This window comes from Enterobacter sp. UPMP701 (genome assembly GCF_053709515.1).
In genome coordinates, this window is sequence record NZ_JBSKJN010000021.1 from 1 (window position 1) to 52,946 (window position 52,946).

50 protein-coding genes, 1 tRNA gene, 1 other RNA gene and 1 pseudogene are annotated in these 52,946 nt (G+C 56.0%); 22 read left to right on the forward strand and 31 right to left on the reverse strand.

Features of this window, described 5'->3' with window-relative positions; all coding sequences use genetic code 11:
- Window positions 1-3: 3 nt before the first annotated feature.
- Together lplT and aas are read right to left on the reverse strand one after the other, a co-directional pair.
- A complete protein-coding gene (lplT, locus tag ACWKXT_RS23235) occupies window positions 4-1,197 on the reverse strand; it encodes a lysophospholipid transporter LplT (RefSeq protein WP_454533483.1) in 1,194 nt (397 codons plus the stop codon).
- Window positions 1,190-3,349: a bifunctional acyl-ACP--phospholipid O-acyltransferase/long-chain-fatty-acid--ACP ligase gene (gene aas, locus ACWKXT_RS23240; RefSeq protein ID WP_454533484.1), complete on the reverse strand. Its 2,160-nt coding sequence runs from the start codon at window positions 3,347-3,349 to the stop codon at window positions 1,190-1,192. The genes lplT and aas overlap by 8 nt, the downstream gene beginning before the upstream one ends.
- 624 nt (window positions 3,350-3,973) lie before the next feature.
- Here aas and galR point away from each other — a divergent pair.
- On the forward strand, window positions 3,974-4,990 hold the full coding sequence (gene galR / locus ACWKXT_RS23245; protein ID WP_454527429.1) for an HTH-type transcriptional regulator GalR: 1,017 nt from the start codon (window positions 3,974-3,976) through the stop codon (window positions 4,988-4,990).
- On the opposite strand, the gene ACWKXT_RS23250 is transcribed toward galR, so the two are convergent.
- Complete coding sequence (locus ACWKXT_RS23250; RefSeq protein WP_454527430.1) at window positions 4,951-5,436, reverse strand: GNAT family N-acetyltransferase; 486 nt, start codon at window positions 5,434-5,436, stop codon at window positions 4,951-4,953. The two genes, galR and ACWKXT_RS23250, sit on opposite strands and share 40 nt — an antisense overlap.
- 220 nt (window positions 5,437-5,656) lie before the next feature.
- Here ACWKXT_RS23250 and ACWKXT_RS23255 point away from each other — a divergent pair, with 220 nt between their 5' ends.
- Entirely contained in the window at window positions 5,657-6,694 is a 1,038-nt protein-coding gene (locus ACWKXT_RS23255) for a LacI family DNA-binding transcriptional regulator (RefSeq protein ID WP_454527431.1), read from the forward strand.
- Here ACWKXT_RS23255 and lysA read toward each other — a convergent pair.
- Complete coding sequence (gene lysA, locus ACWKXT_RS23260; protein ID WP_454533485.1) at window positions 6,664-7,926, reverse strand: diaminopimelate decarboxylase; 1,263 nt, start codon at window positions 7,924-7,926, stop codon at window positions 6,664-6,666. The genes ACWKXT_RS23255 and lysA overlap by 31 nt on opposite strands.
- Before the next feature lie 122 nt (window positions 7,927-8,048).
- On the opposite strand from lysA, the gene ACWKXT_RS23265 reads away from it, so the two are divergent.
- Window positions 8,049-8,975: a LysR family transcriptional regulator gene (locus ACWKXT_RS23265; RefSeq protein WP_454533486.1), complete on the forward strand. Its 927-nt coding sequence runs from the start codon at window positions 8,049-8,051 to the stop codon at window positions 8,973-8,975.
- On the opposite strand, the gene ACWKXT_RS23270 is transcribed toward ACWKXT_RS23265, so the two are convergent.
- Window positions 8,970-9,662: an aspartate/glutamate racemase gene (locus ACWKXT_RS23270; protein ID WP_454527434.1), complete on the reverse strand. Its 693-nt coding sequence runs from the start codon at window positions 9,660-9,662 to the stop codon at window positions 8,970-8,972. The two genes, ACWKXT_RS23265 and ACWKXT_RS23270, sit on opposite strands and share 6 nt — an antisense overlap.
- Window positions 9,663-9,795: 133 nt before the next feature.
- On the opposite strand from ACWKXT_RS23270, the gene ACWKXT_RS23275 reads away from it, so the two are divergent.
- Window positions 9,796-10,119, forward strand: coding sequence for a cupin domain-containing protein (locus tag ACWKXT_RS23275; protein ID WP_454533487.1), 324 nt, complete (start codon window positions 9,796-9,798; stop codon window positions 10,117-10,119).
- A 39-nt stretch (window positions 10,120-10,158) separates the two neighbouring features.
- Here ACWKXT_RS23275 and wzz(fepE) read toward each other — a convergent pair whose 3' ends face one another.
- The 6 genes from wzz(fepE) to ACWKXT_RS23305 all read right to left on the reverse strand — a co-directional run bounded on the left by wzz(fepE) (window position 10,159) and on the right by ACWKXT_RS23305 (window position 17,295).
- Window positions 10,159-11,283 carry an LPS O-antigen length regulator Wzz(fepE) gene (gene wzz(fepE), locus ACWKXT_RS23280; RefSeq protein WP_454533488.1) on the reverse strand — a complete coding sequence of 375 codons (1,125 nt, stop codon included), beginning with the start codon at window positions 11,281-11,283 and terminating at the stop codon, window positions 10,159-10,161.
- Between the two features lie 248 nt (window positions 11,284-11,531).
- Complete coding sequence (gene araE / locus ACWKXT_RS23285; RefSeq protein WP_454533489.1) at window positions 11,532-12,947, reverse strand: arabinose-proton symporter AraE; 1,416 nt, start codon at window positions 12,945-12,947, stop codon at window positions 11,532-11,534.
- Window positions 12,948-13,259: 312 nt separating this feature from the next.
- The gene (gene kduD / locus ACWKXT_RS23290) at window positions 13,260-14,021 is read right to left on the reverse strand and encodes a 2-dehydro-3-deoxy-D-gluconate 5-dehydrogenase KduD (RefSeq protein ID WP_443349648.1); all 762 of its coding nucleotides are present in this window, start codon (window positions 14,019-14,021) and stop codon (window positions 13,260-13,262) included.
- A gap of 63 nt (window positions 14,022-14,084) precedes the next feature.
- Window positions 14,085-14,921: a 5-dehydro-4-deoxy-D-glucuronate isomerase gene (kduI, locus tag ACWKXT_RS23295; RefSeq protein WP_454533490.1), complete on the reverse strand. Its 837-nt coding sequence runs from the start codon at window positions 14,919-14,921 to the stop codon at window positions 14,085-14,087.
- Between the two features lie 235 nt (window positions 14,922-15,156).
- Window positions 15,157-16,335 (reverse strand): acetyl-CoA C-acetyltransferase, encoded by a 1,179-nt coding sequence (locus ACWKXT_RS23300; protein WP_454527439.1) that lies wholly within the window; start codon window positions 16,333-16,335, stop codon window positions 15,157-15,159.
- Window positions 16,336-16,428: 93 nt separating this feature from the next.
- Window positions 16,429-17,295: a LysR family transcriptional regulator gene (locus ACWKXT_RS23305; RefSeq protein WP_454533491.1), complete on the reverse strand. Its 867-nt coding sequence runs from the start codon at window positions 17,293-17,295 to the stop codon at window positions 16,429-16,431.
- Window positions 17,296-17,400: 105 nt separating this feature from the next.
- Here ACWKXT_RS23305 and ACWKXT_RS23310 point away from each other — a divergent pair, with 105 nt between their 5' ends.
- Entirely contained in the window at window positions 17,401-17,862 is a 462-nt protein-coding gene (locus ACWKXT_RS23310) for a multidrug/biocide efflux PACE transporter (protein ID WP_097534586.1), read from the forward strand.
- Between the two features lie 119 nt (window positions 17,863-17,981).
- A complete protein-coding gene (locus ACWKXT_RS23315; RefSeq protein WP_454527441.1) occupies window positions 17,982-19,211 on the forward strand; it encodes an amino acid permease in 1,230 nt (409 codons plus the stop codon).
- Between the two features lie 36 nt (window positions 19,212-19,247).
- Here ACWKXT_RS23315 and ACWKXT_RS23320 read toward each other — a convergent pair whose 3' ends face one another.
- Together ACWKXT_RS23320 and yjdI are read right to left on the reverse strand one after the other, a co-directional pair.
- The gene (locus ACWKXT_RS23320; protein ID WP_013098585.1) at window positions 19,248-19,520 is read right to left on the reverse strand and encodes a GNAT family N-acetyltransferase; all 273 of its coding nucleotides are present in this window, start codon (window positions 19,518-19,520) and stop codon (window positions 19,248-19,250) included.
- Between the two features lie 10 nt (window positions 19,521-19,530).
- Window positions 19,531-19,761, reverse strand: coding sequence for a 4Fe-4S mono-cluster protein YjdI (gene yjdI / locus ACWKXT_RS23325; protein ID WP_008499689.1), 231 nt, complete (start codon window positions 19,759-19,761; stop codon window positions 19,531-19,533).
- Between the two features lie 178 nt (window positions 19,762-19,939).
- Between yjdI and ACWKXT_RS23330 the strand changes: the two genes are divergently transcribed.
- The 8 genes and pseudogenes from ACWKXT_RS23330 (at window position 19,940) to ACWKXT_RS23365 (ending at window position 27,606) form a co-directional block, all read left to right on the forward strand.
- Complete coding sequence (locus ACWKXT_RS23330; protein WP_454533492.1) at window positions 19,940-21,580, forward strand: ATP-binding protein; 1,641 nt, start codon at window positions 19,940-19,942, stop codon at window positions 21,578-21,580.
- Window positions 21,564-22,259, forward strand: a complete 696-nt coding sequence (locus ACWKXT_RS23335; protein ID WP_454533493.1) for a response regulator — start codon at window positions 21,564-21,566, stop codon at window positions 22,257-22,259. The genes ACWKXT_RS23330 and ACWKXT_RS23335 overlap by 17 nt, the downstream gene beginning before the upstream one ends.
- A gap of 168 nt (window positions 22,260-22,427) precedes the next feature.
- Window positions 22,428-23,516: an ABC transporter substrate-binding protein gene (locus ACWKXT_RS23340; protein ID WP_454527444.1), complete on the forward strand. Its 1,089-nt coding sequence runs from the start codon at window positions 22,428-22,430 to the stop codon at window positions 23,514-23,516.
- An 80-nt stretch (window positions 23,517-23,596) separates the two neighbouring features.
- Window positions 23,597-25,366: an ABC transporter permease gene (locus ACWKXT_RS23345; RefSeq protein ID WP_454527445.1), complete on the forward strand. Its 1,770-nt coding sequence runs from the start codon at window positions 23,597-23,599 to the stop codon at window positions 25,364-25,366.
- Window positions 25,359-26,429 (forward strand): ABC transporter ATP-binding protein, encoded by a 1,071-nt coding sequence (locus ACWKXT_RS23350; RefSeq protein WP_454533494.1) that lies wholly within the window; start codon window positions 25,359-25,361, stop codon window positions 26,427-26,429. The genes ACWKXT_RS23345 and ACWKXT_RS23350 overlap by 8 nt, the downstream gene beginning before the upstream one ends.
- Window positions 26,430-26,610: 181 nt before the next feature.
- Window positions 26,611-26,846 (forward strand): annotated as a pseudogene (tssD, locus tag ACWKXT_RS23355) (type VI secretion system tube protein TssD); the annotation flags it as partial.
- Between the two features lie 33 nt (window positions 26,847-26,879).
- Window positions 26,880-27,203, forward strand: a complete 324-nt coding sequence (locus ACWKXT_RS23360; protein WP_454533495.1) for a polymorphic toxin type 44 domain-containing protein — start codon at window positions 26,880-26,882, stop codon at window positions 27,201-27,203.
- Window positions 27,181-27,606 (forward strand): hypothetical protein, encoded by a 426-nt coding sequence (locus ACWKXT_RS23365; RefSeq protein ID WP_454533496.1) that lies wholly within the window; start codon window positions 27,181-27,183, stop codon window positions 27,604-27,606. Before ACWKXT_RS23360 ends, ACWKXT_RS23365 begins: the two co-directional genes overlap by 23 nt.
- A 185-nt stretch (window positions 27,607-27,791) precedes the next feature.
- Here the strand turns inward: ACWKXT_RS23365 and ACWKXT_RS23370 are convergent.
- Together ACWKXT_RS23370 and actS are read right to left on the reverse strand one after the other, a co-directional pair.
- Window positions 27,792-27,865, reverse strand: a tRNA-Gly gene (locus ACWKXT_RS23370).
- An 80-nt stretch (window positions 27,866-27,945) separates the two neighbouring features.
- Window positions 27,946-28,689, reverse strand: coding sequence for an amidase activator ActS (actS, locus tag ACWKXT_RS23375; protein ID WP_454533497.1), 744 nt, complete (start codon window positions 28,687-28,689; stop codon window positions 27,946-27,948).
- A 162-nt stretch (window positions 28,690-28,851) separates the two neighbouring features.
- On the opposite strand from actS, the gene idi reads away from it, so the two are divergent.
- On the forward strand, window positions 28,852-29,394 hold the full coding sequence (gene idi, locus ACWKXT_RS23380) for an isopentenyl-diphosphate Delta-isomerase (RefSeq protein WP_454527448.1): 543 nt from the start codon (window positions 28,852-28,854) through the stop codon (window positions 29,392-29,394).
- A 38-nt stretch (window positions 29,395-29,432) separates the two neighbouring features.
- Here idi and lysS read toward each other — a convergent pair whose 3' ends face one another.
- The 5 genes from lysS to xerD form a co-directional block, all read right to left on the reverse strand.
- Window positions 29,433-30,950, reverse strand: a complete 1,518-nt coding sequence (lysS, locus tag ACWKXT_RS23385) for a lysine--tRNA ligase (protein ID WP_013098608.1) — start codon at window positions 30,948-30,950, stop codon at window positions 29,433-29,435.
- 9 nt (window positions 30,951-30,959) lie between these two features.
- Window positions 30,960-32,058, reverse strand: a protein-coding gene (prfB, locus tag ACWKXT_RS23390) for a peptide chain release factor 2 (RefSeq protein WP_096151315.1) whose coding sequence is annotated in 2 segments (ribosomal slippage) — window positions 30,960-31,982 and window positions 31,984-32,058 — 1,098 coding nt in all. Because the reading frame shifts where the segments join, the coding sequence is not laid out codon by codon here.
- 90 nt (window positions 32,059-32,148) lie between these two features.
- A complete protein-coding gene (gene recJ / locus ACWKXT_RS23395) occupies window positions 32,149-33,882 on the reverse strand; it encodes a single-stranded-DNA-specific exonuclease RecJ (RefSeq protein ID WP_454533498.1) in 1,734 nt (577 codons plus the stop codon).
- A gap of 5 nt (window positions 33,883-33,887) precedes the next feature.
- A complete protein-coding gene (gene dsbC, locus ACWKXT_RS23400) occupies window positions 33,888-34,601 on the reverse strand; it encodes a bifunctional protein-disulfide isomerase/oxidoreductase DsbC (protein ID WP_454533499.1) in 714 nt (237 codons plus the stop codon).
- 28 nt (window positions 34,602-34,629) lie between these two features.
- A complete protein-coding gene (gene xerD, locus ACWKXT_RS23405; RefSeq protein WP_454533500.1) occupies window positions 34,630-35,526 on the reverse strand; it encodes a site-specific tyrosine recombinase XerD in 897 nt (298 codons plus the stop codon).
- Between the two features lie 101 nt (window positions 35,527-35,627).
- Between xerD and fldB the strand changes: the two genes are divergently transcribed.
- Window positions 35,628-36,149 (forward strand): flavodoxin FldB, encoded by a 522-nt coding sequence (gene fldB, locus ACWKXT_RS23410; protein WP_454533501.1) that lies wholly within the window; start codon window positions 35,628-35,630, stop codon window positions 36,147-36,149.
- A gap of 6 nt (window positions 36,150-36,155) precedes the next feature.
- Here fldB and ACWKXT_RS23415 read toward each other — a convergent pair whose 3' ends face one another.
- Window positions 36,156-36,566 (reverse strand): protein YgfX, encoded by a 411-nt coding sequence (locus ACWKXT_RS23415; RefSeq protein WP_454527452.1) that lies wholly within the window; start codon window positions 36,564-36,566, stop codon window positions 36,156-36,158.
- Entirely contained in the window at window positions 36,547-36,813 is a 267-nt protein-coding gene (gene sdhE, locus ACWKXT_RS23420) for an FAD assembly factor SdhE (RefSeq protein ID WP_010435322.1), read from the reverse strand. The genes ACWKXT_RS23415 and sdhE overlap by 20 nt, the downstream gene beginning before the upstream one ends.
- A gap of 294 nt (window positions 36,814-37,107) precedes the next feature.
- Between sdhE and ygfZ the strand changes: the two genes are divergently transcribed.
- Window positions 37,108-38,088: a tRNA-modifying protein YgfZ gene (gene ygfZ / locus ACWKXT_RS23425; protein WP_454533502.1), complete on the forward strand. Its 981-nt coding sequence runs from the start codon at window positions 37,108-37,110 to the stop codon at window positions 38,086-38,088.
- 74 nt (window positions 38,089-38,162) lie between these two features.
- Here ygfZ and trhA read toward each other — a convergent pair whose 3' ends face one another.
- Window positions 38,163-38,822 carry a PAQR family membrane homeostasis protein TrhA gene (trhA, locus tag ACWKXT_RS23430; RefSeq protein ID WP_023331242.1) on the reverse strand — a complete coding sequence of 220 codons (660 nt, stop codon included), beginning with the start codon at window positions 38,820-38,822 and terminating at the stop codon, window positions 38,163-38,165.
- 266 nt (window positions 38,823-39,088) lie between these two features.
- Between trhA and ACWKXT_RS23435 the strand changes: the two genes are divergently transcribed.
- Window positions 39,089-39,820: a MurR/RpiR family transcriptional regulator gene (locus tag ACWKXT_RS23435; RefSeq protein WP_454527684.1), complete on the forward strand. Its 732-nt coding sequence runs from the start codon at window positions 39,089-39,091 to the stop codon at window positions 39,818-39,820.
- A gap of 116 nt (window positions 39,821-39,936) precedes the next feature.
- The gene (bglA, locus tag ACWKXT_RS23440) at window positions 39,937-41,370 is read left to right on the forward strand and encodes a 6-phospho-beta-glucosidase BglA (protein ID WP_454533503.1); all 1,434 of its coding nucleotides are present in this window, start codon (window positions 39,937-39,939) and stop codon (window positions 41,368-41,370) included.
- A gap of 62 nt (window positions 41,371-41,432) precedes the next feature.
- On the opposite strand, the gene ACWKXT_RS23445 is transcribed toward bglA, so the two are convergent.
- The 8 genes from ACWKXT_RS23445 to ACWKXT_RS23480 all read right to left on the reverse strand — a co-directional run bounded on the left by ACWKXT_RS23445 (window position 41,433) and on the right by ACWKXT_RS23480 (window position 51,463).
- Window positions 41,433-42,176 (reverse strand): SDR family oxidoreductase, encoded by a 744-nt coding sequence (locus tag ACWKXT_RS23445; protein WP_454527455.1) that lies wholly within the window; start codon window positions 42,174-42,176, stop codon window positions 41,433-41,435.
- Window positions 42,177-42,246: 70 nt separating this feature from the next.
- Entirely contained in the window at window positions 42,247-45,120 is a 2,874-nt protein-coding gene (gcvP, locus tag ACWKXT_RS23450; protein ID WP_454533504.1) for an aminomethyl-transferring glycine dehydrogenase, read from the reverse strand.
- A gap of 124 nt (window positions 45,121-45,244) precedes the next feature.
- Complete coding sequence (gene gcvH, locus ACWKXT_RS23455; protein WP_008499718.1) at window positions 45,245-45,634, reverse strand: glycine cleavage system protein GcvH; 390 nt, start codon at window positions 45,632-45,634, stop codon at window positions 45,245-45,247.
- A 23-nt stretch (window positions 45,635-45,657) separates the two neighbouring features.
- The gene (gene gcvT, locus ACWKXT_RS23460; RefSeq protein ID WP_454533505.1) at window positions 45,658-46,752 is read right to left on the reverse strand and encodes a glycine cleavage system aminomethyltransferase GcvT; all 1,095 of its coding nucleotides are present in this window, start codon (window positions 46,750-46,752) and stop codon (window positions 45,658-45,660) included.
- Window positions 46,753-47,149: 397 nt separating this feature from the next.
- Window positions 47,150-48,352 carry an FAD-dependent 2-octaprenylphenol hydroxylase gene (gene ubiI / locus ACWKXT_RS23465; RefSeq protein WP_454527459.1) on the reverse strand — a complete coding sequence of 401 codons (1,203 nt, stop codon included), beginning with the start codon at window positions 48,350-48,352 and terminating at the stop codon, window positions 47,150-47,152.
- Between the two features lie 12 nt (window positions 48,353-48,364).
- Window positions 48,365-49,543 (reverse strand): 2-octaprenyl-6-methoxyphenyl hydroxylase, encoded by a 1,179-nt coding sequence (gene ubiH, locus ACWKXT_RS23470; protein WP_454527460.1) that lies wholly within the window; start codon window positions 49,541-49,543, stop codon window positions 48,365-48,367.
- On the reverse strand, window positions 49,540-50,853 hold the full coding sequence (pepP, locus tag ACWKXT_RS23475) for a Xaa-Pro aminopeptidase (RefSeq protein WP_454533506.1): 1,314 nt from the start codon (window positions 50,851-50,853) through the stop codon (window positions 49,540-49,542). The genes ubiH and pepP overlap by 4 nt, the downstream gene beginning before the upstream one ends.
- A 31-nt stretch (window positions 50,854-50,884) precedes the next feature.
- The gene (locus ACWKXT_RS23480) at window positions 50,885-51,463 is read right to left on the reverse strand and encodes a YecA/YgfB family protein (RefSeq protein ID WP_072265689.1); all 579 of its coding nucleotides are present in this window, start codon (window positions 51,461-51,463) and stop codon (window positions 50,885-50,887) included.
- A 167-nt stretch (window positions 51,464-51,630) separates the two neighbouring features.
- Between ACWKXT_RS23480 and zapA the strand changes: the two genes are divergently transcribed.
- From zapA to ACWKXT_RS23495, 3 genes are all read left to right on the forward strand, one after another.
- The gene (gene zapA / locus ACWKXT_RS23485) at window positions 51,631-51,960 is read left to right on the forward strand and encodes a cell division protein ZapA (protein ID WP_006811891.1); all 330 of its coding nucleotides are present in this window, start codon (window positions 51,631-51,633) and stop codon (window positions 51,958-51,960) included.
- Between the two features lie 41 nt (window positions 51,961-52,001).
- A non-coding RNA gene (ssrS, locus tag ACWKXT_RS23490) (6S RNA) lies at window positions 52,002-52,185 on the forward strand.
- 24 nt (window positions 52,186-52,209) lie between these two features.
- Window positions 52,210-52,806, forward strand: coding sequence for a 5-formyltetrahydrofolate cyclo-ligase (locus ACWKXT_RS23495; RefSeq protein ID WP_454527461.1), 597 nt, complete (start codon window positions 52,210-52,212; stop codon window positions 52,804-52,806).
- The last annotated feature ends 140 nt before the right edge of the window (window positions 52,807-52,946 follow it).

Genomic DNA, 52,946 nt, shown 5'->3' on the forward strand with positions numbered 1-52,946 from the left:
TTATCAACGCCGACGCTGCCAGATCCACAAGCCCGCAATCGCCGCCGCGAACAGTCCGCCAAATCCGACGCCAATTGCCACCACCGGGACACCCACTTTTACCGCCAGCGAGTAAAGCCCCAGCATTAACAACATCGCCAGGTTTTCACCGAGGTTTTGCACCGCAATGGCATTTCCCGCCCCGACGGTCTGTTTGCCACGCTCCTGCAGTAACGCGTTCAGCGGCACCACGAAGAAGCCCCCCAGAACGCCAATCAGGACGAGGAGAACATAAGCGGGCAGTAACGCATGTTGCAGCGAGAAAATAAGCACCACGACGCCAATCAGGATCCCCGCAGGCATGCAGCGAGCAACCGTTTCAAGCGTCACCAGCTTCGCCGCCGCGCCCGCACCAACGACAATGCCGATCGCCACCATGGCATTAAGGTAGGTTGGCGTCGCGTTGTCAGTGATACCCAGCGCCACCGGCACCCACAGGACCAGCAGGAAGCGCAGCGTGACGCCCGCGCCCCAGAACATGCTGGTTCCCATCAGGGAGAAACGCGTTTCCCCGTTACGCCACAGCACGCGACAGGCGTTAAAGAAACTGCCGGTCATCGGTGCAAAACGCCAGGATTGCCCCGGACGGGCCACCGGCAACTTCGGAATAAACAGGTTCGCCACGACCGCCCCACCATACACCACCGCACACACGCCCAGTGCCGCCAGGACATGCCAGTCGGCCAGGACGCCCCCCGCAACCGAGCCGAGCAGGATAGCGGCTATGGTTGACGACTCCATCAGACCGTTGGCCTTCACCAGCTTATCGCCCGTTGTCAGTTCCCCGAGAATGCCATACTTCGCCGGGGAGTAGGCGGCAGCGCCAATGCCCACCAGCGTGTAGCCAATAAACGGATTGAAGCCGAAGCAAATACTGGCGGCCCCCAGCAACTTGAGGCCGTTGGCAAACATCATCACCCGACCTTTCGGGAAACTGTCCGCCACCTGCCCCACAAACGGGGCAAAGATAATGTAAGCGCCCACAAACACCATCTGCAGGATCGGCTGACTCCAGTCGGGGTAAAACTCGGCTTTCAGTAGCGCCAGGGTGGCAAATAAAAGCGCGTTATCACCGAACGCAGAGAGAAACTGCGCGGCAATGACGGCCATCATGCCTTTCGACCTGAGTGAAGTGTTAGTGTGTACTGACTCACGCATTTTGCTGCTCCGCCTCATCAACCATGCCCTTCAGGGTCACGAAATCGGGCTTGCCGCTACCCAGCACCGGAAGCTGCTTCAGATAGCGGATATCGCGCGGCACTGCCAGCTCCGGAATACCGTGTTCACGCGCATAGCTTAGTAACCTGTCGCGCTTAAGCTCGGCGTCGGTGGTAAACAGCACCAGCGCCTCGCCTTTGCTGGCATCACTTTTGACCACCATCGCATGCAGCTTATCGGCGGAGACGGCCGTCGCCAGTTGCTCAACCATTTCCAGAGAGACCATCTCACCCGCGATTTTGGCAAAGCGTTTTGCGCGCCCCTGAATCTGCACAAAGCCTTGTTCGTCGAAACGCACGATATCACCGGTGTCGTACCAGCCGGTTTCAACCTCGCCGTTGACGTTTTCCGCCGTCGGCGCTTCCAGCACGCCTGGGTTTTCCACGCGCAGGTAACCGTTCATGACGTTCGGCCCTTTCAGCTGCAGGCGGCCACCGTCCTCAATACCCGGAACGGCCAGCAAACGCGCGTCCATTCCCGGCAGAATTCGGCCCACCGTCCCCGGCTTCGCCGCCATCGGTACGTTGATCGAGACAACGGGCGCGCACTCGGTCACGCCATAACCTTCAAGAATGCGCAGGCCAAACTTGTCCTGCCAAATCTGACGCGTGCTCTCCTGCAGCTTTTCCGCACCGGCCACCACGTACCGCACGCGATAAAAATCATACGGATTGGCGAAACGCGCATAGTTACCCAGGAAGGTTGAGGTCCCGAACAGTACGGTGCAGTTACGGTCATACACCAGCTCCGGCACAATGCGGTAGTGCAGCGGGCTTGGGTAGAGGAACACCTCAGCACCGGTCAGCAGCGGCGTAAACAACCCCACCGTCAGACCAAAGGAGTGGAACAGCGGCAGCGCCGACATAAAGCGGTCATTCGCGGTAAAGTCGGCAATGCTTTTGATCTGCTCAACGTTGGCCAGAATGCTCTTGTGGCTGTGGACAACGCCTTTCGGGTTGCCCTCTGAACCCGAGGTAAAGAGGATTATGGCATCATCTTCTGGCTGCAGTTTGACCTGCGCCAGATGCGGCATCAGCAGATGCGCAAAAATCCACAGCTTGTCGCCGGTGGTCACATCCGCTTTCAGATCTTCCAGGAAGACCCAGCGCACCTGAGTCAGCTGTTCCGGCAGATGCCACAGCTTGCCTTTGTCCAGGAACTGACGGGAGGTAAAGACGGTATTAATCCGGGCGGCGGTAATGGCGCTGGTCAGCCCTTTCACGCCCGCCGTGTAGTTCATCATCGCCGGAATACGGCCCCGGGAAACCGCACCAAAAATCACCGCCGCGCTGATGCCCGCGTTAGGCAGCATCAGGCCAATCTTTTCGCCCTTCTTGCTGTACTTCTCCAGAATGCGGCCCACAAACAGGGTTTTGGTCAGCAGCTTGCGATAGGTGTCCGGGGTGAAGTTGATATCTTCAATACAGTTTTTCTTCGCGCCGTAGCGATATAGCGCCGAAAGCAGGGATTCATAAAGCGTTTCGCGCGGACGAACGGCCATACGCGCTTCCATCATAATCTGGTGCAGCATTTCCCCGGCGATCTTACGGCGATCGCGGGCGCGCGGCGCGTCGGGCATCGGGAGCGACGTTGGCGGCAGAATATGCAGGGTGATTTTAGGGAACAGGCGCTGTTTCACCAGCCCCTTCAGACGGCTAAAATAAGTCAGCTCTGCGCCTTCGATACGCAGCGGCACCACGGTCGCTTTAGACTTTGCCGCGACAAACCCCGCGCCGTCGTAGATTTTCATCAGCGAACCGGTGACTGAAATACGCCCTTCCGGGAAAATGACCACCGGACGCCCCTGCTCGACCAGACGCACCAGATGCTTAATCATCATCGGCTTTGTCGGGTCGAGCGGCACAAAATCAATCAACGGCGTGAGCCAGCGCATGTACCACTGCTGGCTGATGGAGGTATAGACCGCAAACACCGGGCGCACGGGAAGAAATAGCGCCAGCAGGATGCCGTCTATAAAGGAAACATGATTGGGTGTGATGAGAACGCGCTCGCCGCGAAGCGCCCGGGCATCGCCAGTGACGCGGATGCGAAAGAGAATACGGAAAAGTGTACGGAAGAACCCAAATAGCATCTCAACTCCCTTTGTCAGCCAGTATGAAGGGGGGATAGTAAATGGTGGCAGATTACACGAGAAGTGATACAGGAGCGACAGCAAAAGTGGAGGCGAAAAAAAACCTGCGCATCCGCGCAGGTTGGTGCAAGAGATGAGTACGAAACCGTACTAAGAATTCTCACCAATCAATACCTCTGGGATCTTGATTCTGGCCGTTCGCCCTGCGCTTCGCCAGAGGGAAAACGCAAGGGAATGAGCCGAAGTGCAACCAGGTGTGAATATTCTCTTTAACTGTTACAGGTTGAACTATCAGGCAAAAAAAAACCTGCGTAAAAACGCAGGCTGGTGTAAGTCGTGTTAATCAACCGGAGTTGATTCCACCTATCAATACCTCTGGGATCTCGACTCTATCAACCTCTTTAACCTCCTCGCCACCGGACAATCGCAACAGCCTGAGGCAAAGTGTAACCAAAGGTTCAGAATGACATTCTTCTGACATGCCTGCGCGTGTAACGATTACACTTTCCGGGTTGTTCTGCGTCACGTTTGTGGCGTGCCGAAAACGGCGCCCCTTGAATGCGCGCTACTTTTCCGCAACACTATTTAGTGTGTAAACGCTTACCCCTAATAAGAAGGTTATGAATGGCGACAATAAAGGATGTGGCTCGTCTGGCAGGTGTGTCGGTAGCCACCGTCTCCCGCGTGATTAATGATTCACCCAAAGCCAGTGACGCATCACGCCAGGCGGTACAAAGCGCCATGGAAACCCTAAACTACCATCCCAACGCCAACGCCCGAGCGCTCGCTCAGCAGTCCACGGAGACCATTGGGCTGGTGGTGGGCGATGTTTCCGACCCCTTTTTCGGTGCCATGGTAAAAGCGGTTGAACAGGTCTCTTATCAGACGGGGAATTTTTTGCTGATCGGCAACGGTTACCATAATGAGCAAAAAGAACGCCAGGCCATCGAGCAGCTGATCCGCCATCGCTGCGCAGCGCTGGTGGTTCATGCGAAAATGATCCCGGATGCCGAGCTGATTAACCTGATGAAGCAGATGCCCGGCATGGTGATCATCAACCGTATTATTCCCGGGTTTGAAAAACGCTGCGTGGCGCTCGACGACCGCTATGGCGCCTGGCTTGCGACCCGTCATCTGATTCAACAGGGCCATACCCGGATTGGCTATCTCTGTTCCAATCATCCCATTTCTGATGCGGAAGACCGCCTGCAGGGCTACTACGATGCCCTGCGCGAAAATGGTCTGCCCTGCAACGATCGTCTGGTGGCCTATGGTGAACCGGATGAGAGCGGCGGCGAACAGGCCATGACGGAGCTGCTGGGTCGTGGACGGAATTTCACCGCGGTTGCCAGCTATAACGACTCGATGGCCGCTGGGGCAATGGGTGTGCTGAATGACAACGGGATAGAGGTGCCGGCGGAAATCTCGCTGATTGGCTTTGATGATGTGCTGGTCTCCCGCTACGTGCGCCCGCGCCTGACCACCGTACGTTACCCGATTATCACGATGGCCACGCAGGCCGCAGAGCTGGCGTTAGCGCTGGCGGAACAGCGCCAGCCGCCGGATATTACGCATCTGTTCAGCCCAACGTTAGTGCGCCGTCACTCCGTTTCGGCACCTGCAGAAGCGCAGAGCGAATAGCGATAAAGGTGTACCGTTTTATTCGGAAACTCCAGTCCATCGCCTATGTATTGCCAGCCGTAACGTTCATAGAAGTCACGGCAGGCAGACCACAGATGCAGTTCTTCATACCCCGCCTGCGCGGCAAAGGTTATAACATGCTGCTGTAACGCACCTGCCAGCCCCTTGCCGCGCGCCGCGTCGTCAACGTAGAGCGCCGCCAGCCACGGACAGAGATCCTGACGGGTGATCAAATCGCAGCGCCAGAGCCCCACCGTGCCGAGAAGCCGTTCGTCTTCTACGGCAATAAAGGTCAACGGTAACGCCCCCGGCGTCTGGCTGTGCTCGACGATGCTGTGGAAAAATTCCCGCGGAAGCCCCTCGCCAAAGGCGTGCCAGATCCAGTCGGTAACCTGCTCCGCATAGCGCGGTGCACTGTAAAGCGGGAGGATGACGGTCTTCTTCACGTTTCACCTGCGTTTTTAATGAATATGCTGGCCTTACGCCTCCAGCCCGGTTTGTCGAATATTTTACCAGAGTCAGACTATTTAGTTTTACTTCTGGCAGGCCAGGCGAATCGTGACCAAAAAGCGTGATCGTGGCGGAAGTTTTGCCCTTCCCGCATCGCTTATACGCTGCCAGGTCTGTGCTAAACTGCAGGCCATTACGTGGAAGCAGGAATGTAGAATGGCAACAATGCTGGATGTCTCACTGCGCGCGGGCGTGTCGAAGGCTACCGTCTCGCGCGTGCTGAACGGCACAGGTCAGGTTAAAGAGAGCACGCGTCAGCAGGTCTTTGCTGCGATGGAAGAGCTGGGCTATCGGCCAAACTTTCTCGCGCGTTCGCTGGCTAACCAGACCAGCAACAGCATTGGTCTGGTGGTCTCTACCTTCGACGGCTTTTACTTTGGTCGCCTTCTCCAGCAGGCGTCGCGGCAGACCGAAACCCACGGAAAACAGCTGATCGTCACCGACGGACACGATGCGCCAGAGCAGGAAGAACAGGCGGTGCAGATGCTGGCCGATCGCCAGTGCGATGCCATTGTGCTTTACACGCGCTATATGAGCGAAAAGGCGATCATCAAGCTGATTAATACCGTGCAAACGCCGCTGGTGGTCATCAACCGTGAAGTCAGCCAGGCGCCGGAGCGCTGCGTTTTCTTTGAGCAGCAGGATGCCGCCTTTAAGGCGGTGGATTACCTGATAAGCCAGGGCCACCGGGAGATCGCCTGCATTACTGTCCCAATCCACACCCCCACGGGTAAAGCGCGGCTGATGGGCTACCGTAAGGCGCTGGAAAAGCACGGCATTCGTCTGGATGAACGTCGAATTAAGTACGGTGATGCGGGAATGACGCGGGGCTATGAGCTGTGTAAGGAGCTTATCGCTGAAGGGGTGTCGTTCAGCGCGCTGTTTGCCTGTAACGATGATATGGCGCTGGGCGCGTCCAAAGCGCTGCACCAGGCAGGGCTTAAGATCCCGCAGGATATCTCCCTGTTCGGCTTTGACGATGCCCCAAGCGCAAAGTGGCTGGAGCCTGCGCTGTCATCGGTTTATCTGCCGATAGATAACATGATCGTCACGGCTATCGATCAGGCGATCCGGCTGGCGAAAAACCAGCCGGTCGATGCGATCCCGCCGTTTACCGGCACGCTGGTATTACGCGATTCGGTCACAACGGGGCCGTACTTTCATCAGATGAGTTCTAAAGCCAGCAGTTCCTGAATGGTCTGGCGACGACGGATCAGCCGCGCCTTGCCATTATCAAACAGCACTTCCGGCAGCAGCGGACGGCTGTTGTAGTTCGAGGACATGGATGCCCCGTACGCCCCGGTGTCGTGCAGTACCAGATAATCACCCGGCGTTACCTCAGGCAGCGCGCGGGTTTCCACTTTACCGCCTTCCTGCTGGGTAAATACGTCACCGGATTCACACAGCGGGCCTGCGACCACCGTCTCGCGGCGCGGCGCCTGCGTTAAATCGCGGCCATCGGCGGCCAGGGCGGTAATGTGATGGTAGCTGCCGTACATGGACGGACGCATCAGATCGTTAAAGCCCGCATCAATCAACACAAAGTGGCGTGAACCCATCTCTTTGACGCTGCGTACCTGCGCCACCAGCACGCCGGCTTCGGCCACCAGGAAACGACCCGGCTCAATTTCCAGCTTCACGGCATGGCCCAGATGCGCAGCAATTTGATCGCGCGCGGCGCTCCACAGGCCGTAATAGTGATCGGTGTCGATCGCCTCTTCCCCTTCGCGGTAAGGGATAGAAAGCCCACCCCCTGCGGAGATCGCCTCCAGATCCTGACCGAAGTCGACAACCTGGCGCACCATCGCCCCGCATACCTGCTCCAGGTGACCGTAATCGACGCCGGAGCCAATGTGCATATGAATGCCGACCAGCTTCAGGTTGTAACGCTGCAATACCTCAAGCGCGGCGGGCATATCGGCATACCAGATGCCGTGCTTGCTGTTTTCGCCGCCGGTGTTGGTTTTTTGGCTATGACCGTGACCAAAGCCCGGGTTGACGCGCAGCCAGACGCGATGGCCTGGCGAAACCTGCCCAAGCTGCTCCAGCATATCCACGGAACCGGCATTCACCGGAACCTGCAGTTCATGTACGCGCGCAAGCGTAGCGTCGTCGATCACATCCGCGGTAAAGACAATCGCATCAGGATCGGTTTTCGGATCGTACCCGGCCACCAGCGCACGCTCGATTTCCCCCAGCGACACGGAGTCAACCTTCACGCCCTGCTCGCGCATCAGGCGCAGAATATGAATATTGGAGCAGGCCTTCTGGGCAAAACGCACCACGTCAAACTGATGCAGGGCGGCGATCTTCTCGCGAACGATCTGCGCGTCGTAGACCCACACCGGGCAGCCAAATTCGGCGGGCAGGCGCAGCAGGTTTTCGGCATTCAAATCGGTATCCGTCTGGTTGAGCGGGCGTGGCATGGTCTTCTCCGGGTAAATTCATTTTTTATGATTACGCCACAGCGGAAGAAGAATAAAAAATATCGTTTTATCGCGAGTCTATGCAAAAATGATATGGACTGTTCTCTGTATTCAGGTGCCCTATGCCCGCCGTCAATTTACGCCACATCGAGATTTTTCACGCCGTGATGACCACCGGCAATCTCACTGAAGCCGCGCAAATGCTGCATACCTCGCAGCCGACGGTCAGCCGCGAGCTGGCGCGATTCGAGAAAGTGCTGGAGCTGAAGCTGTTCGAGCGCACCCGGGGCAGACTTCACCCGACGGTACAGGGGCTACGCCTGTTCGAAGAAGTGCAGCGCTCGTGGTACGGGCTGGACAGAATCGTCAGCGCGGCGGAAAGCCTGCGCGAGTTTCGTCAGGGCGAGCTGTCGATTGTCTGCCTGCCCGTCTTCTCTCAATCCTTTTTACCGACGCTGCTCCAGCCTTTTCTGTCCCGCTATCCTGAGGTCAATCTCACCATTGTGCCGCAGGAGTCGCCTCTGCTTGAAGAGTGGCTGTCGGCACAGCGTCACGATCTCGGGCTGACCGAAACCCTCTCGACCCCTGCAGGAACGGTGCGCACGGAACTGCTCGCGTTAGATGAAGTGTGCGTTCTGCCCGCCGGACATCCGCTAGCCCGCAAGGCGGTGCTGACCCCGGCGGATTTTCACGGCGAAAACTATATTAGCCTGTCGCAAACCGACAGCTACCGACAGCTGCTGGATACGCTTTTTGCTGAGCATCAGGTGAAGCGGCGGATGGTTGTGGAAACGCACAGCGCGGCATCGATATGCGCGATGGTGCGTGCAGGCGTCGGCGTCGCGGTCGTCAATCCGCTTACGGCGATGGACTATGCCGGGAGCGGGATCGTCATTCGCCGTTTCAGCGTTTCCGTCCCGTTCACCGTGAGCCTTATCCGCCCGCTGCACCGTCCGGCTTCTGCGCTGGTGGATGCATTCACCGGGCACTTAGTTGAGCATGCGCGTCAGGTGGCGCTTCGCTTACCTGACCTGCAAAACCCGTTATGACAGCATAAATTCCACGGCATCTGCCGCGTGAATGGCTGCGGTATCAAATACCGGAATGGGGCTTCGTTCAGCCGGCACCAGCAACCCGATCTCCGTGCAGCCGAAGATCACCCCTTCAGCCCCCTGCCGGGCGAGTTTCTCTATCACGCCGACGTAATATGCGCGGGAGGTTTCACTGAAGGTACCGAGGCAGAGTTCGTCGAAGATGATCTGATTGATGCGCGCCCGGTCTTCTTCATCAGGTATCAGGCTTTCTATCCCAAACTCGCTGTGCAGACGGCCGCGATAGAAATCCTGCTCCATGGTGTAGCGCGTGCCCAACAATGCCACGCGCGACATTCCCGAAGCGCGGATGGCGCGCCCGGTGGCGTCTGCGATGTGCAGGAACGGCAGCGAACAGCGCGCTTCAATGTGCGAGGCCACTTTATGCATCGTGTTGGTACACAGCAAAATGCCCTGCGCGCCTGCCCGCTCCAGCCCCAGCGCGGCATCAGCCAGTATTTCTCCGGCTTTATCCCATTCCCCGCTCGACTGGCAGGCTTCGATTTCATGAAAATCAACGCTGTGCAGCAGCAGGCTCGCGGAATGCAGGCCGCCCAGACGCTGTTTTACCCCTTCGTTAATCAGGCGATAATAAGGGATGGTTGATTCCCAGCTCATCCCACCTAACAGGCCGATCGTTTTCATCATCCCTCCTTATCTGTTTAAGCCAGTGAAGCAAACTTGTGATCCTGTTTCCAGTTCTTTATTGCGCCGTTTTCTTTTTAAGCTGGCCGGTGTAAATTAAATAAAACAGCGTTTTATTATAATGAGCGATGCCATGTTTATATTCCACAAAGAGACCGCGTCTGAAGATCTGGGGAACGGCGTTACGCGTCGTGTGCTGGCCCACGGCGGCAGGATGATGGCGGTTGAGGTGCATTTTGAGCAGGGGGCGATTGGGCCAATGCATAACCACCCGCACGAACAGTTAACCTATGTTCTCTCCGGCGAGTTTGAATTTACGATTGGTGAAGAGAAGCATGTCGTGACGGCCGGCGATACGCTCTACAAAAAACCGCATGTGATGCACGGCTGTGTCTGTCTCAGGGCCGGCACGCTGCTCGATACCTTTACGCCTGTTCGCGAGGATTTCCTGTCATAAAAAAAGGCGCCGTTCAGCGCCTTCTCATGTTTGCAGAATTTATTCCGTCACCGCTTCTGGCAGTGGATTACGGCTGAGCATGGCCTCACGCAGTAGCACGCTGCCGCAGGCAAACAGACCGCCAAGAATCGCCGCCAGAATGACAATCAAGCCTTTGCCTGGTCCGTCTTTTTTTACCGGCATGGAGGGGGAAAGCTGATACCGGAACGGTTCAAGCTTAACGTCTGCAACAGAGAGTTTTTTCAGCTGCGCCAGGTAATATTCACGGTTCTGGAAGTCTGCATTCAGCTCCGTCACGTCCTTGAGATTTTTTTCAATCTTGAGCTTCTGCGCGATACCGTCAGCCCCGAGCGCAACGGAGTAATCCGGATCGTCTTTTACCGCCTGCCCGTTGCTATAAACAGGCTTCTTAATGCCTGCCGCATTCGCCACTTCCAGCGAATAATTCAGCCGCTGCAGATTGGTATTGTGAATAGTCGTCAGACGAACCCGGTCGAGCGCCAGCTGTTGCTCAACCTCATTCGTTTTGAGGGCGATCTGGTTACGGATATTTTGCATCGTCTCTTGTTCAACAAGAGCAGCGATATAACCGATGTACCCTTCCAGTACGGTTTGTGCATCACTGGCTTTCGGCGCCGTGAAGCTCAGCGTCCAGGAGAGGTAAGGTGCTTTATCCGCATCTTTTCCCTGCGCGTTATTCACTGCTTTCATTCTGTCTGCAATATTGACGACCGCACGGTGCAGCTCAAGCGGGTCCACCTCAATATCTTTAAGCTGAGACATCACGTAAGGGGAAGAGGACATGTACGCTTCGAGCAATGACTGCGACTGGAATTTTTTAATAAACAGGTCAAAGACTTCCGAACGGGTAACCGGCACCTTCACGTCAAGAACCTGCAGCGCAACCATCATCTGGCGCAGCGGGTTCCACTGGGTCTGTTCCGCCGGGGTGATCACCGCTTTACTGGTCCATTTTTGTGGTAATAAAAACGTAATAGCCAGCCCTGCCAGCGCGAAAATAAAGATGAGGGTGACGATGCGTTTTTTCGCGGCAAGCAAAACGCCTAACAGACCCAGAAGGTCGATCTCTTTAGAACTGACTGCTGGGGTGGCATATGAGGGAAAATCGAGGTCCGTGTTTTTTTTGAAGTCCATTGCTGACATAGCCGTTCTTCTGTTGCGAGTGCAGTTAATTTCTGCCGGGTGAGTTCAGTTGCCCGATAATACAAGAAACTAAGAATAATCTGAACGCGATAATGGACTATCTGAGAGATTGCTATCAAAGTTGGTAGTTATTTACGGCATTACTGATGTGAATCAGCGTGCAAATAAAAAGCCGGGTGGCGGCGGCGCCTTACCCGGCCTGTGTGAATTTCGTGGCCCGATATGCGAAGCGCCACCGGGCATTAACCTTACACGCCGATATTACGCAGTTTTTCCCCGCTCATCAGCTTGCGTTCAATATGCTCCAGCGTCACGCCTTTGGTTTCGGGGATTAGCCAGAAGGTGACGCCGATAAACGCCACGTTCAGCACCGTGTAGAGCCAGAAGGTGCCTGCCGCGCCAATCGCGTCCAGCAGCGTCAGGAAGGTGGCGCCGATGATCATGTTTGACACCCAGTTGGTGGTGGTGGAACAGGTGATACCAAAATCGCGGCATTTCAGCGGCTGAATTTCAGAGCACAGGATCCACACCACCGGCGCGGCGCTCATCGCGTAACCGGCGATACACATCATGGTCATGCCCACGGAGAGCCAGGAAAGACCGCTGGACGCCGTACCGTTATCGAACTGCATCAGGCAGTAGCCGAGGATCAGCGTGCCGAGCGCCATCACGCTAAAGCCAATTTTCAGGGCGGGTTTACGTCCGGCTTTATCGACGGTGAATACCGCAATAAAAGTGGCAAACATAAAGGTGAGCCCCACCACCAGCGTAGCGATCATCTGCTGTTCGGTGGTGGTAAAACCGGCCATTTTGAAGATGCGCGGGGCGTAGTACATGATGATGTTCATCCCGGTAAACTGCTGCATCGCCTGCAGCAACATGCCGAGGAACACCGCGCGGCGCACGTTGCGGTTGGCCTTAAACAGCGACAAGCCGCCCTGCTTCAGCTTCAGACTTTCGCGGATCTCATTCAGCTCTTCACGCGCTTTTTCTGACGTGTCGCGCAGCATGCGCAGCACCTCTTCCGCCTCCACGTGACGCCCTTTTTGCGCCAGCCAGCGCGGGCTGTTTGGCAGGAAAATCACTAATACGATCAGCACCAGCGCAGGCAGCGCCAGCACGCCGAGCATCGCGCGCCAGTTGCCGCTGTAGCTGAAGTACGTATCCGACAGGAACGCCAGTACGATGCCGAGCGTCACCATCAGCTGGTACATGCTGATCATCTTCCCGCGCACGTTCTCGCTCGCCATTTCGGAGAGGTACAGCGGCGCCGTGTAGGAGGCAATCCCCACCGCCACGCCCAGCAGCACGCGGGAGAGCAGCAGCACTTCTACGTTGGTGGCAAACGCCGATCCAATGGAGCCGGCAACAAACAAAATCGCACCGACCATCAGGCTGTATTTGCGCCCAAGGCGGAACGAGAGCCAGCCGTTAAACAGCGCGCCGATGGCCGCGCCCAGCATCATGCTGCTCACCACCCACTCCTGCAGGCGGTTACTCAGCGTAAAGTGATCGGTAATAAACGGCAGCGCTCCGGCGATAACGCCGATATCCAGACCGAACAGCAAACCGGCTACGGCTGCCGCGATGGAAACAAACTGGTTCATGCGTCGGGTGTCGCGCAGCGCAGCGGGCATCAGGGTAGAGTCATTAATAGATGTCATTTTTTTCCTGCCTCAACAGCAAAATCGTTAAGTGAAATTACGAGATACCGGAAGAAAGTGTCAGGTCGGAACTGGTGAAGATATGGATTATTTCGCTACGACATACAGAACTGTGATGGACATTACAATTTCAAATCGGGCTGATTTATCCTACTTTTTTATTAATAATCTAATTTTTAAGCAATAAATATGTGATATTCGTCATCCATGACTTTTGAGTATGGATTTTTCATCTTTAAGGATATGGATAATGGCTATTTCTGGACAAAAAAAACCTCCACCCGAAGGCAGAGGTTCTTCACGCAAGCCGAATTAGCGTGCCAGCCAGCCGCCGTCTACGGCAACGGTGTAGCCATTAATGTAATCCGATGCCGGGGAAGCGAGGAACACCACCGGCCCCATCAGATCGCTCGGCAGCCCCCAGCGGCCCGCCGGGATACGCTCCAGGATCGCCGCGCTGCGCTCCTCATCCGCACGCAACTGCTGGGTGTTGTTGGTGGCCATGTAGCCCGGCGCAATCGCGTTGACGTTGATGTTGTGCTGCGCCCATTCGTTCGCCAGCAGGCGGGTGACGCCCATCACCGCGCTTTTTGACGCGGTGTAAGACGGCACGCGGATGCCGCCCTGGAAGGAGAGCATCGACGCGATGTTAATGATCTTGCCGCCTTTACCCTGGGCGATGAAGTGCTTCGCCGCCGCCTGGGACATAAAGAACACGCTCTTGATGTTCAGGTTCATTACATCGTCCCAGTCGGTCTCGCTGAAGTTAATCGCGTCTTCACGACGGATCAGGCCGGCGTTGTTGACCAGAATATCGATATGCCCAAACTCCGCCACCGCGCGATCGAGCAGCTCCGGAATGGCGTCGATTTTACGCAGGTCGGCGGTCAGGCTCAGAAAACGACGGCCCAGCGCGGTCACGCGTTCGATGGTTTCCGTGGGCTCAACGATATTGATCCCGACGATGTCGCAGCCCGCTTCCGCCAGGCCTAACGCCATCCCCTGCCCCAGCCCGGTGTCACACCCGGAAACCACGGCCACTTTGCCCTTCAGAGAAAATGCATCCAGAATCATGTTTGTTCCTTACTCTTTCAGCGCCTGTCAGCAACAGGCAGATGTATGCTTAACTGCCCGCGACTAGCGCAGATCCTTAACCGCGACGTGGTCCATGTCATCAAAGACCTGGTTTTCTCCGACCATCCCCCAGATGAAGGTATAGGCTTTCGTCCCCACGCCGGAGTGAATGGACCAGCTGGGTGAAATCACCGCCTGCTCGTTATGCATGACGATATGGCGGGTTTCCTGAGGCTGTCCCATCATGTGGAACACGCAGGCGTCGTCATCCATGTTGAAGTAAAAGTAAACTTCCATGCGGCGTTCATGGGTATGACACGGCATGGTGTTCCACAGGTTGCCCGGTGCAAGCTCGGTCAACCCCATACTGAGCTGGCAGGTTTCCAGCACATCCGGAACGAAGTATTTGTTGATGGTGCGGCGGTTGCTGGTGATATTGTCGCCCAGCGTCACGGGTGCAACGTCCGCTGGCGTCACTTTTTTGGTTGGATAAGCGGTGTGCGCGGGGGCGCAGTTGTAGTAAAACTTCGCTGGCTTACCGGCGTCAATGCTGGCAAAGACCACCTCCTTGGCCCCTTTGCCGATGTACAGCGCGTCGCGGTGGCCAATCTCATAGCACTGGCCGTCCACGGTAACGGTGCCCGGCCCGCCGATATTAATCACGCCCAGTTCACGACGTTCCAGGAAATAGCTCACGCCCAGCTGCTTGCCCACTTCACCGCCCACGGAGACGGTTTTCGCTACCGGCATAATGCCGCCCACGATAATACGGTCGATGTGGCTGTAGACCATGGTGTACTTGTCGGCCTCGAACACCTGCTCAATTAAAAACTCGCTGCGCAGTCCCTGAGTATCCAGCGTTTTGGCGTGCGCGCTGTGGATGCTTTGTCTGACGTCCACGGTAACCTCCAGATGTGGTCATGCCCGAAGGCAGAAATTAAACGAAACAACGTTTCGTTTTATGATGAGCACATACTAGCGGCATAAAATAGGGTTTTCAATTGCAATTAAAACAACGTTTCATTTTTTATTTTTATTTATAACAGAAATGACACGCGGATCACGATTACTCCCTGTGAAGAGAAGAACACGATAAAAAAAACCTCCCGGAGGAGGTTTTTTCAGTGAGGAGAGATTAGCGTTCGATGGCGAGCGCCACGCCCTGTCCGCCGCCTATACAGAGAGTAGCGATCCCTTTGCGCGCATTGCGCTTTTTCATCTCATGGACCAGCGAGACCAGAATACGGCAGCCGGACGCGCCGATGGGATGCCCCAGCGCAATCGCCCCGCCGTTTACGTTGACCCGCAGCGGATCCCACTCCAGCATTTTGCCGACCGAGATCGCCTGCGCGGCAAAGGCTTCGTTCACTTCAATCAGATCGACATCCGAAAGCTGCCACCCTGCGCGATCCAGGCAGCGGCGAGTCGCATAGACCGGCGCAATCCCCATCAATGCGGGGTCTACGCCCACGCTGGCAAAGGCCTTAATGCGGGCCAGCACGGGGAGATCGAGCTCAAGGGCTTTGCTTTCGCTCATCATCATCACGGCTGCCGCGCCGTCGTTAATGCTCGAGGCATTGCCCGCCGTGACCGAGCCCTGCGTTTCAAACGCGGGATTCAGTCTCGCCAGGCCTTCCGCGCTGGCATCCGTGCGCGGCTGTTCATCGGTATCGACGACGATCGCCTCGCCGTTCTGACGCGACGTGCTGACCGGGACAATCTCGTCGCGAAAACGACCGGAATCAATTGCTGCACGCGCTTTTTGCTGCGAACTGAGCGCATACGCGTCCTGCAATTCACGGCTAATGCCGTATTCGCGCGCCAGGTTTTCTGCCGTCACGCCCATATGATAGTCATTGAATGCATCCCACAGACCGTCATGCACCAGGCTGTCGAGCAGTTGGCTGTTGCCCAACTGCGCGCCGGTGCGGCTGTCGGTCAGGACGTGCGGCGCACGGCTCATATTCTCTTGTCCGCCAGCAATGACCACATCCGCTTCACCGCACTGAATGGCCTGCGTCGCCAGATGCAGCGCTTTTAATCCCGATCCACAGACGTCGTTAATGGTAATGGCGGAGACGGTATTGGGCAGTCCGCCCTTCAGCGCCGCCTGGCGCGCAGGGTTTTGCCCGGCTCCGGCCGTAAGCACCTGTCCCAGGATCACCTCATCAACTTCATGGGCGGCGATCCCGCTACGTTCCACCAGCGCTTTAACCACCACGCTGCCCAGGTCAACCGCCGAGTGACGCGCAAGCGCTCCCTGAAAACAGCCGATAGCCGTACGCAACGCACCCACTATTACGACATCTTTCATCACGACCTCTGTGTTAAATGACATGACGATAGTAGAGGATTGTTACTGGCAATTATCTTAATTGTTTAAAAATAGTGAGTTTAATCACAAGGATTAGCGCGCATCCTGCAGATACTGTCGCAGCCAGCTTCCGGCCACGCCGGGCGGGGATCGTTTGTTCCACAGCAGATCGATGCCGATCGCCCGCGGCCAGCCGGGAACATTGAGCTGTACCAGCGATTTCGCAGCGGCAAATTCATCCACCAGCGCACATGGCAGTACGCACCAGCCGAAACCCTGGACGGCCATACTCAGCAGTAGCAGGTAGTTCGGCGCTGACCAGACGGGCCCGCGCGCGATCTCCGCCTCGCGCTCAAGATAAGTGCTGAGCCTCAGCTCCCGCCAGCCGTGCAGCTCGTCGCTCTGCACTTCATGTTGTCCGGCTAACGGATGCGTGGTCGCGACGTATATCGCCATTCGGGTCTGCATCGGCAGCCGGGTAGCGCCAATATCGGTGGGATAACCGTCTCGCGCTTCCGTCAGACCCACCTGGGCGCGCTCCTTTTGCAGCAGATCGATCACGTCCTCTTCCTCGCCAATCAGACATTCAAATTCCGTGTGCGGAAAGCGGGCGTCAAACTGCTTCATCATCTCTTCCAGCACGTCCGGGTTGAGGGTATCTGAGAGCACAAATGTCAGACGCGCCTCCGTTTGCGCCGTTAACGACACCGCCAGCTCATCCAGCCGCGCGCTGGCGGCCAGGATGGCCTGCACATAGCCCAGGACCTGTTCCCCCTGGGCTGTTAACACCGGCTGGCGCGCCGAGCGGTCAAACAGCTCGAAGCCGAGATCGGCTTCGAGATTGGCAATAGACGTGCTGATCGTCGACTGGCTTTTACGCAGCCGACGCGCGGCCGCCGAAAACGAGCCAGCCGCGACGGTCTCAACAAACGCGTTAAGGGCTTCGGGTGAATAGCGCATAATCTATCTACTTTTACGATGGATACCATCTTTAATATATCAGCTTTAGCGATGAAAATAGGCCACATCAACGCCCATACCGGCGAATTAATGAGGTCTATGACTATGCAACATCAGGATGCACTCCAACGAAAACTGCCGGAGCGGATCTTTCATGCTGTCTGTTTTGAAGGGATTGCCACGGCGATCCTCGCCCCTACGGCGGCGTGGCTGATGCAGCGCTCCGTGGTGGAGATGGGCGGGTTGACCATTATTCTGGCCACTACCGCCATGCTCTGGAACATTATCTATAACTTCGGCTTCGACCGTTTCTGGCCTGTCCAGCGAGTCAAACGTACGGCGAAGGTTCGCGCGCTGCACGCCCTGGGGTTCGAATGCGGCTTTATTGTGATTGGCGTCTCGATTGTCGCCGCCGTGCTGGACGTCACGCTGCTGCAGGCATTCACACTGGAAATAGGTTTCTTCCTGTTCTTCCTGCCGTACACCATGTTCTATAACTGGGCGTACGATACCCTGCGCGAAAAATTTCTTAAGCGTCGCCAGCAACGACGCGCCCTGGCTGGCTAAACGCCCTCTGGCCGGACGTCTGTTCCGGCCAAACTCCTTCGAAGCAACTGCGCTCTCCGCGCATAACTATGGTAAATTGCACGCCATTCTGATGGTTTGATAGTTGAAACGTTGCTCTAATGTCGAAAATTTGGTCAAAAGATGAGACTCTCTGGAGTTTCGCCCTCTATGGCACGGCCGTGGGCGCAGGAACGCTGTTCTTGCCCATTCAGCTGGGCTCCGCAGGCGCTATTGTCCTGTTTATTACCGCCCTTGTGGCCTACCCGCTAACCTACTGGCCGCACCGCGCGCTGGCACAATTTATTCTCTCTTCAAAAACAAAAGGCAATGAAGGGATCACCGGGGCCGTTTCCCACTACTACGGTAAAAAGATTGGCAATCTGATCACCACGCTCTATTTCATCGCCTTCTTCGTGGTGGTGCAGATTTATGCGGTAGCCATTACCAACTCGCTCACGGAGCAGCTGGCAAAGCACCTGACGGTGGATACCGCCGTTCGCGTGCTGGTCAGTTTTGGCGTGGTGCTGGTGCTGAATCTGATTTTCCTGATGGGACGGCATATCACGATAAAAGTGATGGGCTTCCTGGTGTTTCCGCTGATTGCCTATTTCCTGTTTGTCTCGCTCTATCTGACCGGCAGCTGGCAGCCCTCGCTGCTGACCAGCCAGATGGCGTTCGATCGCCACACCGTGCATCAGATTTGGATTTCAATCCCGGTGATGGTGTTCGCCTTCAGCCATACCCCGATTATCTCCACGTTTGCCGTTGACCGTCGCGAGAAGTTTGCTGACGCCGCCATGGATAAATGTAAGAAAATCATGAAGGTGGCGTATCTGATCATCTGTCTGAGCGTGCTGTTCTTTGTCTTCAGCTGCCTGCTCTCTATTCCGCCGTCCTATATTGTGGCCGCCAAAGAGCAAGGGGTAACGATCCTGTCAGCGCTGTCGATGATGCCCTCTTCTCCCGCCTGGCTGGGCATTTCCGGGATTATCGTGGCGATTATTGCGATGTCGAAATCGTTCCTCGGCACCTATTTTGGGGTGATTGAAGGGGCGACGGAGATCGTGAAGTCGTCGCTGAATCAGGTGGGGATTAAAAAGAGCCGCGCCTTTAACCGGGCGATTTCCATTATGGGGGTGTCGTTAATCACCTTTGCGGTCTGCTGCATTAACCCGAACGCCATCTCAATGATTTACGCCATCAGCGGCCCGCTTATCGCCATGATTTTGTTTATCATGCCGACGCTGTCGACGTATCTGATCCCATCGCTGAAACCGTACCGCTCGATTGGCAGCCTGCTGACGCTGATCGTCGGCGTGCTGTGCGTGTCGGTGATGTTTGTCGGCTAAACGTGCTCGTGCCCGGCGTGCTGCCGGGCGCGTGATTTACGCCCGAATATCGTCATACTCGCGCGTATTATCAAACTCATGTTTCGCAAACGGGCACAGCGGAATAATTTTACGGTTCTCACCGCGCATCTTCTCCACCACTTTCGCCACCAGCTGTTTGCCAACGCCCTGCCCCTTGAGGCTCGGATCGACATCGGTATGCTCGATAATGCTCAGGTGCTCGCCGGTCGGCACGAAGACAATCTCCGCGACCTGATTTCCGTTGGCGTCGTTCACGTAAAACTTGTTATGGCCTTCCAGAATATCCATGGTTCCTCGCTTATTTTTGGCGGTACTTCAGCGCACCGCTCGGGCAGGTATCAATCACGCGTACAACCGTTTCAACGTCTACTTCGTCGGGAATAATCCACGGCTTACGTTTCAGATTAAACAGCTTTGCGCTCCCACGCACGCAGTTACCTGAATGTTTGCAAATCCCGGTATTGAAGTAGACGTCAATTTTCTCGCCGGTATAGGCCCGGTAACCCGCATCCAGTAGTTCTTTATCCATGACATTGCCTCTGTAATTATTATCGTAATGAATGAAGCATAGCCTTACGGGATCCTGATAGCTATAACGCGGAAAACGAAAAGCCAGGTCACAACTCTTTTCTCGCCAGATTGCGTCCCCCAGTGCTGCATGTCACGCTCCGCAAATGTCTCCCTACTGCATGGCTACCGCGGATTGAATGAAACGCAGACTCTCTTTTCAGGTAAAGCTGTTTTTAGCGCTGGTGTGCTTCTCCTGCCTGCTGTTAGTTCTGCTGGGAACGATCCTGTTTCATTTTATTGACCGACAGCTCCATCACGATCTGGGCCAGCGCGCCCGGGTTCAGGCCAGTGAAATCGCCCTGATACCGGGTCTGGCGGAAAGGGTGGCAGCCAGAGATATCCCCGGTATCGCCCGCTTAATACAGCCGCTGCGTGCCGAAAGCGATGCCAGCTATATTGTGATTGGCGATACCCGGGAACAGCATCTTTATCATTCGGAATCACCAGAACGCATTAATTTACCGATGATCGGGGGGGATAATGCGGAGGTGTTAAAAGGCAAAACCATTATTTCCGTGCGTCAGGGCGGGATTGGGGTGTCGCTGCGTAGCAAAGCGCCGATCTTTAATGCGCAGCATCAGGTGATTGGCATCGTCTCGGTCGGCTATCTGACCTCGTATATCTCCAATATTAACGCCCGCATTCTCTGGCAGGCAGGACTGTACGGTATTGCCCTTCTGCTGTTGCTGTTTATTTTCTCCTGGCTGTTTACCCGAAATCTCAAAAAGCAGATGTTCCGCCTTGAACCGAAGGATATCGCTCAGCTGGTTTTGCAGCAACGCGCGCTATTAGAAGCCATGTATGAAGGGGTATTTGCCGTCAATGAAGAGAAGCAGCTGATTTTAATTAACCGGGCAGCCAGGGAGATGCTGGATATTCATCAAAGTGAGAAAGAACTTATCGGCAAACCGCTGGAAGACGTTCTGCAAACGTCGCCGGGCTTTTTATCCCAGCGCTACGCCTCGGTAAGCGCTGGCCGCCACGACCAGATTGCGGTGCTTAACCAGCGAGAAGTGATCGTTAACCGCGTGGCGATTGAGGTCGAGCCCGGCGTTGAAAGCGGCTGGGTATACAGCTTTCGCGACAAAAACGACATTAATACCCTCAGCAGCCAGCTGAGCCAGATCAAGCGCTATGCGGACAACCTGCGCATTATGCGCCACGAACAGCTGAACTGGACCGCGACGCTGGTGGGGTTGTTGCAGATGAAGCACTATGACGAGGCAATTCGTTACATCCAGGTACAGTCAGAAGGCGCGCAGCGCGTGCTGGACTTCGTTTCGGCCCATTTCTCCTCTCCTGCCCTGTGCGGGCTACTGTTAGGAAAATACGTCAGCGCGCGCGAAAAGGGTGTTGAACTGCAGTTTGACCCGGCCTGTCAGCTCACCCGCATGCCCGCCTCCATCAACGAAACGGAGCTGATGTCCGTGATTGGTAATCTGCTGGATAACGCCGTGGATGCCACGCTGAAGGCGTCCGTTCTTGCACCGGTGGAAGTCTACATTTCTGACCGCAACCACGAGCTGTTGATAGAGGTGGCAGACAAAGGCTGCGGTGTGGATGAGGCGGTGAAGCCACATATTTTCCGCCAGGGGTTCAGCAGCAAACCGGAAAGTGAGAACGACATTGTGGGTACCGAGCACGGTATTGGCCTGTTTCTGGTGGCAGGCTATATCCGTAAAGCGGGCGGCAGCATAGAGCTCACCGACAACACGCCACAGGGCACCATTTTTTCTGTGTTTATTCCCAATGGACAACAGCATGACCCGACCACTTGACGTTGTGATAGTTGAAGATGAACCGCACCTGGCGGAACTGCATCGCGAGTATATCGAGCAAAATTTCCATTTGCGCGTGGTGGGCATCGCCGCGTCGATTGCCCAGGCGTGCAGCCTGATTCGCGAGCATCAGCCAAGGCTTATCCTGCTGGACAACTATCTCCCGGACGGTAAAGGCGTGGAGTTAATCGACAACCCGCTGCTGAAAAGCTATGAATGCTCGGTGATCTTCATCACCGCCGCCAGCGATATGCAGACCTGCAGCCATGCCATGCGCAGCGGCGCGTTTGACTACCTGATCAAGCCCGTCTTTTTCCAGCGCCTGCACGCCTCGCTGGAGCGGTTTATGCGCTTCGTCCACACCGTGCAGCAGGTGAAGGTGGTCGACCAGCACGCGCTGGATCGCCTGTTTAACCTGCCCGCGGCGGAGGCTTCGGTTGCACCGTCCACGAAGGGGATTGAACCCCAAACGCTGGAACGGATTAAACGCCTGTTCGCCGAACATCCCGACAGCGCAATGTCGGTGGAAGAGGTGGTGGAGAACGTGGGGATCAGCAAAACTACGGGGCGTCGCTACCTGGAATACTGCGTGGAGAGTGGGTTAATCAGCGTCGAAATGCTGTATGGCAATATCGGTCATCCACGGCGGCTATACCGCAAAGCCGATGATAAACCGTGATCCGAAACCGTTCACAGGCTAACGTTCGCGGATTTTATGGTGTTAATTGCTGAAACGACGGCGACAGTCACACTTCGGAATCATTGCCTGCTTCCCCCTATTGTGGGTACAGCCCCATGCGCTATGTTGACAATTAGTTCCTCAAATGTAACTAAAAGGTTAACTATAATGTCGAACACGTTCCGAATTTCTCTGATTACCGCTACCGTCCTGTTCTCTGCTTCTGCACTGTCTGCCCTGCCGCAGGGCTATCCTGCTGAGTATCAAAAAGTTGTCGATGCCGCCACCAAAGAGGGCAAGGTGGTGATTTACTCCACTACCGACACCAAAGCCGCCGGGCCGCTGATTGAGGGCTTCGAAAAAACCTACCCGGGCATCAAAGTTGAATACAACGACATGAACAGCACCGAGCTGTACAACCGTTTTATCAGCGAGCAGGCCTCTGGTGGCGGTAGCGGCGATGTGGTCTGGAGTTCCTCTATGGACACCGGGCTGAAGCTCGCCACCGACTACGCCATGGAGTACAAATCGCCGGAGCAAAGCCAGCTGCCGAAATGGGCGGTCTGGAAAGATAAGGCGTACGGCACTACCTATGAACCAGTGGTTTTTATCTATAATAAGCGCCTGATCCCGGCCGGCGACGTGCCGGATTCTCACGCCGCGCTGGCGAAGCTGATTGCCAGCCAGACGGACAAATTCAAGAGCAAAGTCACCACCTACGACATCGAAAAATCGGGTCTTGGCTTTATGCTTTCCGTGCAGGATCACAAGGCCGATCCAAACTACTTTAAAACCCTGGCCGACGTCGCCAAAGGTGGCTTAGCGGTGCAGTCATCGACAGGCACCATGATGGAGAGGGTCTCCTCCGGTGAAAACCTGATCGGCTTTAACATCCTCGGATCCTATGCTGAAGCCCGTGCGAAGAACGATCCTTCACTCGGCATTTCGTACCCTAAAGATTACACGCTGGTGCTCTCGCGCGTGTCGTTCATCAGCCAGCAGGCGCAAAACAGCAATGCGGCAAAACTGTGGCTGGACTATGTGCTGTCTGAAAAAGGGCAAAGCATTCTGGCCAATCAGGCGGATATTCCCTCCATTCGTAACGATATCGAAGGCAAGAATGATATCGATGGCCTGACCAAAATCCTCGGTAACGCGCTGAAGCCGATCCCGGTTGATGAAACGCTGCTGGAGTATCTGCAGCCGAAAAAACGCCTGGAGTACATCAAAGAGTGGCGTGCTGCCGCCGCCAAATAAGCGTTCGGGCGCGGCGCACGCCGTCGCGCTCCCTTATCGACTGAGTTCGTTTTGCTGGGCTGCAACACCAGGGATACCCCATGAATACATTACGCAGAAAGTGGCAAAGCCTGCCGCGCGGCGTCGTTGTGCTGATAACCGCTCTGGTTATCTACACGCCGCTGTCGTTTATCGTGATACAGAGCTTTTTGTCCGCTCCGTTCTTTTCTCCGGCAAAAGAGTGGAGCCTTGAATCATTTGGCTTTATCTTCACCGACCCTGATTTCTATAAGGCCCTGAGAAGCGGCTTCATCCTCGCCTTCGGGCTGGTCATCATCGCCATTCCGCTGGGTGGCGTGCTGGCGTTTCTGATGGTTCGCACCGACCTGCCCGGTCGCCGCCTGATTGAACCGCTGATCCTGGTCCCGATTTTCGTATCGCCGATGGTGCTCGGCTTTGGCTATGTGGTGGCTGCCGGTCCCGTGGGCTTTCTGTCCCTGTGGGCGCAGGCGCTGATCGGCTTTGTGCCGTGGAACATTTACGACATGTCGAGCATCGTGGTCATTGCTGGCCTGACGCACGTGCCGCATGCCTATCTCTATATTTCATCCGCGCTGCGCAGCGTCGGCTCCGATGTGGAAGAAGCCGCGCGCATTGCGGGTGCCTCTCCGCTGCAGGTGATGACCTCCGTCAGCCTGCCGATGGTGCGGCCGTCGATCCTGTACGCCATCGTGCTGCTGTTCTTCCTCGGGCTGGAAGTGTTTGGCCTGATGCTGGTGCTTGGCGATCCGGAAGGCAATATGGTGCTGGCAACCTACCTGTATCAGCTGACGAACAAACTCGGCACGCCTTCCTATCACCTGATGGCGGCGGTTGCCGTGGTGCTGATCTGCATCACCATCCCGCTGGTGATGCTCCAGCGCCGCCTGATGCGCACCGCCAACCGCTTCGTCACTATGAAAGGGAAAGCCTCGCAGGCTCGCGCGTTACCGCTGGGCAAATGGCGCTGGGTTGCCGGGGCGGTGGTCGCCTTCTGGCTCACCGTCACCATCGGCGTGCCTCTGCTCGGCGTGGTGCTGCGCGCGTTTATCTCCAACTGGGGCGTGGGCGTTTCGCTGTGGGATGAGCTTTCGCTGAGCACTTTCCGCACCATCTGGGCACAGCCCAACCTGCTGCGCGCCATCGTCAACTCCATGGCTATTGGGGTGATTGGCGGCGCGCTGGCCGTGGCGTGCTACCTGTTCGTCGGGATTGCGATGCACCGCAAACCGGACAACACCACGCGCTTCCTGGACTACAGCGTGCTGGTGCCGCGCGCCGTGCCTGGCCTGCTTGCCGGTCTGGCGTTCCTGTGGGTGTTCCTGTTCCTGCCGATGTGGCTGGACAATTCGCTGAAATCCGGCTGGCTCTCCGGGTTCGCCTGGACCGACTGGATGCGCGAAAACGTCATCGTCTGGCTGCGTTCGCTGCGCAGCACCATTTTCAGCGTCTGGCTGGCTTATACCGTGGTGTGGATGGCCTACGGGCTGAGGCTTATCTCTTCCACGCTGCTGCAGGTGGGGCCGGAGCTTGAAGAAGCCGCGCGCAGCACCGGGGCGACGCGCGGCCAGATCACCCGCCACGTCACCATTCCGCTCTCCCGCTACGGTCTTATCGGCTCGTGGCTGCTGATGTTCCTGATTTTTGAACGCGAATATTCAACCGGTGTGTACCTGCTTTCCCCCGGCACGGAGACTATCGGCTCGATGCTGGTTTCCCTCTGGGCCGCGGGTGCCATTGATATCGTGGCGGCGCTCTCTTTCATTAACATCCTGCTGGTCGTGGTAGGTCTGGGCATTGCCCTTCGTTTCGGAGTGAAAATACATGATTGAATTAGCGGTTGACGATCTGCACTTAACCTACGGCGACAATCCTGTTTTAAAAGGTGTCTCCATGAACCTGAAGCGCGGTGAAGTGGTTTCCCTGTTAGGCCCCTCCGGCAGCGGTAAAACCACCCTGCTGCGTGCCGTCGCGGGTCTGGAAAAACCGACGCAGGGGTCGATTGTCATTGGCAATAATAAAGTTTACGACGGTACGCCGCGCAGTGAGATCCCGGCGGAAGAGCGTAACCTGGGGCTGGTGTTCCAGTCCTATGCCCTGTGGCCGCACAAAACCGTGTTTGAGAACGTGGCCTACCCGCTCAAGCTGCGTAAAGTCCCGGCCAAAGAGATCCAGCAGCGCGTGCAGGACGTGCTGGATCAGCTGGGTCTGGGCCATCTTGGCAAACGTCACCCGTACCAGCTCTCCGGTGGGCAGCAGCAGCGCGTGGCGATTGGCCGGGCGCTGGTGTACAACCCGCCGGTGATTTTGCTGGACGAGCCGCTCTCAAACCTCGACGCCAAGCTGCGCGAAGAGGCCCGCGTGTTCCTGCGCGAGCTGATTATCAAGCTCGGGCTATCCGCGCTGATGGTGACGCACGACCAGAACGAAGCGATGTCCATATCCGACCGCATCCTGCTGCTCAACAACGGCAAAATTGAGCAACAGGGCACACCGCAGGAGATGTACGGCTCGCCGAAAACGCTATTTACCGCCGAGTTTATGGGGAGCAACAACCGCCTGCACGGCAAGGTCACCGAAGTACGCGACGGCAGAGCGCGCATCGAAGGAAAAGGCTGGGTGCTGTGGGGCCAGGCCGGTGAAGGGGTACAGAGCGGTGATGAAGCCACGGCGGTGATCCGCGTCGAGCGTGTGGCGGTGGTCGAAGGGCCAGGGGAAAATCAGCTTGAGCTGCCGCTGCTCACCAGCATGTATCTCGGCGACCGCTGGGAGTACCTGTTCCGCACGGCGGGAGATGATTTTGTCATTCGCGCGTATGGGCATGAGGTTCGGGATCCGCAGCACTGCCATCTTTCGCTACCGGAGAAGCATGTTTGGGTGTTTCCGAAAGGGTGAGTGTGAGAGGAAAAGGCTGCGGGATGTGGCCTTTTTATATTAGAAATGTATTTAGCTGAACTTAACTCAAATTAAATAAAATATAACTAATTGATTTATATATCCTTATTAGTTTACCGCTACCTTTCCTATAGGTACAATTTCCTTATGGATGTTTATAACAGCATGAGGAAAAAGAAAAATGGCTATTCCAGCTTATCTATGGCTTAAAGATGACGGCGGCGCAGATATTAAGGGATCTGTAGACGTTCAAGACCGTGACGGCAGCATTGAGATCACCGGATTTTCCCATAATCTCAGCATTCCAACGGACGTAATGACGGGAAAGACCACAGGAACCCGCAAGCATTCAGCTATGCTAATTCAAAAAAAGTTTGATAGTTCCTCCCCTGCCTCTACAAATCCGTTGCCACTGGTTAGACGCTAAAATCTGCAGAGTTCAAATGGTTGATGATGGCTCGCTTTCACCGTGGCCCGTCAGCCCTCACCTATGCATGGTTTTATCAGCAGGTTAGAGGGCATGGCGCGTGGGATTACAAACAACGCGATAGACAGTTCGAGAGTTTTGGAAACTTCCACTACGGGGCTGTTGGTCACGCTGCGGGGATTCCCGACGAAGTATTACTTAGGGGCGCAGGATGGGCGCAGGGTCGTGCAGGTACAACTGATGCAGCTTTTGGTAATTGGTATGGCTCAACGCCTTACGGTGATGATCCTAATGACCAGTATTGGATAAGAGCGGGTATCAACTATGCAAAACGTACAGGTTTTTAAGAAACAGTATCTCCTTCTGATCCTGTTGACTGTTATCGCTTTTGGGATCTACAAGGTGCTGCACTTCTCACCGCTTGAGCAAGAGATTATCAAGAAGGTGAAAGTAAACAACCTGGCTAATCTCTACATCACGGAAGCGAGTGCAGGCGCTACCACAGGCTTTTCCTACCGTTTCTATATGTATGATGCTAACAAAGACGATAAAGTATTTATGGAGAGTCTGAAGGACGATGAAGAGCCTTTCATGATCACTACGGACAAGGACGCATTGATGAAGGTCGAGAATGACGCGATCTATCTGTCAGTGAAGGGAACCATCTACACCTTTCACAACCAGGCGGCTTACAAAGTGCGTGACTCGATCTACTCAGTGCCTGTCTACCTCACCGCCTTACCTTTCTAAGAACATAGCCAGTTTCAAGCTGGCTCTTTTCTTCTGGTTTTAGACAACAGCAGACTCAAAGCCGCACATCGCGCTTAGATACGTGTCATCATCAGAATGGTAGAACCCATAGGCGACTAAAAATAGGTAACTATTTAAGTTCCTGATAGAGAAGGCTTTAACGGCTTGTTTACAAGGGGAAATTCTGGAGCGGGCGAAGGGAATCGAACCCTCGTATAGAGCTTGGGAAGCTCTCGTTCTACCATTGAACTACGCCCGCTTTGAGGTGCGTAAGGCATTATAGACCTTACACACCTTCATACAAGCCTCTTCACAACTAACCGGCGATTAAATAATCACTTAGCACTTCGGTTTGCTGCCGGGCGCAGGAAGATAGCGTTGCGGATCGATGGCCGTCGCCTTATAGCGGATCTGGAAGTGCAGCTTCACCGAATCGGTACCGGTGCTGCCCATCGTGGCTATTTTCTGCCCCGCCTTCACGTTCTGGCCGTTGTTGACCAGCATCGTGTCGTTATGCGCGTAGGCGGTGATGTAATCTTCCCCGTGCTTAATCATGATCAGATTACCGTAGCCGCGTAGCTGGTTACCGACGTAAACCACCTTCCCTGCCCCGGAGGCATAAACCGGTGTACCGCGCGCAGCGGCGATATCAATGCCCTTGTTTCCGCCCTCTGACAGAGAGTACGGCAGAACGACTTTACCGCTGGCAGGCCAGATCCAGCAGCGCTGGCCAACCGGTGGCCATGAGGACTGCGGTACCGCGTAAGACGGTGTCACTTTGGCGGTTTTGCCCCTGGAGGATGATTTTTTGCCGGTTGAGGAGCCGCCATTCACCTTCAGTTTTTGCCCAATTTCAATGGTGTACGGCGGAGAGATGTTATTCAGGCGCGCCAGATCCTTCACGCTGGTTCCCGTTGCGCGTGAAATCCGATACAGCGTGTCTCCGCGCTTAACGGTATAGACCGCACCGGAATAGCTGCCCATATCCGACGATTTGCTCCCGGAACAGCCGACAAGGAGTAGCGTCAGCATCAGGCAAAAAACGGCATGGATGGGTTTTCTCGTCAGGCTTCCTGCAAACAAAACAGATCCTCGGTCAGCGTGAATGGCGCACTATGATACCAGCCCGAGCGGATATGGGTCAGCCCTTTTAAGCTCCGCGAGATAAACCGTTCATATCAGAATCCAGTATAATGTTGCCGCTGATGGTGCAGAACCATCCGCACCGTTGGCACTGGAGCATGAATGAGTATTCAAGAACACGTTATTTTGGTAAATGACCAGGGAATGATGATTGGCACTCAGGAAAAATACGCCGCGCATACTGCCCAAACCCCTCTGCATCTGGCTTTCTCATCCTGGCTATTTAATACCGAAGGCGAGTGTCTGGTAACCCGACGCGCCCTAAGCAAAAAAGCCTGGCCGGGCGTCTGGACGAATTCTGTCTGCGGCCACCCTCAATCTGGTGAACGGACGGAAGAGGCGATTATCCGTCGCTGCCGCGATGAGATTGGCGCAGAAATTACCGCGATTACGCCTGTAGCCTCAGAGTTCCGCTACCGCGAAACGGACCCTTCGGGGATCGTGGAAAACGAGATTTGCCCTGTCTTCGCTGCCCGCGTCACCAGCGAACTGCGAATAAACCATGATGAAGTGATGGCATTTGAATGGGTTACGCTGGAGTCATTATTCCGCGCGCTGGACGCCGCCCCATGGAGCTTTAGCCCGTGGATGGTGCTGGAAGCAACGGTCGCGCGAGACGCGCTGAGAGCGTTCGCGGCGCAATAAAAAAGCCCCTTTCGGGGCTTTTTTAGCATCTGTACAACTTATTTTACCGGACGCATCGCCGGGAACAGGATCACGTCGCGGATGGTGTGGCTGTTGGTGAACAGCATCACCATACGGTCGATACCAATACCCAGACCTGCAGTTGGCGGCAGGCCGTGCTCCAGCGCCGTCACATAGTCTTCGTCGAAGAACATCGCTTCGTCGTCACCTGCCGCTTTCGCGTCAACCTGATCCTGGAAACGCTGAGCCTGGTCTTCCGCATCGTTCAGCTCGCTAAAGCCGTTGCCGATTTCACGGCCGCCGATGAAGAATTCGAAGCGGTCAGTAATTTCCGGGTTCTCGTCATTACGACGCGCCAGCGGAGAAACTTCAGCCGGGTATTCGGTGATGAAGGTCGGCTGAATCAGGTGCGCTTCGGCCACTTCTTCGAAGATCTCGGTCACGATACGGCCCAGACCCCAACTTTTCTCAACCTTGATACCGATGCTTTCGGCAATCGCTTTCGCAGAGTCGAAGTTGTCCAGATCCGCCATGTTGGTTTCCGGACGGTATTTCTTGATCGCTTCGCGCATGGTCAGTTTTTCGAACGGCTTGCCGAAGTCGAACACCTCTTCACCGTAAGGGACCTGCGTGGTGCCCAGAATGTCCTGCGCCAGGGTGCGGAACAGGGATTCGGTCAGCTCGATCAGATCTTTGTAATCCGCATACGCCATATAGAGTTCCATCATGGTGAACTCTGGGTTATGACGAACGGAGATACCTTCGTTGCGGAAGTTACGGTTGATTTCGAACACGCGGTCGAAACCACCGACCACCAGACGCTTCAGGTACAGTTCCGGCGCGATACGCAGGTACATGTCCAGGTCCAGGGCATTGTGATGGGTGATGAACGGACGCGCAGACGCGCCGCCAGGGATCACCTGCATCATCGGAGTTTCCACTTCCATAAAGTCGCGGTTGACCATGAACTGGCGAATACCGGCCATGATCTGGGAGCGAATTTTGAAAGTCTTGCGGGATTCATCGTTAGAGATGAGATCCAGATAACGCTGACGGTAGCGCGCTTCCTGATCCTGCAGGCCGTGGAACTTGTCCGGCAGCGGGCGCAGGGCTTTGGTCAGCAGACGCAGCTCGGTGCAGTGGATAGACAGTTCACCGGTTTTGGTTTTGAACAGTTTACCTTTCGCGCCCAGGATATCGCCCAGGTCCCACTTCTTGAACTGCTCGTTGTAGATGCCTTCCGGCAGATCGTCACGGGAAACGTACAGCTGAATACGGCCGCCCACGTCCTGCAAGGTCACGAAGGAGGCTTTACCCATGATACGACGGGTCATCATACGGCCAGCAACGGCCACTTCGATGTTCAGCGCTTCCAGCTCTTCGTTCTCTTTAGCGTCGAAGTCAGCGTGCAGTTGGTCTGAGGTATGGTCACGACGAAAATCGTTCGGGAACGGCACGCCCTGCTCGCGCAGCGCTGCCAGCTTCTCGCGGCGGGTTTTCAGTTCGTTGTTAAGATCGACTACCGCGTCAGCGCCCTGTGCTTGTTGTTCAGACATGTTGGTTCCTCATAACCCTGCTTTCAAACTTGCTTCGATAAATTGGTCCAGGCTGCCGTCCAGCACCGCCTGCGTGTTGCGGGTTTCAACCCCGGTACGCAGGTCTTTGATGCGGGAGTCATCAAGGACGTAAGAACGGATCTGGCTGCCCCAACCGATGTCAGACTTGTTGTCTTCCATCGCCTGTTTCTCAGCATTTTTCTTCTGCATCTCCAGCTCATAAAGCTTCGCTTTCATCTGCTTCATAGCCTGGTCTTTGTTCTTATGCTGGGAACGGTCGTTCTGGCACTGTGTTACCAGCCCGGTTGGAATGTGGGTAATACGCACCGCAGATTCCGTACGGTTAACGTGCTGACCACCCGCACCGGATGCGCGGTAAACGTCAATACGCAGATCCGCCGGGTTAATTTCGATATCGATATCTTCGTCAACTTCCGGGTAAACAAACGCGGAGCTGAAGGAGGTATGACGACGACCACCGGAGTCAAACGGGCTCTTACGCACCAGGCGGTGAACGCCAGTCTCGGTACGCAGCCAGCCGTAGGCGTAATCGCCAATAATTTTGATGGTCACGGATTTCAGACCCGCAACTTCACCTTCAGACTCTTCGATAATTTCAGTTTTGAAGCCGCGCGCTTCCGCCCAACGCAGATACATACGCGTCAGCATGCTGGCCCAGTCCTGCGCTTCGGTACCGCCAGAACCTGCCTGAATATCGAGATAGCAGTCAGCGCTGTCGTATTCACCGGAGAACATACGACGGAATTCCAGCTGCGCCAGCTTCTCTTCCAGCACGTCGAGTTCTGCCACGGCTTCGTTAAAGGTTTCTTCATCGTCGGCTTCGACGGCCAGCTCCAGCAAACCGGAAACATCTTCCAGCCCCTGGGCCATTTGATCCAGCGTATCTACGATAGCTTCGAGAGAGGAACGCTCTTTACCCAGCGCCTGTGCGCGTTCAGGTTCGTTCCAGACGTCCGGCTGTTCCAGCTCGGCGTTTACTTCTTCTAGACGCTCTTTCTTGGCATCGTAGTCAAAGATACCCCCTAAGAACGTCAGAGCGCTCCGTGAGGTCCTGAATACGGTTTTTTACCGGATTAATTTCAAACATGGTCTGTTTTCTTTTATGGACTTGTCAAAATGCGGTTATAAGAGCGGGATTGTACCGAATCCACGCCCTTTTTTATAGAGATTACTGCCGCTAAATTGGCCAGATATTGTCGATGATGATCTGAAGGGTGCGGTTTCCGCGAAACTCGTTTATATCCAGTTTGTATGCCAGCTCAACCTCGCGCACGCCGTTGTCCGGCCAGATGGAGGTGTCAACGTTGAAGGCGATGCCGTCCAGCAGCGGTCCGCCGCCCACGGGCTCGACCATCACTTTCAGATGACGTTCGCCGACAATACGCTGCTGCAGCAGACGGAAACGACCGTCGAAAAGCGGTTCCGGGAACATCTGCCCCCACGGGCCCGCGTCGCGCAGCATCTGCGCGACTTCCATCGTCATTTCGGAGACAGACAGCTCACCGTCAGAGACCACTTCGCCCTGCAGCAGAGCCGGGTCAATCCAGTCGGTCACCAGCTCGCCAAACAGGCGCTGGAACTCGTCGAACTTTGCCTCTTCCAGCGACAAGCCTGCCGCCATCGCGTGGCCGCCAAATTTAATCATCAACCCCGGATGCAGCGTATCCAGACGCTCCAGCGCATCGCGCATGTGCAGCCCCTGAATCGAACGGCCAGAGCCTTTCAACGTGCCATCTCCGGCGGGGGCAAAGGCAATTACCGGACGGTGGAAGCGCTCTTTAATGCGCGACGCCAGAATGCCGACCACCCCCTGGTGCCACTCGGGATGGTACATCGCCAGCCCGCCCGGCAGCGTTTCGCCGCTGCGCTCCAGCTTTTCGCACAGGGTCAGCGCTTCGGCCTGCATGCCCTGCTCAATCTCTTTACGGGTCTGGTTGAGTGCGTCCAGCTCACTGGCCAGCACACGCGCTTCACCGATGTTGTCGCACAGCAGCAGCGCGACGCCAACCGACATATCGTCCAGCCGTCCCGCCGCGTTCAGGCGCGGGCCGAGGGCAAAGCCCAGGTCGCTTGCCGCAAGCTTAAGCGGATCGCGGTTGGAGATTTCCAGTAGCGCCTTAATCCCCGGACGGCACTTTCCTGCCCGAATGCGGCTTAAGCCCTGCCAGGTGAGAATACGGTTATTAGCATCGAGCGGCACCACGTCCGCCACGGTTCCCAGCGCCACCAGGTCGAGATATTCGGCCAGGTTTGGCACGGCAATCCCGCGGGACTCAAACCAGCCTTTATCGCGTAACAGGGTACGCAACGCCAGCATCAGATAAAACGCCACGCCCACGCCAGCGAGGGATTTCGACGGGAAATCGCAGTCGCGCAGGTTGGGGTTAATAATCGCTTCTGCATCCGGCAGCGTTTCGCCGGGCAGGTGATGATCGGTGACCAGCACCGGGATCCCCAAAGCGTGAGCATGATCGACGCCCGCATGAGAAGAGATCCCGTTATCGACGGTCATGATCATCTGCGCACCGCGGGCGTGGGCCTGATCGACCACTTCCGGGCTGAGGCCATAGCCGTCTTCAAAACGGTTCGGCACCAGATAGGTGACGTTATCGCAGCCCAGCGCGCGCAGGCTGAGCACGCTCAGCGCGGTGCTGGTTGCGCCGTCGGCATCGAAATCGCCCACCACCACAATACGCGTTTCCTCACGAAGCGCGTTGTAGAGCATTTCAGTGGCTTTTTCGATACCGCTCAGCTGCTGCCAGGGCAGCATCCCTTTCACGCTGCGCTCAAGATCCTCTGCGCACCGCACGCCGCGGCTGGCATAGAGGCGCTTAAGGAGCGCCGGGAGTTCTTCCGGCAAATCAACGTGTTCAACCGCCTCGCGGCGGCGCAATTTTATGGGGGCTTTCACGCGAATTATTTACCACCAAACTGTTTCTGGTGCGCGTCGAGGAACTCTTTCATCTCTTTCGGTCCCTGATAACCCGGCACCACATAGCCATTGCTCAGGACAATCGCTGGCGTACCGCTCACGCCAAACTGCACGCCCAGCGCGTAGTGGTTCGCGATGTCAATGTCGCAGGAGGCCGGTTTAACGCCTTTGCCGTTCATCGCGTCATCAAACGCTTTGTTGCGGTCTTTCGCACACCAGATAGCCTTCATATCCTGCTCTGGCTGGCTCTGCACGCCTGCGCGCGGGAAGGCCAAATAGCGCACAGTGATGCCCAGCGCGTTGTAGTCTTTCATCTCTTCGTGCAGCTTGTGACAGTAGCCACAGGTGATGTCGGTGAAGACGGTAATCACGTGTTTTTCCTGCGGCGCTTTATAGACGATCATCTCTTTTTCGAGCGCGTTCAGGTTTTTCATCAGCAGCTGGTTAGTGACGTTCACCGGCTGCGCGCCGCTCACGTCGTACAGTGGCCCCTGAATGAAATGCTTGCCGTCTTCGGTGACGTACAGCACGCCGCTGTTCGTCAGTACCGTTTTCATACCGGCAACCGGTGCAGGCTGGATGTCGCTGCTGGTCACACCAAGCTTAGCCAGAGACTGTTTGATGGCGGCATCATCCGCATGGGCGAAACCGGTAAATGAGGCTGCCAGCAGGGTGAACAGCGCGAAAGACTTTTTCATAATTGATCCTGTTACAATTTGTCGGCACTCACGCACGAGGGTGGTGCTGTTGGTGTAGCTGCCGCAGGCGTTCCGTCGCGACGTGGGTATAAATTTGCGTCGTTGAAAGATCGCTGTGTCCCAGAAGCATCTGCACCACGCGTAAATCAGCGCCGTGGTTTAACAGATGCGTCGCGAAGGCGTGACGCAAAACGTGCGGCGAAAGCTTTCCACTGTCGATACCCGCCAGTGTGGCGTAATGCTTGATGCGATGCCAGAAGGTTTGTCGCGTCATCTGCTGCGCGCGCTGGCTCGGGAACAGGACGTCGACAGACGCGCCATTGAGCAGCCAGGGGCGACCGTGCTCAAGGTACGTTTCCAGCCAGTAAACCGCCTCTTCTCCCAGCGGAACCAGCCTTTCCTTATTTCCTTTACCGATGACGCGCACCACGCCCTGACGCAGGCTGATGTCGCTCATCGTCAGGCCAACCAGTTCCGAAACGCGCAAGCCGGTAGCATACAATAGCTCAAGCATGGCTTTATCGCGTAACTCCAGCGGCAGGTCAACTGCCGGTGACTGTAATAATCTCTCAACTTGTGCTTCGCTAAGATCTTTCGGCAGCCGCTGCGGGAGTTTCGGGGACGCCAGCAGCGCGCTGGGATCGTCTTCGCGAAGTTTCTCACGGTAAAGGTGCTGGAAAAGCCGACGCATGGCGCTGAGCAAACGTGCAGAACTGGTGGCTTTGTAACCCCCTTCTACACGCTCAGCGAGCAGCGCCTGCAGGTCGTCGCTTTGCGCGCTCGCAAGCGACAACTCCCGACGCGCCAGCCACTCCACCAGCATGGTGAGATCGCGCCGATAGGCACTGAGCGTATTCTCAGCCAGATTCTTCTCCAGCCACAGCGCGTCGAGAAACTGTTCAACGAGTGCGAGATCCTTTTCCACATCAGCCCCTTTGATTCTGCAGTCAGGCCATTATGCCTGATTGCGACCGGTTTCTGGTACACTACGCGCAAAGTCAAAGCATGAATTGAGATAGTTACGCGATGAATATTGGTCTGTTCTATGGTTCCAGCACCTGCTACACCGAAATGGCGGCAGAGAAAATTCGCGACATCATTGGCCCGGAACTGGTGACGTTGCATAACCTGAAAGATGATGCGGTCGCGCTGATGGAGGAGTACGACGTGCTTATCCTCGGCATCCCAACCTGGGATTTTGGTGAGATACAGGAAGACTGGGAAGCCATCTGGGATCAGCTCGATTCCGTGAATCTCGACGGCAAAATTATTGCGATGTACGGCATGGGAGACCAGTTAGGCTACGGAGAATGGTTCCTGGACGCACTCGGCATGCTTCACGATAAACTGGCGCCGAAAGGGGTGACGTTTATCGGCTACTGGCCAACCGAAGGGTACGAATTCACCAGTCAAAAACCGATTATTGCCGACGGCGAGTTGTTTGTCGGGCTCGCGCTGGATGAAACCAATCAGTACGATCTCAGCGATGAGCGCCTGCAAGCCTGGTGCGAGCAGATCCTCGGCGAAATGGCAGAAAAATTTAGCTAACGCCCCCTACTCCTGCGTCGGTTGTTGCAGCAACATCCGGCGCAGATCTCGCCATTCAGACGCGTCCATACTGTCTGCCGCCAGCCACAGGTGTTGGCAACGTCCGCCCCCCACTTTGCGTAACCGTAGCATCATGCCAGCGTTAAGCATCCATGGCACACCGAGAATATCCCACTCTTTTCCCTGCCAGCGCAGGCGGTAATCCATCAGCAGTTTGATCTCGCCCTGACGCGCGTTAATGCGACGCTGGCTGCGTACGCTGTCAAAAACAACAAACGAAAGTAACAGCAGCCACAGCGGCGTATAGCTGAGCGGCCATGGCATCAGTAGCACGATGGCCGCAACCAGGCCGTGGAGCAACAAAGACATCCACTGCGAGCGCCACGAGACGCGAAGATCAGATTGCCACAGGACCACGTTCCCGATTCCGTGTTTGAATTAATTGCACCATCCGTTGCAACTCGGTGTCGGCGGGTTTGCCGTGATTCATCAGCCAGTTGAATAAATCTGGATCGTCAGACTCAAGCAGGCGAACAAACAGACGCTTATCATCATCGCTTAAGCTGTCATACTCATATTCGAAGAACGGCATGATGGAAATATCAAGTTCACGCATGCCGCGGCGACACGCCCAGTGAATACGGGCCTTGTTGTTAATATCCATGTTCAGTTTCCTGCATTACGTTTGGTACAGTCGGTACCCCGTTCAGTGTTCTTTATTTCTCCACGGGGACATCAGCTAGTGTAACGTGTTTTTGACCGTTTCTTTACTGGAATATTGCGATCGCCGAGTCGGATTCCAGATTAATCCCCACAAAGACAGCGGATTACATAATTTTGCGTAGCGCTACGCATAACCGGTTTATGGCACAAATGGTCTGTTGAAAGCGCTTGCATTGCCTGCAGGCTCTTTTACCATTAGGCATTATTAAAGCGTTAAGCAATTCAGGATACCGTTATGGCATTTACACCATTTTCTCCTCGCCAGCCCGCCGCCTCTGCGCGACTGCCGCTGACGCTTATTTCTCTTGATGACTGGGCACTGGCAACGCTCACCGGCGCCGATGCCGAAAAATACCTTCAGGGCCAGGTGACTGCGGATGTCGCGCAGTTGACTGAACATCAGCACCTGCTGGTGGCCCATTGCGATCCAAAAGGCAAAATGTGGAGCAACCTGCGTCTGTTCCGCCGTCAGGACGGTTTTGCCTTTATCGAACGCCGCAGTCTGCGTGATGCCCAGCTCAAAGAGCTGAAAAAATACGCGGTCTTTTCCAAAGTCACTATTACCCCGGACGACGAACATGTCCTGCTGGGCGTCGCTGGCTTCCAGGCGCGTGCAGCGCTGCAAAATCTGTTTGCTGCGCTACCAGATGCAGAAAAACAGGTAGTCAGCGAGGGCGCAACCTCCATCCTGTGGTTTGAACATCCGGCGGAGCGCTTCCTGTTAGTCACCGATGTCGCAACGGCGGAACGGGTCACCGAGGCACTGCGCGGCGAAGCGCAGCTCAACAACAGCCAGCAATGGCTGGCGCTGAATATCGAAGCGGGTCTGCCGGTGATTGACGCGGCCAACAGCGCGCAGTTTATTCCCCAGGCAACCAACCTTCAGGCACTGGGCGGCATTAGCTTCAAAAAAGGCTGCTACACCGGTCAGGAGATGGTGGCGCGTGCAAAATTCCGCGGGGCAAACAAACGCGCGCTGTGGACTCTCGCGGGCCATGCCAGCCGTGTACCCGAAGCGGGTGAAGACCTGGAACTGAAGATGGGTGAGAACTGGCGCCGAACCGGTACCGTGTTGGCCGCCGTACAGCTGGATGATGGCCGCCTGCTGGTGCAGGTCGTTATGAACAACGATATGGAAGCTGACAGCGTGTTCCGCGTACGTGATGATGCCAATACGTTGAGTATTGAGCCGCTGCCGTATTCGTTAGAAGAGTAATCGTTTACAGGTGTCCTCCCTCTCCCTGTGGGAGAGGGCCGGGGTGAGGGCAACCGCCCGCACGGTGTAAAAAACTACACCTGCCCCACGTACAAATAAATCGCCAAAAAGTGACACACGCTGCCGCCCAGTACAAAACCGTGCCAGATGGCATGATTGTACGGTATACGCTTGCAGACGTAGAAAATGACGCCGAGCGAGTAGACTACACCGCCCACCGCCAGCAGCGTAACGCCCCCTACTGCCAGCTTAATCGCCAGCTGGTACACCACAATCAGCGACAGCCAGCCCATGGTCAGATAGGTGACCAGTGACAGCACCTTAAACCGGTGCGCAATGGTCAGCTTAAACAGGATCCCCAGCAGCGCCAGGCTCCAGATAACAATCATCAGGCCACGCGACAGGGGGGAATTGAGCCCCACCAACAGAAACGGGGTGTAGGTGCCTGCAATAAGAAGATAGATAGCACAGTGGTCAAATTTCTTAAGCCATATCTTGGCCCGCTGATGTGGAATCGCGTGATAGAGCGTCGATGCCAGGAACAACAGGATCATACTTCCGCCATACAGGCTATAGCTGGTTATCGCCATCGCGCTGGCATTGGTATCTACCGCCTGTACCAGCAATAACACTAAACCGACAATCCCAAACACCAGGCCAATGCCGTGGCTGATGCTGTTGGCTACTTCCTCAGCCAGCGAATATCCCTGTGCGATTAATGGTCTGCTCGCCATACAAAACTCCGGGAAAACGTAAGATGATTATTCATCGCATATCTATGCTAACTGAGAATGATTCCAGTGAACACCTGTTAGCTAAAATAAATTCATTCCAAAAATTTATATCTAAAAATCATAGATATAAACAAATCTTTCACCTAACAATTGTTCATATAAAAATTTAATCATTAAGAATCAAGGGTATAAAATTGGATCCTGCCGCCTGGCTGCATGGTATGATGGGGAAATGAGGTCTGAATGAGAGTTTTGCCACTGTGAGTATGTTCACCCACTCCGCCATTGCCAGTCTCAATAATCTGGAAATGATGGTCTATAATTATGTCATTAAAAATCGTGACAAAGTGATGTACATGACCATCCGCGAGCTGGCGGATGCAGCAGACGTCTCAACCACCACCATCCTGCGCTTTTGCCGCAAGCTCAACTGCGAAGGGTATTCTGAATTTCGCGTGCGCTTTAAGCTCTATCTTGAGCAGAACGAGCCTCAGCAGGCGAATTTCGGTGCCAGCGAAATTATCAGCTTCTTTAAAAGCGTAAATAATGAAGAGTTCGACGCCTTACTCGATGATGCGGTAAATATCATTTTGTCTTCCGAGCGAATTATATTTGTCGGGGCGGGCACGTCAGGCTCTCTGGCAAAATATGGTGCACGCTTCTTTTCCAATATTGGTAAATTCAGCAATCATATTGATGATCCTTATTTCCCGGTCACCAATGATATGGCGAAAAATGCGCTGGCGATTGTGCTCTCCGTTTCGGGCGAAACCGAGGAGATCCTGCGCTTCGCCAGCCAGTTCAGCCTGCATCACTGCAAGGTGCTCTCTATTACCAGCCACGAGCACTCGCGCCTGGCAAAACTGGCGGACTTTAATCTCTCCTGGCACGTACCCCAGACGCGAATTGGCGGTGTCTACGATATCACCACGCAAATTCCCGTCATCTATATTCTGGAATCTCTCGGACGTAAACTGGCGAAGAAACTGACAGAATAAAACACCCTGTTTTTTTGATGTGACAAATCACAATCCCGGTGAATTGTTATATCGTGACATTCAATTTCGCTTTGCTAGACTCGATGCCAGTAAGCCATTTATTGAGAATTGCAGCGATGAAAAAATTAACCTTACCGAAAGATTTCTTATGGGGCGGCGCGGTTGCCGCACACCAGGTTGAAGGCGGCTGGAACAAAGGCGGCAAAGGGCCAGGCATCTGCGACGTGCTGACTGGCGGCGCGCACGGCGTGCCGCGCGAAATCACGCAGGAGGTGGTGCCGGGTAAATACTACCCAAACCACGAGGCCATTGATTTCCACGGTCACTACAAAGAAGACATCAAGCTGTTTGCCGAGATGGGTTTCAAGTGCTTCCGCACCTCTATCGCCTGGACGCGCATCTTCCCGAAAGGTGACGAAACGCAGCCAAACGAAGAAGGGCTGAAGTTCTATGACGACATGTTCGATGAACTGCTGAAGTACAACATCGAGCCGGTGATCACCCTCTCCCACTTTGAGATGCCGCTGCACCTGGTACAGGAGTACGGCAGCTGGACCAACCGTAAAGTGGTCGATTTCTTTGTACGCTTCGCGGAAGTGGTGTTTGAGCGCTACAAAAACAAGGTCAAATACTGGATGACCTTCAACGAAATCAATAACCAGCGTAACTGGCGTGCACCGCTGTTCGGCTACTGCTGCTCTGGCGTGGTCTATACCGAACATGACAATCCGGAAGAGACCATGTACCAGGTACTGCACCACCAGTTTGTGGCCAGCGCCCTGGCGGTAAAAGCCGCGCGCCGCATCAACCCGGAGATGAAAGTCGGCTGCATGCTGGCCATGGTGGCGCTCTATCCATTCTCCTGCAAACCGGAAGACGTGATGTTCGCCCAGGAGTCCATGCGCGAGCGCTATGTCTTTACCGACGTCCAGCTGCGTGGTTATTACCCGTCCTATGTGCTGAACGAGTGGGAGCGCCGCGGCTTTTCCATCAAAATGGAGGCGGGCGACGAGAAGATCCTGCGTGAAGGTACCTGCGACTACTTAGGTTTCAGCTACTACATGACCAATGCAGTTAAGGCTGAAGGCGGTACCGGCGATGCGATTTCCGGTTTTGAAGGCAGCGTGCCGAATCCGCACGTGAAGGCGTCCGACTGGGGCTGGCAGATTGACCCGGTGGGCCTGCGTTATGCCCTGTGCGAGCTGTACGAGCGTTATCAGAAACCGCTGTTTATCGTTGAGAACGGGTTCGGCGCCTACGATAAGGTGGAAGAAGACGGCAGCATCAACGATGACTATCGCATCGACTACCTGCGTGCACACGTGGAAGAGATGATCAAAGCCGTCACGCACGATGGCGTGGATCTGATGGGCTATACGCCGTGGGGCTGCATCGACTGCGTGTCGTTCACCACCGGCCAGTACAGCAAGCGCTACGGCTTTATCTACGTCAACAAGCACGACGACGGCACGGGCGACATGTCGCGTTCGCGTAAGAAAAGCTTCGAATGGTATAAAGGCGTGATCGCCAGCAACGGCGAGAAACTTTAACGCCGTAACGCCGGGCGGCGCTACGATTGATCCCTCTCCCCTTTGGGGAGAGGGTGAGGGGTTTACTTCCCGCCCGCCAGTTCAATAAAACTGCCCGTCACGTACGACGCCTTCTCGCTCAGCAGCCAGACAATCGCCTGCGCCACCTCTTCCGGCTGGCCGCCGCGCTGCATCGGCAGCAACGATTTAACGCGATCCACCCGCCCCGGTTCACCGCCCGACGCATGGATATCAGTATAAATTAGCCCAGGACGGACGCAGTTCACGCGAATGCCCTGCGCCGCCACTTCCAGCGACAGTCCGGTGGTCAGTGAATCTACCGCGCCTTTAGAAGCAGCGTAATCGACATATTCACCCGGCGCGCCCAGACGAGAGGCCGCGGAAGAGACATTCACTATCGCCCCACCCTTGCCGCCATGTTTGAAAGACATGCGTTTCACCGCTTCCCGACAGCAGAGAAAGTAGCCCGTGACGTTGGTCGCCAGCACGCGGTTAATGCGCTCAGCGGAGAGATTCTCGATTGTGGATTGCTCAAACAGAATGCCCGCATTATTGACCAGCGCTCGAAGCGGCTCACCTTCACGATCGATGCTGTCAAACATCGCCAGCACCTGAGCTTCATCGCTGATGTCAGCACGCACGGCAAACGCTTTACCGCCCGCCTCAACGATCTGGTTGATCACGTCCGTCGCGGCTTTAATGTTGTGGTGATAGTTCACCGCCACGGTGTAGCCTTCGCGTGCCAGCTGCAGCGCGGTGGCTTTTCCAATGCCCCGGCTGGCGCCGGTAACCAGTGCAATTGCCATTCTCTTCTCCCAATAAAAAAGCCGGGTGGCGGCTTCGCCTTACCCGGCCTGCGTTATTACACAAACAATATTACTGATATTCGCTCATCGGCACGCAGGAGCAGAACAGATTACGGTCGCCGTACACGTCATCAAGACGCTTCACGGTCGGCCAGTATTTGTTTGCCACACCTGCCGGGAAGACGGCCAGTTCGCGGGAATAAGCGTGATTCCACTCTGCTACCATCTCATGCTGGGTGTGCGGGGCATTAACCAGCGGGTTATCTTCCAGCGGCCACTCGCCGTCCTGCACGCGATCGATCTCCATGCGGATCGCCAGCATCGCGTCGATAAAGCGGTCCAGCTCGACCTTGCTTTCAGACTCGGTCGGCTCAACCATCAGCGTACCCGCAACCGGGAACGACATGGTTGGCGCGTGGAAGCCGTAGTCAATCAGACGCTTGGCGATATCCAGTTCGCTGATGCCTGTCGCTTCTTTCAGCGGACGAATATCCAGAATGCACTCGTGCGCCACGCGACCGTCGCGGCCGGTATAGAGCACCGGGAAGGCGGACTTCAGGCGAGTCGCAATGTAGTTGGCGTTCAGGATCGCCACCTGGCTCGCCTGCTTCAGTCCTTCCGCGCCCATCATGCGGATGTACATCCAGCTGATTGGCAGAATAGAGGCGCTACCGAACGGTGCCGCAGAGACCGCGCCCTGACGAGTCAGCATGCCTTCAATCTGCACCACACTGTGGCCCGGCACAAACGGCGCCAGGTGCGCTTTCACGCCGATTGGGCCCATGCCCGGGCCGCCGCCGCCGTGCGGAATGCAGAAGGTTTTATGCAGGTTCAGGTGCGACACGTCCGCGCCGATAAAGCCCGGAGAGGTAATGCCCACCTGAGCGTTCATGTTCGCGCCGTCGAGGTAAACCTGACCGCCAAACTGATGCACCACTTCGCACACTTCACGGATGGTCTCTTCGTACACGCCGTGGGTGGACGGGTAGGTCACCATGATGCAGGAGAGCTTGTCGCCCGCCTGCTCGGCTTTCGCACGCAGGTCGGCCAAATCGATGTTGCCGTTCTTATCGCAGGCCACCACCACGACTTCCATGCCCGCCATCTGGGCAGAGGCCGGGTTGGTGCCGTGCGCTGAGCTTGGGATCAGGCAGATATCACGGTGCCCTTCGTTGCGGCTTTCGTGATAGTGACGGATCGCCAGCAGGCCCGCGTATTCACCCTGCGCGCCGGAGTTCGGCTGCATGCAGAGCGCGTCATAACCGGTCAGCTTCACCAGCCAGTCGGAAAGCTGGTTGATCATCATGTGATAACCTTCCGCCTGCTCTGGCGGGCAGAACGGGTGCAGCTCGGAGAATTCAGGCCATGTAATTGGGATCATCTCGGCCGCGGCGTTCAGCTTCATGGTGCAGGAGCCCAGCGGGATCATCGCCTGGTTCAGCGCCAGATCTTTGCGCTCCAGAGAGTGCATATAGCGCATCATCTCGGTTTCGCTGTGGTAGCGGTTAAACACCGGATGAGTGAGGATCGCGTCATTGCGCAGCATGCTTTCCTGAATGGAGCGGCTGTCGAGCGCGACCTCTTTGTCGAGCGTATCAACGTCCAGTCCGTGTGCGTCACCCAGCAACACGCTGAACAGGTTCAGGACATCGTCACGGGTGGTGCTTTCATCCAGGGTAATGCCGACCGCATTGTGGATGTCGCTGCGCAGGTTGATTTCTGCTGCATCCGCGCGCGCCAGCACGGCGGCTTTGTCAGCCACTTCCACACACAAGGTGTCGAAGTAGTGAGCGTGGCGCAGCTTGAGGCCTTTCTGCTGCAGCCCGCAGGCCAGAATATCGGCCAGGCGGTGAATGCGGCTGGCAATGCGCTTCAGGCCAGCCGGACCGTGGAATACGGCGTACAAGCTGGCGATGTTTGCCAGCAGCACCTGTGAGGTACAGATGTTGGAGTTCGCTTTCTCGCGGCGGATGTGCTGCTCGCGGGTCTGCATCGCCATGCGCAGCGCGGTGTTACCGGCAGCATCTTTTGAGACGCCGATAATACGGCCAGGCATGGAGCGTTTGAATTCATCTTTCGCGCCGAAGAACGCCGCGTGCGGGCCGCCGTAGCCCATCGGCACGCCAAAGCGCTGCGCGGAACCGAAGACGATATCCGCGCCCTGTTTGCCCGGCGCCGTCAGCAGCACCAGCGCCATAAAATCGGCGGCGACGCTGACGATCACTTTACGGGATTTCAGCTCGGCAATCAGCGCGCTGTAGTCATGTACTTCTCCGGTGGTACCGACCTGCTGCAGCAGCACGCCGAAGACGTCCTGATGATCCAGCACTTTGTCAGCGTCATCGACAATCACGTCAAAGCCGAAGGTTTCCGCACGGGTGCGCACCACGTCCAGCGTCTGCGGATGCACGTCCGCAGCCACGAAGAAGCGGTTGGCATTTTTCAGCTTGCTCACGCGTTTTGCCATCGCCATCGCTTCGGCGGCGGCGGTCGCTTCATCCAGCAGAGACGCGGAAGCGATGTCCATACCGGTCAGATCCAGCGTCACCTGCTGGAAGTTCAGCAGCGCTTCCAGACGCCCCTGGGAGACTTCTGGCTGATAAGGGGTGTAAGCGGTGTACCAGCCCGGGTTTTCCAGCATGTTACGCAGGATCACCGGCGGTAACTGCACGTTGGTGTAGCCCATGCCAATGTAAGACTTATAGCGCTTGTTCAGGCTGGCGATAGCCTTCAGCTCCGCCAGCGCGGCGAATTCTGTGGTGGCTTCCCCCACCTGAGGCGGCGTGGCAAGCTGGATGTCTTTTGGCACAATCTGGCCGATCAGTGCGTTTAATGAATCCGCGCCAACTGTCTTTAGCATCTCCTGCTGTTGCTGAGCATCCGGCCCAATGTGACGTTCAATGAAGGCGCCACGGTTTTCAAGCTGGCTTAAAGTCTGTGTCATGAGCGATGGTTCCTGAAACGTGCAGTGAATTTAAGTTCCCTCTCCCCGTGGGAGAGGGTTAGGGTGAGGGGAAGATTGGCACCCTCACCCCTGCCCTCTCCCGGTGGGAGAGGGGGATTACTGATTACTCGTCTTCTAACAGGGCTTCGTACGCGGTCGCATCCAGCAGCGCGGCAACCTGAGATTCGTCGCTGGCTTTGATCTTGAAGATCCAGCCGCCTTCATAAGGCTCGCTGTTCACCAGCTCTGGCGAATCGCTCAGCGCGTCGTTGACGGCAACGATTTCGCCGCTCACAGGCGCGTAGATATCAGAAGCCGCTTTTACGGACTCTGCTACGGCGCAGTCGTCGCCCGCGCTAACGGTCGTGCCCACGTCAGGCAGGTCAACAAACACCATGTCGCCCAGCAGCTCCTGCGCGTGCTCGGTGATCCCTACGGTGTAAGTGCCATCCGCCTCTTTGCGCAGCCACTCGTGTTCTTTGCTGTATTTCAGTTCTGCTGGCACATTGCTCATTGAAGTTCTCCTGATAAAAAGAATTAGGCGACCGGCTTACCGGCGCGAACAAAAATCGGTTTGGTCACGTTGACCGGCATTTCGCGGTTGCGGATTTGTACCACCGCCGTGTCGCCAATGCCCGCCGGCACGCGTGCCAGTGCAATACTGTAGCCCAGCGTCGGGGAGAAGGTACCGCTGGTGATCACGCCTTCGCGAGGATTGCCGTCGGCATCGGTAAAACGCACCGGCAGTTCGCCGCGCAGCACGCCTTTTTCCTTCATCACCAGGCCAACCAGCTGCTCTGTGCCCTTCTCACGCTGCATCTCCAGCGCTTCACGGCCAATAAAGTCACGGTCAACCGGTTCCCATGCGATGGTCCAGCCCATGTTGGCGGCCAGCGGAGAAACGCCTTCATCCATCTCCTGACCGTAGAGGTTCATTCCCGCTTCCAGACGCAGCGTATCGCGCGCGCCCAGACCCGCAGGCTTCACGCCCGCTTCCACCAACGCACGCCAGAAATCGGCGGCCTTCTCGTTCGGCATCGCAATTTCATAGCCCGCTTCACCGGTGTAGCCGGTGGTGGCGATAAACAGATCCCCCGCCTGCACGCCGAAGAACGGCTTCATGCCTTCGGTGGCGGCGCGCTGCTCGTCGTTAAACAGAGACGCGGCTTTCGCCTGCGCGTTCGGCCCCTGCACGGCGATCAGCGACAGGTCATCACGTACGGTGATGTCGATGGCATAAGGTTCGGCGTGTTGGGTGATCCAGGAGAGGTCTTTTTCGCGGGTGGCGGAGTTTACAACGAGGCGGAAGAAATCTTCGGTGAAGTAGTAGACGATAAGGTCATCAATCACGCCGCCCGAGGCATTCAGCATGCCGGTATAGAGCGCTTTACCCGGCGTCTTCAGTTTGGCGACGTCGTTTGCCAGCAGATAACGCAAGAACTCCCGGGTGCGGCTACCGCGCAGATCGACAATCGTCATGTGTGACACGTCGAACATACCGGCATCGGTGCGCACCGCGTGGTGCTCATCAATCTGCGAGCCGTAGTGCAACGGCATCATCCAGCCATGGAAGTCCACCATGCGGGCGCCGCATAACACGTGCTGTTCGTACAAAGGAGTCTGTTGAGCCATCTTGTCCTCGTTGAAAAATTCACCGTGAAACCCGGTATCGGCCTCGTTCCCGATTGCCGACGCAAACGTTCTCTTTTACCTGAACTTACCACCGAAACCGGCGGTTAACCATAAGGTAAAACGGGTCATCACATTAGCTTATGACCAAAAAACGCTAAAAAGCCTACAGAGTTATTCACTGGAAAAATGCGATTAACCCCGCACAAAATTAACATTGATCTAACAGGATTTAGCACATGGTGATATTTCGTGCGGAAAAACGGGCCGAATTTCCGTCACATAAAAATCACGACATGAGAATAACTAATGCGAAAAATGGCGTGGAATTAGAATATTTCAAACGAGGGAATTTCCCCGGCGCAGAGGCCGGGAAAATAAAGTGTGACGGGGATCGAGATTAGCGTAACCAGTCGGGAAGATCGTTAAGACCCATTGCCTGACGCAGAAGTTGAGGTTTAACACCCGGAAGGGTGTCAGCCAGCTTGAGGCCGATATCGCGCAGCAGTTTTTTCGCCGGATTGGCACCGGCAAACAGCTCGCGGAAGCCCTGCATACCCGCCAGCATCATCGCCGCACTGTGCTTGCGGCTGCGCTCGTAGCGACGCAGATACAGATGCTGACCAATATCTTTGCCTTCGCGATGCAGACGACGCAGTTCTTCCACCAGTTCCGCCGCGTCCATAAAGCCGAGGTTAACGCCCTGCCCGGCCAGCGGATGAATGGTATGGGCCGCATCGCCCACCAGCGCCAGACGGTGCGCCGCAAACTGGCGCGCGTAACGGCCGGTTAACGGGAACACCAGCCGCTCGCTTTCAAGGGTGCACAGACCAAGGCGGTTATCAAACGCCACGCACAACGCCTGGTTAAAGGCCTCCGGCGTCGCCTCCTGCATCTGCTGCGCTTTTTCCGGCACTAAGGACCAGACAATCGAGCACAGGTGCGGATCGGCAAGCGGCAGGAAGGCCAGAATACCGTCGTTGTGGAAAATCTGCCGGGCCACGCCGCCGTGCGGCTCTTCGGTACGGATCGTTGCCACCATCGCATGATGACGGTAATCCCAGTACGTTAGCGGGATATCGGCCTTGTTGCGCAGCCAGGAGTTGGCACCATCGGCACCCACCACCAGGCGCGCGGTCAGCATGTCACCGCTTTCAAGGGTGATAAACGCCTCGTTTTCGCCCCAAGCCACCTGCTGGATCTGCGCAGGTGCTACCAGCGTCACGTCGCTGCACTGCTCTGCTTTCTGCCACAGCGCGTGGTGAATTACCGCGTTTTCGATGATGTGCCCCAGATGGCTATAGCCCATGCTTTCATCATCAAAGGCAATATGGCCAAAGCTGTCTTTGTCCCAGACTTCCATGCCGTGATAGCAGCTGGCACGCTGGGCAATAATATCTGACCAGACGCCGAGACGGGTCAGCAGCTTTTCGCTGGCCGCATTAATCGCCGACACGCGGAGTTCCGGCGGGGCATCAGGTGCGACGGGCTGAGGCTGCTTTTGCTCCAGCACGGCCACCCGCAGGCCGCTGCCCTGTAAACCGCAGGCCAGCGCCAGCCCAACCATTCCGCCGCCAACGATGGCAACATCAACATTTTGCACAGTGATAACTCCTTAACGCGCGACCCAACCCAGGGTCCGCTGCGCCAGCACGTCACGTGCCGGAATGAACAGTTCCATCGCCATCAGCCCGAGGTTGCGACCGGCAACCAGCGGCACCCAGCGATTGGCAAACAGATGGACCAAACCATCGGTGACGCCGATTGTTGCCTCTTTATCGGCCTGGCGTCGCTTCTGGTAATGGCTTAGCACCGAATAAGCACCGCAGTCTTTTTGTTCGCCCCACGCCTGCGAAAGGGTTTCGGCCAGGCTCATGACATCCCGCAGGCCGAGGTTAAAGCCCTGACCGGCAATGGGATGGAGGGTTTGCGCCGCGTTGCCGACCAGCGCCACGCGGTGGGAAACAGACTGCGATGCGGTGGTTAACGATAGCGGATAAACTGCACGTTTTCCCGCCTGGGTAATACGCCCGAGCCGCCAGCCAAAGGCTTTCTGCAGCTCGGTACAAAAACGTTCGTCGGACCAGGACTTAACCTCTTCGGCTTTATCCTGCGGGTGGCACCAGACCAGCGAACAGCGCCCGTCCGTCATCGGCAGCATCGCCAGCGGGCCGTGCTGGGTGAAGCGCTCAAACGCCCGGCCATTGTGTTCCGCGGCGGTCGAGACGTTCGCAATGACCGCAACCTGCCCGTAAGACTGCTGACGCCACTCTACGCCACACTGGGTGCCGAGCGCCGAGCGCGATCCGTCCGCGGCAACCAGAAGCTGGCCGTCGAGAACAACGCCGTTATCCAGCGTCACGCTGACCGCATCTTCACTGCGGGTGAAGCTGGCAACGCGAGCCGGGCAGTGCAGCGTCACGCCTGGCGCGTCCTGCAACAGACGGAACAGGCGCAGGCCGACATCGTGGAGTTCAACAACCTGGCCCAGCGCGGCAATACGGTAGTCATGGGCATCCAGCGTGACAAATCCGGCATGGCCACGATCGCTCACGTGTACGGTATTAATGGCGGTGGCGCAATCGGCGATGGCCTGCCAGATGCCAATCCGGGACAGCTGCTGGCAGGTACCCTGCGCCAGGGCAATGGCGCGGGAATCAAACCCAGGGTGATTCTTCGCCTGCGGCGCGACGGCTTCAACCAGATGCACCGGAAGCTGCCCCTTCGTCAACTGCGAGATGGCTAACGCCAGCGTGGCGCCAGTCATGCCGCCGCCCACGATGATCACGCTCATACGCGTGCCGCTGCCATCAGCGCCTCGATATCGTCAGCGTTTTTTACCACGCTCGCGGTCAGGTTTTCGTTGCCGGTTTCGGTGATGACGATGTCGTCTTCGATGCGAATGCCAATTCCGCGGTATTCCTCTGGCACGTCAGCATCCGGCGCGATGTACAGCCCCGGCTCGACGGTCAGCACCATGCCCGGCTCCAGCACGCGCGAACGTTCCGGACCGTATGCCCCGACGTCATGCACATCCAGCCCCAGCCAGTGGCTCAGGCCGTGCATAAAGTATGGACGGTGGGCATTCTCGGCAATCAGAGTGTCGACATCCCCTTTGAGGATCCCAAGCTTAACCAGCCCGGTAATCATGATGCGCACCACCTCACCGGTAACCTCCTGAATGGAGGTGCCCGGGCGATACAGCGTCAAGGCCGTCTCGAGTGATTCAAGAACGATGTCATAAATTGCCCGCTGTGCGGGGGAAAATTTGCCGTTCACCGGGAACGTACGGGTGATGTCGCCCGCGTAGCCCTGATATTCACAGCCGGCGTCAATCAGCACCAGATCGCCATCGCGCAGCGCGCTTTCGTTTTCGGTGTAGTGCAGAATGCAGCCGTTTTCCCCGCCACCAACAATGGTGTTGTAGGACGGGAAGCGCGCACCATGACGGTTAAATTCATGGTGAATTTCGCCTTCAAGCTGGTATTCGAACATACCCGGACGGCATTTTTCCATCGCACGGGTGTGCGCCAGGGCGCTGATTTCACCCGCGCGGCGCAGCACGTTGAGCTCTTCTTCAGACTTAAACAGGCGCATCTCATGCACCACCGGACGCCAGTCCGTGAGCGTTGCGGGCGCGGAGAGGTTCTGGCGCGAACCTTTACGCAGCTTATCCAGCGCGTTGAAAACAATCTCATCGGCGTAGGCGTATTCGCCCTGGGCGTGGTAGAGCACATCCAGGCCGTTCAGTAGCTGATAAAGCTGCTGGTTGATTTCGCTAAACGCCAGCGCGCGGTCAACGCCCAGTTTTTCCGGCGCCGCCTCTTGCCCTAAGCGGCGGCCAAACCAGATTTCAGCCGTCAGATCGCGCACGCGGTTGAAAATCACGCTGTGGTTGTGGGTGTCATTGCTCTTGATCAGCACCAGTACCGCTTCCGGCTCGTTAAACCCGGTGAAGTACCAGAAATCGCTGTTCTGGCGATAGGGGTATTCGCTGTCGGCGCTGCGCGTCACTTCCGGCGCGGCAAAAATCAGGGCCGCGCTTCCCGGCTGCATTTTTGCCAACAGCGCCTGACGACGGCGAGAATACTCTTGATGCGAGATAACCATGACACCCTCCTGTGCGTTATTTTTCTTAATGTAAGGTTGGCTTGCGAACTTCCGGCGCGGTCGGCTGCGAACGCGTAAAGTTGTCGTGGCACAGCAGCGCCGCCACGCGCACGTACTCGATGATCTCTTCGAGAGACATCTCCAGCTCTTCCTGGTCTTCGTCTTCATCGTAGCCAAGCTGGGCGATGTTGCGCAGATCGTCGATCGCTTCACCCGCTTCGCCGGTCACTTTATCAAGCTTCGGCTGGGTGACGCCCAAGCCAAGCAGATAGTGGTTTACCCAACCCGCGAGCGCATCGGCGCGATCGAAGACGCTGACATCGTCGCCTTCAGGCAGATAAAGCTGAAAAAGGAAGCCATCGTCTTCCAGCGAATCGCTGGTTGCGGCGTGCATTTTACGCAGCGCTTCCGCCAGTTCGTGACCAAACGCCAGCCCTTCGTTCGTGAGGTCGTGGATCAGCGGCTGCCAGGAGCTGTCGCTGTTTCCGCCGCACAGTATGCCGCTGATCAGACCGTGCATTTCGGCAGGGGTTAAACCGACTCCCTGCTGGTTCAGTAACTGGTTTAAATCCTTGTAACCAGGCATTTCGTTCTGTATAGACATACGCATTCGTCATCAAAGGGAGGATATTCATGATATGCTACCACTTTGGACCCTGGTGATACCAGAAAAGGGCTTGTATCTTCACATCAGGGTAGCTATAGTGTCGCCCCTTCGCCGCCCCCGGGCCAGTTAGCGAAGGCAGCGCAGTCAATCAGCAGGAAGGTGGCATGTCTGCACAACCCGTCGATCTCCAGATTTTTGGCCGTTCACTGCGAGTGAATTGTCCGCCTGAACAAAGGGATGCTTTGAATCAGGCTGCGGACGATTTGAATCAGCGGTTGCAAGATCTAAAAGAACGCACTAGAGTCACAAATACTGAGCAGCTGGTTTTCATCGCCGCGTTGAACATCAGCTATGAACTGACTCAGGAAAAAGCGAAGACCCGCGACTACGCGGCTAGCATGGAGCAGCGCATTAAAATGCTCCAGCAGACCATTGAACAGGCGTTGCTTGATCAAGGTCGCAATCCCGAAAGACCGGGACCAAAGTTTGAATAACACTTCTCAGTTGACTATGGTAGAGTAACTGTGAAGACAAAATTTCTCTGAGATGTTCGCAAGCGGGCCAGTCCCCTGAGCCGATATTTCATACCACAAGAATGTGGCGCTCCATGGTTGGTGAGCATGCTCGGTCCGTCCGAGAAGCCTTAAAACTATGACGACACATTCACCTTGAACCAAGGGTTCAAGGGTTACAGCCTGCGGCGGCATCTCGGAGATTCCCTCTTTCTTCTTCTACCGACTACCATGACTCAATTCCCTGAAGTTTCTGCTTCACGCCAGGACATCCGTCAGCTTATTCGCCAGCGTCGCCGCGCACTTACGTCTGAACAACAAGCACACTTTGCGCAGCAGGCCGCCGCCCGTATGATGGCCTATCCGCCGGTGGTGATGGCAAACACCGTCGCTCTGTTTCTGTCGTTTGATGGCGAGCTGGATACCCAACCGCTTATCGACCAGCTCTGGCGCGCCGGGAAACGGGTTTACCTGCCGGTACTGCATCCGTTTAGCAAAGGTAACCTGCTGTTTCTGCACTACCATCCGCACAGCGAGCTGGTGGTAAATCGTCTGAAAATCACCGAACCGAAACTCGACGTGCGCGACGTGCTGCCGCTTTCCGAGCTGGATGTACTGATTACACCGCTGGTGGCGTTTGATGAACAGGGCCAGCGTTTAGGCATGGGCGGGGGATTCTATGACAGGACGCTGCAAAACTGGCAGCAGTACGGGTTGCAGCCAGTGGGCTATGCGCATGATTGTCAGGCTGTAGAAGCCTTGCCAGTGGAGAAGTGGGATGTGCCGTTGCCGGCGGTGGTGACGCCATCGAAGTTGTGGGAGTGGTGAACCAAGCGTGCGGCCAGATGCCCTTGTATGTTTAAAGTCACTTCAGTTACCCGTCTACAGACGGGTAAACTGTCTATGCGTTTGACCTGATGCCACAGCCCGTTAGCCCTCTGGGTTTTCAAGCCCGCGGGTTAGCTCAT

Excerpts from the sequence above, each read along its gene's own strand:
- lplT (WP_454533483.1), bottom strand. The coding sequence starts at position 1,197 with ATGCGTGAGTCAGTACACACTAACACTTCACTCAGGTCGAAAGGCATG.
- aas (WP_454533484.1), bottom strand. The coding sequence starts at position 3,349 with ATGCTATTTGGGTTCTTCCGTACACTTTTCCGTATTCTCTTTCGCATC.
- galR (WP_454527429.1), top strand. The coding sequence starts at position 3,974 with ATGGCGACAATAAAGGATGTGGCTCGTCTGGCAGGTGTGTCGGTAGCC.
- ACWKXT_RS23255 (WP_454527431.1), top strand. The coding sequence starts at position 5,657 with ATGGCAACAATGCTGGATGTCTCACTGCGCGCGGGCGTGTCGAAGGCT.
- lysA (WP_454533485.1), bottom strand. The coding sequence starts at position 7,926 with ATGCCACGCCCGCTCAACCAGACGGATACCGATTTGAATGCCGAAAAC.
- ACWKXT_RS23265 (WP_454533486.1), top strand. The coding sequence starts at position 8,049 with ATGCCCGCCGTCAATTTACGCCACATCGAGATTTTTCACGCCGTGATG.
- ACWKXT_RS23270 (WP_454527434.1), bottom strand. The coding sequence starts at position 9,662 with ATGAAAACGATCGGCCTGTTAGGTGGGATGAGCTGGGAATCAACCATC.
- ACWKXT_RS23275 (WP_454533487.1), top strand. The coding sequence starts at position 9,796 with ATGTTTATATTCCACAAAGAGACCGCGTCTGAAGATCTGGGGAACGGC.
- araE (WP_454533489.1), bottom strand. The coding sequence starts at position 12,947 with ATGACATCTATTAATGACTCTACCCTGATGCCCGCTGCGCTGCGCGAC.
- kduD (WP_443349648.1), bottom strand. The coding sequence starts at position 14,021 with ATGATTCTGGATGCATTTTCTCTGAAGGGCAAAGTGGCCGTGGTTTCC.
- ACWKXT_RS23300 (WP_454527439.1), bottom strand. The coding sequence starts at position 16,335 with ATGAAAGATGTCGTAATAGTGGGTGCGTTGCGTACGGCTATCGGCTGT.
- ACWKXT_RS23305 (WP_454533491.1), bottom strand. The coding sequence starts at position 17,295 with ATGCGCTATTCACCCGAAGCCCTTAACGCGTTTGTTGAGACCGTCGCG.
- ACWKXT_RS23310 (WP_097534586.1), top strand. The coding sequence starts at position 17,401 with ATGCAACATCAGGATGCACTCCAACGAAAACTGCCGGAGCGGATCTTT.
- ACWKXT_RS23315 (WP_454527441.1), top strand. The coding sequence starts at position 17,982 with ATGTCGAAAATTTGGTCAAAAGATGAGACTCTCTGGAGTTTCGCCCTC.
- ACWKXT_RS23320 (WP_013098585.1), bottom strand. The coding sequence starts at position 19,520 with ATGGATATTCTGGAAGGCCATAACAAGTTTTACGTGAACGACGCCAAC.
- yjdI (WP_008499689.1), bottom strand. The coding sequence starts at position 19,761 with ATGGATAAAGAACTACTGGATGCGGGTTACCGGGCCTATACCGGCGAG.
- ACWKXT_RS23330 (WP_454533492.1), top strand. The coding sequence starts at position 19,940 with ATGAAACGCAGACTCTCTTTTCAGGTAAAGCTGTTTTTAGCGCTGGTG.
- ACWKXT_RS23335 (WP_454533493.1), top strand. The coding sequence starts at position 21,564 with ATGACCCGACCACTTGACGTTGTGATAGTTGAAGATGAACCGCACCTG.
- ACWKXT_RS23340 (WP_454527444.1), top strand. The coding sequence starts at position 22,428 with ATGTCGAACACGTTCCGAATTTCTCTGATTACCGCTACCGTCCTGTTC.
- ACWKXT_RS23345 (WP_454527445.1), top strand. The coding sequence starts at position 23,597 with ATGAATACATTACGCAGAAAGTGGCAAAGCCTGCCGCGCGGCGTCGTT.
- ACWKXT_RS23350 (WP_454533494.1), top strand. The coding sequence starts at position 25,359 with ATGATTGAATTAGCGGTTGACGATCTGCACTTAACCTACGGCGACAAT.
- ACWKXT_RS23360 (WP_454533495.1), top strand. The coding sequence starts at position 26,880 with ATGATGGCTCGCTTTCACCGTGGCCCGTCAGCCCTCACCTATGCATGG.
- ACWKXT_RS23365 (WP_454533496.1), top strand. The coding sequence starts at position 27,181 with ATGCAAAACGTACAGGTTTTTAAGAAACAGTATCTCCTTCTGATCCTG.
- idi (WP_454527448.1), top strand. The coding sequence starts at position 28,852 with ATGAGTATTCAAGAACACGTTATTTTGGTAAATGACCAGGGAATGATG.
- lysS (WP_013098608.1), bottom strand. The coding sequence starts at position 30,950 with ATGTCTGAACAACAAGCACAGGGCGCTGACGCGGTAGTCGATCTTAAC.
- dsbC (WP_454533499.1), bottom strand. The coding sequence starts at position 34,601 with ATGAAAAAGTCTTTCGCGCTGTTCACCCTGCTGGCAGCCTCATTTACC.
- fldB (WP_454533501.1), top strand. The coding sequence starts at position 35,628 with ATGAATATTGGTCTGTTCTATGGTTCCAGCACCTGCTACACCGAAATG.
- sdhE (WP_010435322.1), bottom strand. The coding sequence starts at position 36,813 with ATGGATATTAACAACAAGGCCCGTATTCACTGGGCGTGTCGCCGCGGC.
- ygfZ (WP_454533502.1), top strand. The coding sequence starts at position 37,108 with ATGGCATTTACACCATTTTCTCCTCGCCAGCCCGCCGCCTCTGCGCGA.
- trhA (WP_023331242.1), bottom strand. The coding sequence starts at position 38,822 with ATGGCGAGCAGACCATTAATCGCACAGGGATATTCGCTGGCTGAGGAA.
- ACWKXT_RS23435 (WP_454527684.1), top strand. The coding sequence starts at position 39,089 with ATGTTCACCCACTCCGCCATTGCCAGTCTCAATAATCTGGAAATGATG.
- bglA (WP_454533503.1), top strand. The coding sequence starts at position 39,937 with ATGAAAAAATTAACCTTACCGAAAGATTTCTTATGGGGCGGCGCGGTT.
- ACWKXT_RS23445 (WP_454527455.1), bottom strand. The coding sequence starts at position 42,176 with ATGGCAATTGCACTGGTTACCGGCGCCAGCCGGGGCATTGGAAAAGCC.
- gcvP (WP_454533504.1), bottom strand. The coding sequence starts at position 45,120 with ATGACACAGACTTTAAGCCAGCTTGAAAACCGTGGCGCCTTCATTGAA.
- gcvH (WP_008499718.1), bottom strand. The coding sequence starts at position 45,634 with ATGAGCAATGTGCCAGCAGAACTGAAATACAGCAAAGAACACGAGTGG.
- gcvT (WP_454533505.1), bottom strand. The coding sequence starts at position 46,752 with ATGGCTCAACAGACTCCTTTGTACGAACAGCACGTGTTATGCGGCGCC.
- ubiH (WP_454527460.1), bottom strand. The coding sequence starts at position 49,543 with ATGAGCGTGATCATCGTGGGCGGCGGCATGACTGGCGCCACGCTGGCG.
- ACWKXT_RS23480 (WP_072265689.1), bottom strand. The coding sequence starts at position 51,463 with ATGTCTATACAGAACGAAATGCCTGGTTACAAGGATTTAAACCAGTTA.
- zapA (WP_006811891.1), top strand. The coding sequence starts at position 51,631 with ATGTCTGCACAACCCGTCGATCTCCAGATTTTTGGCCGTTCACTGCGA.
- ACWKXT_RS23495 (WP_454527461.1), top strand. The coding sequence starts at position 52,210 with ATGACTCAATTCCCTGAAGTTTCTGCTTCACGCCAGGACATCCGTCAG.